Below are 56,776 nucleotides of genomic sequence, written 5' to 3' on the forward strand. Positions count from 1 at the left end.
AGAACAATCAACATAAAGCGAATTGACGTGTTTGACTCTCGTAAGTCTTCAATTTTTTTGATCAACTACATTCCGGCAAAACCGAACTGCGATGACCTTCTGAAGACTCCAGCGAGCGCCCACACAAATTATCTGATTATCTATTTTAAAGAGCGTCTGACTTGTCGGTCGACTTACTTAGCAAGCTAAGTTGCAAAGCGTTGTTTGCGTCGTTGTCCGTGTCAGTGGGTGCGTATAATACATTCTGAAAAATTTTGCGCAAGCACTTTTTTAAGTTTTTTATCTTTTTTTAAAAACATGCTTTAGCAGGGGAAACTGTTCCCAACGCATCAGAAGTAAAGGAAGTAAAAAAACCGAGAACCAGAGCGCTGTTGAGATATCACTTTTTACTTGCCACCAAAGGTGTGCAATTACCGCTAATGCAGCAAGATAAATAAAACGATGTAGCTTTTTCCAATTGCGCCCTAACCGTCGCATCATTTTCTTAGTACTGGTAATTGCCAATAAAAAGAGAATTAAGATCGCTAGCACTCCGGCATAGATATAAGGCTTTTCAATAAGGTCTGATCGAATCCAAGACCAGCTTAGCCCTGCGAACAACAAAAGATAGATAACCAAATGAAGTAGTGAATAAAAGAAAGCGGTTAATCCCACAAAACGTCGATAACGTGACAACACTTTTAATGCTTTGATTTTTGCTAATGGGGTTAATGCCAAAACAGACACAATATAGACCCCAGCCCAAGAACCACTTAAGGGCATCAAAAGCTTGCCTGGGTCAGGAAAGTAACGTCCCATCAATAAGGAAGTAAGCATCCAGCAGAATGGCAAAGCAAATAATAACCCTATGAGAGGCTTTTCTTTTCGATCCCAAAAAGCAGACATGCTAGAAAAACCTCTTTAAATCCATACCCGAATACAGGCTAGCGACTTCTTCTTCATAACCATTAAACATCTGAGTATCGATCACATTAGGGAACAATACCCCCCCCGGCAGCCTGCGCTCTTGACTCTGAGACCATCGAGGGTGATCCACATTAGGATTTACATTGGCATAAAAACCATACTCACCGGGTGCCAATGAGCTCCAGGTAGTAAGAGGCATAGTTTCAACAAAACGAATTTTTACAATGGATTTGATCCCTTTAAAACCGTACTTCCATGGTATAACCAGCCTTACTGGCGCTCCATTTTGATTGGGTAGAATGCTGCCATACATGCCCACGGTAAACATGGCTAAAGGATTCATCGCCTCATCAATCCTCAACCCCTCTCGATAAGGCCACTCTATACTTCCACTATTTTGACCCGGCATTTGCTTAGGGTCATAAAGAGTTTCGAAATACACATACTTAGCTTTTGACGTTGGTTTAAAACGCTTTAGTACATCCCCTAGTGAGACGCCTACCCAAGGAATGACCATAGACCAAGCTTCAACACAGCGATGCCGATAAATTCGTTCTTCAAGTGCGGATGTTTTAATAATATCGTCCAGATCAAAAGTACCTGTATTTTCTGCCTCCCCTTCTACCGTAATAGTCCAAGGACGTGTTTTGAAATTATCAGCTCGCTCTGAAGGGTCTCCTTTTCCATAGCCAAATTCATAAAAGTTATTATAGGTTGTCGCTACATCATAAGGTGCCGGCGTTTCACTGCTGCCATAAGGGGTTTGAATAATTTGACTAAATGCTTGTTTGACTGGGGTAGGAGGAGTTAAAGGGTTTCCACCTTGAAGTGCAGCAAACACATTGCTGCCACCAACGCCGAGTACAATCCCACTGGATGCTTTCATAAATTGGCGACGATTAAGGTAGATGGTCTTTGGAGTTACTTCTGATTCAGAACAATCCGAACGTTTTTTATTTTTAATTAACATCACTAAGCTCCTTACATAATAGAAAATAGACTACCCTCTCCTAAACTAGTTCCTGAAAACAAAAAAGGCCCAGTTTGTTGCACAAACTGAGCCTTTTCATAGATTACAGGTACTAACGAAATCGTTCAGAGACAACGCCTAGCAGACCCCAAATACCATATAGACAAAATACCCCCATCAGAACAATCGCTGGTTCTAGCGCTACAAATACCAATACCAACACAGCAATAAGCAGTACAACAAAAGGCACTCGACCTTTTACATCTAAATCTTTAAAGCTGCGGAATTTAACATTACTCACCATTAATAAACCAGTAATAGGAACCAATAATGCCATCACAGTTGCCAGACTCGCTCCCGTCATACCACTGTCGTTGGCTGCCCATATAACACTCGCAACAATCGCCGCTGCAGCAGGACTTGGTAAGCCGGTGAAGTAGCGCTTATCTTCTGTTCCTATCATGGTATTAAATCGCGCCAGTCGTAACGCCGCACCAACCGCGTAAATGAAAGCAGCAATCCAACCCACTTTACCTAAAGGTGCCAATGCCCAAGTAAAAGCGACCAAAGCTGGTGCAATACCAAAAGACACCATGTCTGCAAGTGAATCATACTCGGCACCAAATGCACTTTGGGTTCTCGTTAACCGAGCCACTCGCCCATCTAGCCCATCAAAAACCATGGAAATAAAGATAGCCACAGCGGCATGAGTAAAATCGCCATTCATTGCCGCAATAATAGAATAGAAACCGGAAAACAACGCAGCGGTGGTAAACAAATTAGGCAGTAAATACACACCTCTATGTGGTTGCTTTTGCTCACCATCTAACGTGTCGTCTAGCTCTACTTCCGCCCCTTCAATTGGATTTTTTTCCGTCTCTTCAATGGGCATATCGAATACCTTTTCAATTTTTTTCTTCATTATAGTAACTTGGCGAATGATCGCTTCGCAGCCTCAATAGTAAAATCAATGTCATCTTCTGTATGTGCTTGAGAAATAAAGCCAGCTTCAAAAGCCGCTGGAGCAAGATACACCCCTTCTTCCAACATATGATGGAAAAACGCAGCAAAGCGTTCAACATCACATTTCTGCACATCCGCAAAACGCGTTACTTGCTCTGCATCCGTAAAGAAGAAACCAAACATCCCACCTTCATTTACCACACAAAATGGCACACCGGCTTCATCTGCAGCCGCCTTTAACCCAGTGACTAAACGCTTGGCTTTTTGCCCTAATGTTTTGTGAAAGTCTGGCTCACTAATTTTATTTAATACGGCCAGACCTGCCACCATAGCCACAGGGTTACCAGATAATGTGCCCGCCTGATATACAGGACCCAAAGGGGATATGTGAGACATAATCTCGCGCTTACCACCGAAAGCTCCAACAGGCATACCCGCACCAATAACTTTACCCAATGTTGTTAGATCCGGGGTAATGGAATAGCGTTCTTGTGCTCCACCCAATGCAACTCGAAATCCGGTCATGACTTCATCAAAGATAAGCACCGCACCAGAGTTATCACAAACCTCACGTAGGGTTTCTAAAAATCCAGCAACTGGCGGAACACAGTTCATATTACCAGCAATCGGCTCCACAATAATGCACGCAATTTGCTCACCCAATTCAGCAAAACACTGTTTCACTTCTTCAATATCATTGTATTGTAAAGTCAATGTGTGCTGCGCCAATTCGGCAGGCACTCCAGGTGAATTAGGTACCCCCAAAGTTAAGGCTCCAGAACCCGCTTTTACCAGCAAAGAGTCTGAGTGACCATGATAACAGCCTTCAAACTTAACAATCTTATCCCGACCAGTGTAACCTCGAGCCAAACGAATCGCGCTCATGGTGGCTTCTGTTCCTGAGTTCACCATGCGAACCATATCCATGGATGGAACCAGCTCACATACTTTTTCCGCCATGGTGATTTCTACTTCAGTGGGCGCACCAAAACTTAGCCCTAAGTCTAGCTGCTCACGCACCGCATCTAAAACATCTGGGTGAGAATGACCTAAAATCATTGGCCCCCAAGAACCAACATAATCGATATAACGCTTTTTATCTTCATCAAAAAGGTAAGCCCCCTTTGCTTGATGGAAAAATACAGGAGTCCCGCCGACACCATTGAATGCTCTTACTGGGGAGTTAACGCCACCAGGAATACGGTGCTGTGCTCTTGCGTACAAATCTTCTGAACGACTCATAATATATCTCGACTCTACAAATCAAATTAAAAGGGCTTAACTATCACTAAAATAACAATAGCAATGAGTATGATGACAGGGAACTCGTTAAACCAACGATAAAAAACATGCCCTCTAGTATTCTTGTCTGCCGCAAATTTTTTCAACAAACGACCACAGGCATGATGATAACCCAATAAAATAATGACTAAGGTGATTTTAGCGTGAAACCAAGCCGAGCTCATGTAATAAGAGGGGCTATAGGTCATTAACCAAACACCAAATACCACAGTGGCTATCGCCGCAGGCGTCATGATGCCCCGATAAAGCTTTCTTTCCATAATTTTAAACCGCTCAATGCTCACCTGATCCGTGCTGCTTGCATGATAAACAAACAGTCTAGGCAGGTAAAAAAGCGCAGCAAACCAGCACACTAAAGATATTACGTGGAACGCTTTCACCCACAACATAGCTAATTATCCTTCAATAAAAATTGATCTAATTGACGACGAGACACTAAACACATTTTTTCTGTGCGCCTCACCTCAATCAAGACATCGGCTCGACCTGAAGCCTGAAACCAAGAGAGCATTTTCTCTAATGAAGTAGGCTCAGGAATAGCCATAGACGGAGTGCAATCTAATGCTTTAGATAGGTCCATCAAAACCTGCTCACCATCCACCACTAAAAATGGAGAGGGTCCAAGATGGATGGATTGTAAGGCACTCAACACGGCCTCACGACGAGCTAGCATCCACTGACCACTCACCTCAAAGGCGACATAGTCTACCACACTTGAGCCAAGATCTTTTAATCGCTCAATGGACTCATGGGCTGGAAGTACGACCACGGGTTCAGCAACTGACATCACCGTATGGTGTTGCAAGTAACGCTTAAAAGGACTCATAGATGAAGACAATCCAACGTATTTTAAACGCTGAACAAAGGCAGATTCTTGACGCAACAATAAACGCATAATCAGGCAGGATAAAACAATGACCAGCATCGCAGGCACAATCACCTCCGAAGTATGGGTCATTTCAATCATTGCAATAAGAGCCGTAAGAGGAGCTTGAAAGCAAGCCGCCATCATCGCGGCCATGCCCAATAAAATGAATAACGCCATTTCATGATTGTATGGTAATAAACTGTCAAACATAAAGGCGGCCTGAGCACCAGCTAAGCCACCAATCACAAATGTTGGGCCAATCATACCACCTGGGATGCCCAATCCAATTGACACTGAAGTCAGCAAGGTTTTTACTATTATGACTGCCAACAAAGAACTCACCAGCGTCTGCCCAGATAACAAAGCAATCAATGAGTCGTAACCGCCACCCAAGGTTTCAGGCAAATAAATGGCGACCACAGAAGTGACGCCCCCCACTAAAGAAAAACGCCACCATACAGAAACCTTCCCCACTCGCCACAATACTTTCTGCACTTTTAAAAAGAGAAAGGCCAATGTAACAATAAAGCCAACTAAAGCTAAACAAGCGATAAAAAAATCAGGCGTAAATTGTGCAGTGGACAAATGGTCTATATCAAATACTTCAATACGACCCAGTAAATACTCACTGACCAGCATTCCTACTACCGAAGACAATAAAACGGGCAACGCCATCCCCATGCGGTATTCGATAAAAATCACTTCAAAAGCAAACAAGACACCGGCAACAGGGGTTTGAAAAGCCGCCGCAATGGCTCCAGCCACACCGCAAGCAACGAGGGTTTCTACACCGTATTGGGGCAAACGCCCATGTTGGGCAAGATAGCTACCAAACGTGGCCCCTAGATGAACCGCTGGACCTTCTTTACCAATAGACAAACCGCCAATTAAACTGATCGCCACGGTAAAAAATTGCACTACTGCATTTAACACAGGAAGAATACCTTGGTGATAATTCAACCTTTCCACAACATAAGGCACACCAACACTGCGTAATTTAGCTGGCAATAAAGTAAAAATGACGGCCAAGACAAAGCAAGCCACAATAGGAATCAATACCCGCTGCCAAACTGGTAAGCTCTCAAATGCCTCGCTACCACCAGCCATAAACAACTGACTGAGAAACATAATCAGCCAATATAGCAATGCCATGACTAGCGCACTCAATAAGCCACACACAGCTCCAAATAATGACAAGACCAATAAGTCATCATTCGAGCGCCGTTGCTGCTGCCATTTTTCTTTTAAATTAAATTCACTCAGAGCAAGATCTCCCTATCGCAGAGTAAAACCTAAAGAGTTAAGTATGCCTGTTCTGGCCTTTCAAATACGCTCGAGACGAGATGACAAACACATATGTGTAACCACTTTAGCAACATTTGGCCACTGATCCATATCACTGCGAATTTCATTGAGCCTAGACATACTCGATGCTTCTACCAATAACACTAAATCCACATCACCACTAATAGAATGTGCCAACTTAATCTCAGGCAATGCATTGATATAAGGTTGAATAAGTTCACACGACAAGGGCCGAAACGTAATAGAAAAATACGCACTAACAGACAAGGCTGATGCACAGTTAATATGGGCATGATATCCAGTGATATGGCCCTTTTCTTCCATTCGCTTTATACGGTCGGTTACGGCAGAGCGGGACAGGTTTACTTGTCTTGCAATATCGGACACAGATTGCCTAGCATCCTCCACCAGCAACGCGACTATTTTCTTATCGTACTCATCTAACTGCATATTGTCTTCTCTATGATGTCAAAACAAGACAGAGCGCGTTTATAAACTGCATTTTGACGCTCTTAAAGCTCATTTTGCTAGGCCTACGCTCTCGCTATATAACGTATTCTATTACAAAGTCTTTTAAACATTATCAGGATTAACTCAATGGAATACCAGCGCACTCTAGGCCCTTTGCAGGGTATAGCCATGACAGTCACAACCTTTATCGGTACTGGTCTAATGCTACTGCCTGCATTGTCCGTCAGTCAGGCTCAAGGTCTCGCTCTTTATGCCTGGTTAGTAACCACGGCTATTATTCTGCCTGTTGCATTCGTGTTTGCCCTGTTAGGTAGTCGCTTTCCTTCTGCTGGCGGAGCGTCTCATTACATTGGACGCGTTTTCGGACCAAAAGCAGAAAAGGCGGTTGGGTGGTTATTCTTAAGCATCTTATTGGTTGGTCCCGCTGTAGCAATCAATATCGCAGCAGCCTACTTAGCGGTGGCACTTAACCTGACACAAGATAGCGTGTTTATACTAAGTATCGTTACTGTATTTGCCTCTGTTTTTTATGCCTTAGCGGGGATAAAAAACGCCTCTCATTTTCAATCAATTGTTGTTATTGGCTTAATTATTGTGGTCGTATTGCTGTCTTGGCAAGGAGACTTGATTGCTGCGACAAAGGTCATTGAGATCCCCACTCAATGGTCTCAATGGCAAACCGCCTTATTAGCAATGGGAACTATTTTCTGGTGTTTTATTGGGATTGAGGTTATGGCTCACATGGGCGCTGAATTCAAAAATCCAGCACGAGATTTTCCTATTGCGCTACTCGGTGGCATGTTCATTGTTATTGCGCTTTATCTCGCTCTTGTCCTATTAATTACTCATCATCACACCTTCGGAGATGAGATCACCAACAGCCAGTCATTAGCCTTGCTTGTTGGGAAGATTTTTGGCGAACATGCCAAAAAGCTATTTGCTATCGGCGCCTTCATTATTGCCTTTGCTAACACTGGAATGTATCTATTAGGCTTTGCCCGCATGGTGCAGTCCATGTCATCCCAAGGCGCATTACCGAGTTTGTTCTCTTATCTATCTAAAGATGGCACACCAGTTTTCGCCGTCTACTTTGTTGCAGCAATGACTCTTAGCTCTATCCTTTTAGGACATTTTTCAGAGTGGTCTTTACACTGGTTTATAGAAATGACGAACGGGGCTTTTTTGCTTATTTATACCTTAACTTGCATAACGTCTTTGAAGCTTTTACCGAACAAACAAAAATGGCTCGGCCTTTTGGCTTCTGCCTCTTGCTTATTAATGACGAGTTTCGTTGGCATTAGCATGCTGTTTGCATTGTGTATTTTTGCTATCGCAGCTTATTTCGAATATCACAAGGCGAGGAAAAAGCGCATACCAGATCATAAAATTCATGTACAATGATGCGATCAAATTCACGCATAAAAGCGCCCGACGCTTTTATCTGTAAAGGAGGCAAATGATGCCATTACTAGACAGTTTTCGAGTTGACCACACCCGTATGGACGCACCTGCTGTTCGCGTTGCTAAATCCATGGCTACCCCAAAAGGCGATACTATTACTGTATTTGACCTTCGCTTCTGTGTCCCTAACGAAGAAATCCTACCTGAAAAAGGCATTCATACTTTAGAACATTTGTTTGCTGGCTTTATGCGTAACCATTTGAATTGCGACAATGTTGAAGTGATCGACATTTCGCCAATGGGTTGCCGTACTGGTTTTTACATGAGCCTAGTAGGTCAACCTTCTGAAGAAGTGGTTGCAGCGTCTTGGAAAGCAGCAATGGAAGATGTACTAACGGTAAAAGCAAAAGCCGATATTCCAGAGCTAAACGAATATCAGTGCGGTACTTACGAAATGCACTCTTTAGAAGAAGCGCAAGAAATTGCGAAAATGATTCTAGACCGTGACGTAAAGGTCAACTCGAACGAAGAGCTTTACCTAAGCGAAGAGTTCCTAAAAGAACATAGCTAATACCTGCCTAATTAAAGCCAGCAGGTTATCAGACAAAAAAACGGAGCATCATGCTCCGTTTTTTATCTCTACTTGTCATTAAACCCGAGACGCTGTTGCCAAAAAAGCACTTGCCAGCACAAACACACTCCCCATTCCACGATTCATATTCCGCATTCCTTTAGGGCTTCGAATCAAACGACGAATTTGCTTACCACTCATAGCGTACACATATGCTGCAATAAACTCGGTCATACAAAACGTTAATCCCATCCAAAAGAATTGTGCCGCCACAGGCTGATTCAGATCCAACAACTGAGGAAAAATCGCTGTAAACAGCAAGATAGCCTTTGGATTACTAATAGCCACGAAAAACTCTTGTTGGATTCTCGCTTTATGGCCCCGCTTTACCTTGCCGTCATTTTCGCTTTCATGCTCTTCTAGCACAACAGCAGCACTTCGCCATGTCTTAACACCGACATAAAACAAATAAGCCACACCGGCCCATTTCACCACGCCAAACCAAAAACTCGAAGAAACAATAATGGCACCTAAACCAAGTGCCGACACGAGCATTAAAATACTAAAAGCTAGATTGCGGCCAACCACCGCAATAACGGCTTTTCTAGCTCCTACCTGAATCCCGTTATGCATTGCTGTAAAATTATTTGGCCCAGGCCCTAAAGACAACAGCATCAACAAGGGTGCCATAGCCAACCACACACTAAACGTCATAATACTCAAACTCTCTAACAAGCAAACATCGATGCCGATACTCACCAGGCTAGTGCCAACTAGCAGCATCGTTATCTGGCCAAAAAAGAGCCCGACTTTACCTTGTTCATCCGTGGCTGTCAGCCCAGCAAAAGTGCACCGAGTAAGGTTCTTTAACTGTCATTAAATAGTCAGGTTATCCATCCTATTTAATGACACCAGAAGGGCACCTTAATTAATAAAGCCAACCCCATGTTTTACTTTAGAATCAAAAGTAAAACAGGATAATCCCCCTTTTTTCCTACTGTTGTCAGTGTCATTAGGTCCGTAGAATTTCCTGACTTAGTTTCATTATTCTAGGATTAAATACTATGACTATTGCCCACCTCTTTTTATGGACCACTGCTGCTATTTGGGGATTGGCATTTGTTGCCCAAAGCATGGCAATGGATTCAATTGGCCCTCACAGCTTTAACGCGGCGCGATTTCTGTTGGCGACGCTATCCCTTTTACCTTTATTGCTTATTTTCAAAAGCAAAGAAAAACAAGACACAAAACAACTTTGGTTAGGAGGGATTGCTGGCGGAGGATGCCTCTTTTTAGGCTCCACTTTTCAGCAAGTTGGCTTGCAATACACCAGCGCAGGAAATGCAGGTTTTATCACTAGTATGTACATTGTCTTAGTTCCTATTGCCGGCACTCTACTTGGTCATAAAACCACATCGAATACCTGGCTTGGGGTATTATTAGCCGTTATTGGGCTTTATTGTCTGACTGTTGGCCCCAATTTTACGATCAATAAAGGCGATGCTATAGAGCTAGTTGGCACCTTTTTTTGGACAGCTCACGTGCTAATCATCGCTTATTTGTCTCGTTATGTATCAGCACTGCCTTTATCAATTGTGCAATTTATTGTCGCAACATTACTGTGCTCCATTACCGCACTAATGTTAGAAGCCCCTACATTAAAAGGCTTAGAAACAGCTTGGTGGTCCCTTGTTTATACTGGAGTGGCATCTTCCGCTATTGCTTTTACACTACAAACATTAGGACAAAAAAACGTGGCACCTAGCATCAGTGCATTGATTCTTTCAACAGAGGGTGTATTTGCGGTAATCGGAGGGTGGATGTTAATGGGAGAGTCCTTGTCCAGCCGTGGGATGCTTGGCTGTGGCTTTATGCTAGCCGGAATTATTATTAGCCAATGGCCTAGCACCTCACGCAAAGCAGAATCATTTGCTTCTTAGTGGTCTTTACTCTGCATTGCCCGTTCTACATTGACGGGCATTTCAAGGTCTTTAGCTGTAGCCAAAATCATCATGGTATTTGTGTCACTAAACTCAATAAGGCGCTCCAGTAGCTCATCTAACAATGACATAGAGCGCACCGCTACACGCAGCACAAAAGCATAAGGCCCAGTGACGTTATAGCAAGTAATAACCTCATCTAAACTGAGAATCAAAGCCTTAAACTCTCGCTCTTTGGTTCGATATACTTGGCATTCTACTAAAGCAGTAATTGGGATACCCACCTTTTCTAGATTAACCTTAGCGCCATACCCTGTGATGACCCCAGACTCTTCCAGTTTGCGAACTCGCTCGGCGACAGCAGGAGCGGAAAGATGGACTAACTTACCCAGTTCAGCGTAACTAAGTCGGGCATTATCTTCTAATGCCTTCAGCAGCTTCCAGTTTGTTTTATCCACACTTCCCTCATCGCTTTAGTTATTGGTTATCATGTTAAGGCTTAATATAATTAGCGAATTCACTTACGGCATCAACGACTTCTTTCGCCCCTGTTTGAATCTCGATAATAACTTCCCCCGCCTCACCAGCTAATGACAAACCTTGTTCTGTTTGTTTACGACCATGTTCAACCATGCTGACAGCTTCTTTGGCTAAAGCTTGGTTACGCTCGACAACCTCTACTATTTCATCGGTGGCATTTGACGTTCTAGAAGCAAGCTGGCGAACTTCATCTGCAACGACAGCAAAACCTCGTCCCTGCTCTCCAGCCCGGGCGGCTTCAATAGCAGCGTTTAATGCTAATAAATTGGTTTGATCGGCGATTTCGCTAATACTCTTGATGATATTTCCTACTTTCTCAGATTGCTCATCAAGATCCGAAATACCTTTTGAAACAAGCGTCATTTGATTCGCCAGTTCATTCATAACCGCCACCGTATTTTTGATAATATCACTGCCTTTCACAGCGGTTTCATCAGTGACCTTAGAGGTTTCATAGGCTAAATTGGCAGCAAGACCTATGGCTTGTTCTTGGTTAACTTGATCGGTAATAATGGTGGCGAATTTCACCACTTTGTAGAATTGTCCGTGAGTGTCAGAAATAGGATTATACGATGCTTCTAGCCAAACCGTTTCCCCACGACTATTAAATCGCTTAAAACGGTCTGCTATAAACTCTCCTCGTTTTAACCTTTCCCAGAATTCACGATACTCTTTGGATTCAACTTCTTCTTGAGAACAAAAGAGGCGATGATGCTTTCCTTCTAATTGCTCTTTGGTGTAGCCCATTGAATTCAAAAACTTATCATTGGCAGTAATAAACTGGCCATTTAAGTCAAACTCGACAACGGCAGTTGAGCGCTGCAAGGCCTTGATCAGATTTTCATGTTGAATCGAAGATTCAATGGTCCGAGTGAGGTTATTCGCATGAACCGAAATATAATCAATACTTCCATCTAATCTTCTAACGGGCTGAACAATGGCTCTTAGCCAAGCATGGCTGTTTTCATGTCTGGCAACTTGAAAGGCTCCCGCCCAATGTTTTCCTGAAGAAATTGAATCCTTCATGAGTTTGAAATGCGCCGTATCCCTTAGGTCTTTTGGCACAAGATCGACCATTTTTTTTCCGAGAACATCCTTCTCTTGGAGGTTGAGCTCCTCTAAAAATAGTGAATTCACTTTGATTACTTCGCCTGAGTCAGACAGTGTCAGACTCAGCATTTCCCTATCTAAACGATCCCTCACTTGACGTAGCGATAGAACCTCTTGCTGTAAAAGATCGTAATCCTGTTGCGCTTTTTTTCTTCCAAACATAGTCCCTGTTCCTTGGCTACAAACCTCTAAGTCAATGCGAAGTATATTTATTTAATGTCACAAGCAAAACAAAAAGATAACACTAATAATACAGTTTATGCGGACATTTTTTCTATATCATTACCCTTTATAGAGGACAAACTCAATCACTAGAATAACTTTTGCCATAAAACACGCTCCACAACGCCTTACTCTTCTTGAAAACACTTTTTAACTTCGTCAATGACGGTCTGAGTACGGCGACGTAAATACCGTGTGTGATTTAGGCTCAAATACAAAGATTCTTTTACTGGTGAGTCAAGCGCATTTTTACAAATTAACTCTTGATCGGCGAAAGCGTTTACTGCATGAGTCGGTAAAACAGTAAAGCCCAAACCTAAACTCACAGGCTTAAGAATCAAATGAATCTGATTCGAGAACCCCTTAATATCCAGCATATCTATGTTTTGAAACTCTGGATAATTCTGGCTTAACAGTGAGCTTGCGTAGTGCGCCCCATCAGGATGATCAATAAAGCCTAATTGAACTAGATGGTGCCAAGAAGGAGCAGGGCATGACGCTGGCGTCACCAGTAATAAGGCCTCACTAGATAACAGCTGGCACTCCACTTCTTTTAGCATCGAGCGCCGTGACATGATGCCTAAATCAATTTTTCGTTCCGCTAAAGCACGCTCTACATCAGCATTTGGAGCGAAACGATAGTCCATCGCCAAGCCTGAGAACGATTGCTGTAACGTCAGTAATTGAGGATATAGCTTTAAGCCAATACTACCAGGAGACATGATTCGTACCCTTCCTTCCACCTCCACATTATCACAAATTTTAGAGTCTAAATCTGACAAGCTAAGAACAATTTTCTGTGCCTCGTCATACAGGCGTTCTCCAATATCTGTTAAAGAAAATTGCTTCCCGTCCCTTACTAACAAGGGAACATCAAAATGCTCTTCTAATTTTCGAACCTGCTGACTCACGCCAGATTGAGTCATATTTAGCTTCTCTGCCGTTCGGGTGAAATGCCCTATGTCCACAAGGGTACAAAAAGTGCGCAACCAAACTGGATTTATCATTACGTTTTATTCTCATTAACATAAAAAATAATAATTTTATATTATGAAAAAGCCTCTGTAACCTATTATTAAATTCAATAACAGGAGCAAAAAATGGCTAATGCATACCCTAGAAGCTTTTCTCATATCGGTATTTCGGTACCTGATCTAGAAAAAGCAGTAAAGTTTTACACCGAAGTACTCGGTTGGTATGAAATCATGAAACCAACAGAGATTGTTGAAGACGATAGTCCGATTGGCGAAATGTGTACGGATGTATTTGGAGCAAAATGGGGCAGTTTTCGCATTGCTCACCTTTCTACAGGTGATCGTATCGGTGTTGAATTATTCCAATTTAAACACCAGGAAAATCCTGAAAATAATTTTGAATACTGGAAAACTGGGATTTTTCACTTTTGTGTTCAAGATCCAAATCTTGAAGAACTGGCTGAAAAAATCGTTGCGGCAGGCGGGAAAAAACGTATGAAAGAGCCACGCTATTATTACCCAGGAGAAAAACCTTACCGCATGATCTACATGGAAGACCCTTTTGGTAATATTCTAGAAATCTACAGCCACAGTTATGAACTGACCTATGGTGCTGGAGCCTACTAAAGTCTTACCCGATAATGCGCCCTTTGCTGACAGCAAAGGGCGCATTAGTTCATGAGGCTTTAAACAGTCTCCTCCAATCCCACTAGTGCGGCTTCAATTTTAAGTCGATATTCTTCAGGCAATGCCACTGCCTTTTTTAGCTTCTGAGAAAAGCACACATAAGTCACCTGAGCTTGTGCGACAATCGCTTGCGTCTTACTGTCGACTATATTTTGCTGCATACTGATACTACGATTACCAAGCTTTGAGAAGGCGGTTTGCACTTCAAGAACATCGCCAAAATTCGCTTCTTTTTTAAAGTCTATATTGATATTTACCACCACCCACGCAATTCCTTGCGACATCATCTCAGCGCCAACACCAAATTCTTCAAAAAATGCCCAACGCCCCTCTTCAAGAAACTCTAGATAACGAGCATTATTGACATGTTGAAAAATATCTAGATGATAGCCTCTTACTTTTATTTGAACTGTATTTATCATTACCTTCTTCCTTTTGGTCATCCATGATCAAAATCCTACTGAGGCAAAGAAGAGAAAAAAATAACAAAATCGCTCGACTTTACTGGCATCGCTTTCTAGGTCACACTGCTAGAGTGTTTCTATCTGGACGCCATAATGCTTGATACTCTATCCATCTCCCAAGCTCGTAAACTGGCATTAATTTCCCAAAAACTACCACGCGCAAAATACGCAGGCATATCAGGCACATTGGGTGTCATTCAACATTTGGGGTACATCCAAATAGACAGTATTTCCGTGGTCTCTAGAGCTCATCACCATACACTTTGGAACCGAGTTGTTAATTATCAGAGCGATTTTATTGACACCTTGCTAGAACAGCAGCAGATCTTTGAATATTGGTCTCATGCTGCCGCTTATTTACCCATTGAGGACTTCCGATACTCATTGGCAAAAAAAGCCCATATAAAGGCACAAAAACATTGGTTTGAGCGAGACCAAAGGGTCGAAAAAGAAGTCTTAACAAGAATTCGCTCTGAGGGACCTTTGCAAGCTAAAGACTTCCAAAAACCCAAAAATCATACCCCTGGTTGGTGGCGCTGGAAGCCAGCGAAGCAAGCTTTAGAACAATTATTTATGGCAGGTGAGTTAATGTGCCCTAAGCGAATCGGCTTTCAAAAAGTCTATGATTTAACAGAACGGGTACTGCCTCAACATTTAGATCTAACCATGCCAAGCCAAGCAGAAATCGCACAACACCTAATCACCCAAGGAGTACGGAGTCATGGCTTAGTACAAGCGCAAGATTTAAGCTACCTAAGAACTGGATTGCAAGCGTCAATCAAAGAACAAATCCAAGCTATGTTAGAGGAAAAACAGTTACAAAAAGTTAGAGTAAATAACCAAGATTACTTGACCACAGACTCTTTATTGGCACAACTCAGCACCCCGATATCTCGCCAGCAAATCAAACTACTGTCGCCTTTTGATAATCTCGTTATTCAGCGCAAGCGACTTAAACGACTATTTGATTTTGATTATCGAATCGAATGCTATCTTCCGGCAGATAAGCGTCAATATGGTTATTATGCTTTGCCTATTATTTGGCAAGGAGAGCTAGTCGCCAGAATGGATGCCAAAGCAGAGCGAAAAACAGGCCTGTTTATCATCAAAAATATTGTTTTAGAGTCAAAACACCAGACAAACGTGGAAGCTTTTTGCCACGCATTGATTGCCGAACTTGAAGCTTATGCAAACTTTAATCGATGCCCAAAAATTACACTTCTAAATGCTCAGCCAGCCACTCTCAAAGTCACACTATCTAGTGTGTTAATGCAGAGATATTCGCCATAAAAAAGGTGGCATTTAGCCACCTTTAAAATAAACAAAGCCGTTATTCGCTTATTTTCTATCACCTTTACCATGGTGCATCATCTCGCCGCACTTTTGTTGGTGTTTTTTCTCGAATTCCATTAATTTTTCTTTTTGTGCTGGCGTTAAAATGCTTAACATTTTGAACTGGTTTTCTAAACGATCAACTTGACGCTGTACTCGATTGTTTTGGGCTTCTTTTACCATCGCCTCGGCTTTATCTTTATCGAAAGTATCAGCCATTAAGAGATCATTCATACGCTTATCACGGGCGTCCATTTTGGCTTTCATTTCTGTGCGATTTGCGTTACGCAATGCTTTGAACTGCTCTTTTTGCGCATCGGTTAACTCTAAACGCTTCATGATTTTTGGATTAAGAACTGGCCCTGGCTGACAGCGCTCCATAGCGGAACGTTTATGATCATCTTTGCCAGCAGCAAAGGCACTGGCGGTGCCTAAGGCAATGGGAAACATCACGGTCGCTAAGATTAGTTTCTTTGTCATTTTCATCATCGATTCCTTTTTCATACTAGAAGAGCTGCTTTGCTCAAAATGCCTAACAAAACAGCGATGGATATAGCATAAAACTTACTAGGTAAACTGACGTCTATGGATGGTAAATTATCGTAAAGGCGCAGCGCCTAGTGTTAATTCACAGTAAAATAACACTCTGTTCTTACAAAGGTTAAGGACGCGCTTCACCCAGTACTCTTTATATGAAGGAAACCTAATGGCCCATATTCTCCTAATTGATGATGATATCGAACTCACTGATTTATTAAAGGAGGTGCTCACTCTTGAGAACTTTACGGTGTCGATCGCTCAAGATGGCGAAGCTGGGTTAACGGCCATGAACGATACTATCGATTTGGTCTTATTAGATGTAATGATGCCAAAATTAAATGGCATTGAAACACTAAAGCAGCTTCGTGAAACTTGGCAAGTGCCGGTGTTAATGCTTACTGCCAAAGGCGAAGAAATCGACCGAGTTATTGGCCTTGAGCTCGGCGCTGATGATTACCTACCAAAGCCTTTTAGTGAACGAGAACTACTGGCGCGCATTCGAGCAATCCTTCGCCGAGCGCAACACACTATAGATAAAAAAGAACATAGAAGCGATAAACGTCATGACCATATTAGCTACCAAGATATTCAACTCTATCCTGGTAAACTAGAAGCTTATTGCAATCAACAGCTGCTTGACCTAACCAGTACCGAATTTGCACTACTGCATCACTTTTTGCTTCACCCTGGTGAAGTTATGACCAAAGAAGTACTTAGTTTAGATGTGTTAGGTAAACGCTTAGCGGCTTTTGATCGCGCTATTGATATGCATGTCTCTAACCTACGTAAAAAGCTGCCAGACCACACCAATGGTAAGCCCCGAATTAAAACATTACGCGGTCGTGGGTATTTATTGGTGGAAGAAGAATAATGCGCTTACCTAAAATCACCAGTCTTTATGGTCGTATTTTTGCAATCTTCTGGTTCACCATGTTTCTGGTCTTGATGGCCGTGCTGGCATTACCACACCTTGACCCAAGGAATGTGAAAGAACTTCCTCAAGATAGGTATAACGAGCTGCTCACCCTCACCAAACATATCGAACACCGCTTCGCAGCAGAAAAAGACATCTCGATCATTAGCCAATCACTGGTCGTGAAATACAACGACTACACCCAACAACTGGATCAGGAAAAACAACAGACTTTACGAGCGCGAAAGGAGCATAGCCAACCGCCTATGCTGTTTATCGTTGATGACAAGGACACTATTCTCACTCAATATCGCGCGCCAAATTTTGTCTACCGAACCGTGCGCAACTTTATCACTTCTGTCGACGCTGCTAGCTTTCCAAAGCAGCGATTGTATGGACGCTTTATGGTCTCAGGTCCTATTCCTATTAAGCTTGCTGATGCTCAATATCAATTGTATCTTGGAGAAAGGTGGAATCGCCCACCTGGGTTCTTGTTTCAGTTATTTGATCACCCTTTTCAACTTCTGTTAGCCGTTATGCTTGTTAGTACCCCTCTGCTTCTTTGGCTTTCGTGGGCCTTAAGCCAACCTGCTCGCCGCCTAGAGAAAGCGGCTCAAAGCGTTGCTAGAGGTGAATTCACAATAGACCCTGAGCTGGAAAAAGGTACCTCCGAGTTTCGCCAAGCTGGCGCCAGTTTTAATCAAATGGTTCAAGCGGTAAACCAAATGATTTCGCGCCAACAACGGCTTCTTTCAGACATATCCCATGAACTAAGATCGCCATTGACTCGGCTTAGAATGGCGCAAGCGTTAGCGACACGAAAACAAGGAGAAAGCCAAGAATTAATACGTATAGATACCGAGGCACAGCGCCTTGAACAAATGATTAGCAAGCTATTGGAGCTGTCTCGTATGCAAGTGGACAGCCATGTAAATCGTGAAAAACAGCCACTGCAAAGCCTCTGGGAAGCATTGCTAGAAGACACTCAATTTGAAGCAGAACAAATGGGTAAAAAACTCACTTTTAACCCTATTCCTGCGCGTGACATTTATGGTCACCCGCAACTATTAGTTAGTGCGTTAGAAAACATTATTCGCAATGCGATCTATTACGGCAAAGATACTATCAAAGTCACTATGACAGCCTCAACGGAGCAATTAATTGTTCGCGTTGAAGACAATGGTGAAGGAGTACCTGAAGAAGAGCTAAGCGACATCTTTCGGCCTTTTTATCGAGTCTCTACCGCAAGAGATCGCCATACTGGAGGGACTGGGCTAGGGCTCTCTATTACCGAGAGCGCCATCCGCCAACATAATGGAGCTATTCAAGCCTCGCGTAGCGCGCTTGGCGGACTACTAGTAGAAATTCATTTACCGTTAGCCTGAGTAAGAGAGTCACTAAAAACACGCCCATCAACCAGTGTAAACACCTCATTGGCTTTTATGTGGGTTTGAAAATAGCTGTGATCACCATAGTACTGAAAACCATTTTTTAGTACTTTTTTATTCCACCACTTCTTAAGATTTTTACCGATACGGGATTTACTACGCAAATCATGCATCGAGTCAAACGAGACCACTTTTGCTTTCTGCTCTTCTAGCGTTAGCTGATGACTGTAGCAAGAAAATTGGCCAAACACAGAAGAGCCATTAAACCATGGTGGTAATGCCGTTCTTGTATGCTCGGGGCCATAAGGGAATTTCTTGATTTTACGCAGGTGATTCACGTACATCAGAACTCTTTCTGGAACATGGGCACCCTGTTTAATCGCCAAGGCTAAGGCATGAGCGGACATAACATGTTCCACATGCGGATCAATTTCCGGCTCAGTAACCAGTACCGTAGAGGGTTTAATGCGCTCCAATAAATACACTAGGTCATCAATCAAAGATTGACCAGAGCTGACGTTCTTATCATCACTGGGTAAAGACAATGTATTCCATGTGCGACTGATTGCTGGACTAAGTGTTGGAAGGTAGTGATCTTCTTGTTCTTGATTAGGGGTCTTATACAAGCTGTCTTTTGTTAGCCCAAAATACCCAAGTGAAGACAAATTTTCTAATTTCACCCCAGCTAACAGAGGCGTCGACATGCTATTCCAAGCTCGAATATGCGCTTTTCGTAACACGGCATCATCCATGCTATCGTCTAGATTAGGAATATATTGCCGATCTAGTTTTTGAACATTTTGACCTGCATTAATCGTTGTTATCCAAATCTGCTCAGAGTATTTCTCATATAACCCATAAGCAGCCAACTCAGCATCATCAGCATGCGGTGCAATAATTAAAATTGGTCCATCAGCTAAATCTGGCTTTTTAAATCCCAATAACTTGGCTTCTAAGGGCAATTGGCAGTACTCGCCAGATAACAACAAAGAAGGGGCTCCCTGTGACGCTTCAATCAGGCCACTAAGATTAAAGTAACGCTCTCCCACCTCATCTGCTTCAAAGTACTGTACCTGCCCTATTGAATCGAGGTGATCCTCACTTAATGCCGCGCTAATACGTCCCTGCTTCTTCTTACTCGTTGACTGATAAGAAAAAGCTAATAACCAAGTGTAATCTTTTAAGTCTAAAGCGGAAAAACCTATTAAGTCGGTCAAATGCAATAGTTTTTGATCACTTTTTGAGGATGAGATGTGCTTGCTTAAAGTGACACTGCTTTGCCAATCAGGTTGCAAAGCATATTGGTAATCGCGTTTATTCATAAAGTTTTCTATCAATCAAGTAAGTTCATTGAACAGCCGTAAATTAAAGAGGATGCGAGCAAGTCCTCAGTCCTCAGTCCTCAGTCCTCAGTCCTCAGTCCTCAGTCCTCAGTATGTGGATAACTGCTTGCTATTCGGGGCAAGCATTGAATGTAAATAGTGGACCTATTGACGATTCATCTTAAAGGCTGAGATGACTTATTCGCACCTTCCTCAACAAGCTGTTAAGTTAAATATGCGTCACAGTATTTCTTAGCAATGTATTCTTCATCGAATTGCTCTAATGCTTTTGCAATATCAGCCTCGAGATTAGGTGTAGGAGCTTGCTCTAAGGCTAACATCATTTTCTGAGCCAGTGACTCTGGGGTTTGTTCAGCTAAGAAGCCACTTAGGCTGCCTAACATAATATCTCCTACCCCGCCTGGACAGTTGGTCGCAACCACACGAGTTCCACAAGCAAGCGCCTCAATGAGTACCATTCCTAGCCCTTCGCTTTTTGAACTCAAGACAAAAAGGTCCGCCTGCTTATACCAAGGAAATGGGTTACTCTGCTGACCTTTTAAAAACACGCATTCCTCTAGCCCTAGCGCTTTTATTTTACTCTTAATCTTCTCTTTTTCTTTTCCTTCGCCCACCAAAACCAAATCTTGTTTAAGTCCATAATGTTGACGAGCGAAACAGTATGCATCGATTAATAAAGGAAAATTTTTACCAGGAACCAAGCGCCCTAAACCTAAAATATAGGGTTTTTCATGGTAGCTAACATCTGGGGTTAAAGTGACAGACTCGCGCAAAATATGCGCATAATCGTTAGGATTACTAATCGTCAAAACGCTTGTACAGGAGATAGAAAAAGAGTCAAGCAAGTCAACAAGCGTCCGCTTAGCACCTTCTGAGACACAAACCATACGGCGTTCAGAGAATAGCAACGAATACATGTGTCGTGAACTTTTCCCAAAATGTTCTTTGTTTTGCGTGCTTTCGCAGACAAAGACAAATCGTTTATCTTTAAGCGGCCAGACATGAGTAAAAGTCCCTTGTCCTCGAAAGATAATAAGATCAAATTGTCCCGTTTTTTGCTCAAGTTTCTTTAATTTATAAGCGAAAGCCCGTGCCTCAGCATAAGCAAAAAATATTGAAAAAGATTTGCGAAAAAATATATTGAGTAAGCGGCAAAGGATCATCCAAACGCACCCAATCCCACTCCATAACACCCACTTTTGTAAATTAAACAAATGCAGTTTTACTTCGCTATTACTAGGCTTTATTTCGACTTTTCGGTCTTTAAAATAAATAAGGTGAGTATCATGTCCTTGTTTAGCAAAGGCATCGGATAGACTGCAAGCCACTCTCTCCATACCTCCCATTTTAAGTGAGTTCACTACAACCGCAATTCTCATTCTGCACCCTAAAGCGTAGCCGACCATGCACATGGGCCTATGGTGACAAAGTAAATGAATAGGCTTTATTCGCTACTTGAAATGGAATAAAGCTAAATTAATCAACTAGTTTAACCCGTTCTAAAAGCGATATCTAATATCCTGAAAAGATGATTTAAACACCAACAAAAGAAAGCCGGGGTTGCCATCAGGCTGATGACTAACCTGTCACCAGATCTCCACTACCCAAAGCACGCTTTCTGCTGACAATAACACTGCAAACTAACATAACTCCTGTCACGCCAAAGGTAGCAAAAGTTTCTGGGCGATACTCCACTGATAAGCACATATAGCCTAAAACAGCTAAAATCACCCCGATGGTTAACCAAGTTAACCCAGGAAACAACCACATTTTAAACTCTAGAGTGTGTCCTTGCTGCTCCATACTACTGCGCATTCTTAATTGCGAAACAGCAATAACAAGATACACCACAAGTGCGATCGCTCCCGTTGTCGACAATAAGAAACTAAATACCTTATCAGGGAATACATAATTTGCAAAACAGCCAGCAAACCCAGCTATTGTGGAGAAAATGACAGCTAAACGAGGGACACCCCGGCTCGATAACTTTGTCGCAATAGCCGGTGCATCGCCTCGTCGAGCAAGCGAATAAAACATTCTTGACGCTGTGTATAAGCCAGAGTTCATACAGCTGCATACTGCTGTCAAGACAACAATATCCATTAACAATTTTGCGTGTGGGACATTCAATGCGGTTAGCACAAACTGGAAAGTACCTTGTTTAAGAGCTGGGTCATTCCATGCAACCAAAGACACCACGACAAAAATAGACAGCAAATAAAACAAAGCAATACGGTAGATAACGAGCTTAGTCGCTTGACGAATTTTAGCTTGTGGATTTTCTGATTCTGCGGCCGCTATGGTCACAATTTCTGCACCAAAAAACGAAAACACAGTGATCAAAACGCCAGCCAGTACAGCCCCAAAGCCATTTGGCATAAATCCCCCGTGGGAATAGAGACTGGCGATACCACTCACATTAGCCAACGGCCACACCCCGAAAATGGCCAATCCACCCGCCACGATAAAGGCAATAATGGCCAACACTTTGACCAAAGCAAACCAAAATTCAAACTCACCAAAGCTTTTGACATCCCATAAATTGGACAGGGTCAAAATGACCATAATACCAATAGCAAACTCCCATGATGTTATACTGTGGAACCAAGCATGGAGTATGTTTGCCCCGGCAATCGCCTCCACAGGAATCACTAACACCCAAAACCACCAATACAGCCAACCAACAGTAAAACCAGCCCAAGGCCCTATCGCTCGTGCGGCATAAGTAGAAAACGAGCCAGAATCCGGGTTTGCAACCGCCATTTCGCCGAGCATTCTCATTACCAGCAACACTAAAAGACCGGTTAACGCGTAGGAAATAATAATGGCGGGGCCTGTGGTTGCAATAGCACTGGCTGAACCAACAAATAAACCCGCCCCAATAATTCCAGCAATAGAAATCATCGACACTTGCCGATTCGTTAACCCTGCTCCCAACTGATCGCTTGATGTGCTACTACTCATAGTGATTTTCTCCACTTCTCAAACTCGTTTTCATTAAACACTGAGCTGGCTAATACAAAAATGCCTTACTATGTGACAGTGCTTTTAACGCCTTACTGAAATGAAAAAAACCTATGAAAGCAATGTATTAACAATAGCTTCTAACTCATAAAAAAAGCCGTACACAGGAGTCCCCATTCAGAATCGCGGCAAATAGTTACCGTAATTTTGGTCACACCTCAAGACAAACTCCGCCGCCACAAACTGATCACTCGTAGAAACTCCTAAATCCTGACAAAATCCTCTCGTTTTTCCAGCTCTGACTGCTAAGCGCTTCATATCATAGACAATTTGGTTATTTGGCCTCTCTTGATATGCAAGCTCAGATGGCATCTGGCCAAGCGTCATCCTAAATTCCTCGATAGTAAAAAAACCGTCAATATAAAAATCGAACCCCTGCAGTGCTCTGTGCTTTTTCAAACAAGATGATGGATTTTTTATGGATAACAGAAGGAAATAGCAGCGACGCCAAAAAGTATTGTTATAACGTGATTTGAATAGCATTCAGATGGGAAAGGCTTTATTCGGTTAATTCCTGTCTCCTTCCAATAAAGCACTTCCGTCAAACAGGCCGCTCGTGACTCTCAATGAATCATGCCATTGCACTCGAGTAAACAGATCGTTTACAGTCATCGCCTCAATGCAACTCCTAAACGCAGCATGCTTTTTAACATCATAGAGAGAACGACTTGAACAAGAACAAAAAGAACTTTGCCACCATTTCAGATGTTGCGAGCCATGCTAAGGTGGGTAAAACCAGTGTTTCTCGATACTTAAATGGTGAACAAGATAAACTCTCTGATAACTTGCGAAAGAAAATTTCTGACGCGATAGAGGCTTTGGAATTTCGCCCAAACCATTCAGCAAGGATGTTAAAAGCTGGGCATTCAAAGCTCATTGGGCTCGTATTAGCCGATGTAACTAACCCTTATTCTATCGATATTCTTCAAGGGGTAGAGCATACCTGTCGCCAGCAAGGTTACATGCTAATGGTTTGCAATACAGATAACCAAACCTCCTTACAGGAAGATTATTTGTCATTACTCGAAGCTCACCGTGTCGATGGCCTTATCGTAAATACCGCAGATATGGCTCAAGCACAATTACAGCATCTTAAACAAATTAACTGTCCCTTAGTTCTCGTTGACAGAATTGACACATCTTTGGGGTTCGACTGCGTCGGCCTAGACAATAAGGCAGCGGTTATCGACGCCTGCCAACACTTAATCACACGCAGCTATCAATCCATCCTTGTATTAACAGAGTCTTTGGAGGTCGCACCTCGTAAAGCCCGAGTAGATGCTATCCACCAATTTTGTCGTCAGCACCCTAACCTAAAGTGCGAAGTGGTTGAAATTAATAAGCATGATGAGGCTCAAATTACTGATGTCATAGGCGACTTTATTGGCAGACACCACGGACGCAAACACGCTATTTTTACTACCAATGGCGTCGCCACCCTAATGGCCGCCAAAGGCATTAAAGCGAAAAACCTTCAACTTGGCTCTCAAATTGGCCTAATCAGCATAGATGATCCAGAATGGGCACAACTTTTTGATGGTGGCATTACCGTTATGCGCCAACCAACCCGTGAAATAGGCCAACAAGCATGTAATCGGCTACTGTCTCGTATTCAGGGGAATGAAGAACCAGTACAGCACATTCAACTCACTGCCGAACTTATTACCCGCCAATCAACCTAAATTGAAAAACCATAGAAAGTAAACAAAGCCTACTCTTGGAACCGGTTCCATGATATCGTCAATGAACATGATGTGATCAATATAAATACAAAAAAGCACTCACAGAGTCCGTTATTTAGGTCACCGTTCTTGTATGGGTTGTAGTGACCTTGATCTGCTAATCTTTATTAATACGCTATATGTTTAGCTTATATGCAGACCAGCGTCGCTCAACATAGTCATAACGAATGTTAGAAGAGAGACCACAATGCAAATAAATGCGACACCATCTTTTGTTACTCTGGGCGAAGCCATGGCCCTGTTTATAGCCAAAACAGCAGAGCCACTTTCTGACGTTGAAGAGTTCACTCGCTCCCTTGCTGGAGCAGAAGTTAATGTCGCCATCGGTATGGCTCGTCTCGGTTTTCCGACCACCTATATCAGCAAAGTTGGCCAAGATTGCTTAGGGCAATTTATTAAAAAGGCCATCGAAAAAGAGCAAATTGGCAGCGACGGCATTTCAGAAAGCACTGAACACTCCACTGGCTTCATGATGAAAACCAAACAAACCGACGGCAGCGATCCGGCCGTTGAATATTTTCGACGTAACTCTGCCGCCTCCACATTAAGTGCTACAGACATCGAACCTGGATTATTCAATTCAAGCAGCCATCTTCACTTAACTGGCGTTGCTGCGGCTGTCTCCAGCTCAATGAGAGAAGCAGTCCAACAAGCACTTACACTCGCTAAAGAACAAGGCTGTAGCATCAGCTTTGATACCAACTTACGCCCTTCTCTATGGCCTGATACCGCGACTATGGTGAGCACCATCAACCAGCTGGCTTTTGCTAGTGATATTGTTTTACCGGGCGTCGAAGAAGGTAAAATTCTTGTCGGCAGTGAAGACCCTGAAACCATTGCTGATTTTTATCTTCAACAAGGCGTCACAACCGTGATCGTAAAACTTGGAGGTGAAGGGGCTTATTACAAGACTTCTACAGGCGAATCCGCCACAGTAGCAGGCTTCCCTGTAAAAGAAGTGGTTGATACCGTCGGCGCAGGGGATAGTTTTGCTGTTGGTGTTATTTCCGCCTTATTAGATGGTGAGTCAATCTCACAAGCAACCCGTCGAGGAAACCTATTTGGCTCTCTCGCAGTACAGGTTAGAGGTGATAGTGAAGGCTTACCAACACGTGCTCAATTCAATGCTTTAGTCTAAGGAGAGCTGGTGAAAAAAAAGATACTCTTGTACAAAAAAATTCCTGAGCAGGAGTTTCAACGGCTTGCCGAGCGCTTCGATGTGACTTATTTTCCTATTGTTAATGACTCGAATAGGCACGCCTTTTTCACCGCTTTGGCTGAGGCAGAAGGTATCATTGGCAGCAGTGCTGCGATGGGGGCTGATATTCTGAATAAGGCGGTTAAGTTAAAAGCTGCTTCAACGATTTCCGTTGGCACAGATCAATTTGATCTGGCTTACCTTGCTGGACGGGGTATCCCGTTAATGCACACTCCAGATGTCCTTAACGAAACCACTGCCGACACCCTGTTTACTCTGATTATGTGTACCGCGCGGCGTGCTATTGAGATGTCTAAAATGGTCACTGAAGGTCGCTGGACTAAAAGCATTGGCGAACAGAGTTATGGCACAGATGTGCACGGTAAAACCTTAGGTATTATCGGCATGGGTCGTATTGGTTATGCTCTTGCTAAACGTGGGCATTTTGGCTTTAACATGAAAATTCAATACACCAACCGCCGCCGCAATATAAATGCTGAGCAAGACCTTAATGCCACTTACCTAGAAATGGAGGTGTTACTTAAAACCTCTGATTTTATCTGTGTCATGACACCTCTCACCGAACACACAGAGCGTTTAATCGGTGCAAAAGAATTTGCTCTAATGAAAAAAAGCGCCATTTTTATTAATGGGTCACGGGGTAAGGTCATCGACGAAAAAGCTCTTATAAACGCATTGGCTACAGGCTCTATTCGAGCCGCTGGTCTAGACGTTTTCGAAGTCGAACCTCTTCCCATCGACTCGCCTCTTTGTACACTCGATAATGCAGTGCTGTTCCCCCACATTGGCTCAGCCACCACAGAAACTCGGTTAAAAATGGTTTCCTGCGCGGTAGATAATCTTATTCGAGCATTAGAAGGGGATATCTCTTGCCACTGTGCAAACCGCCACTTATTGGATGCCCAGGACGCCTACACTTCTTCAGCAGAATAAAGACGCCCCTAAACAAAAGATAAGCTAGCGCGAATGCGGGCTATCAAGATTTAACCGTGGCGGATCAAATTAAACATCAAAGTCATCACCAAAGCCTCCACCGAAATCATCAAAGCCAGAGCCTATGTCACCAAAATCACCTTGATCAAATTCGTTCGATCCTAGGTTTGCATCCCCAAAGCCAGCTTGGTCAAAACCAGCTTGGCCAAAATCATTATTTTGATCGAAGCCTGCTTGGCCAAAACCGTCTTGGCTTGTATCAGCACTGCCAAAATCATTACTGGCAAAATCACTTTGTCCGGCGTCAGACTGCCCCATACTATCCGAGCTAAAGTCTTCACCCGTGGGCTCTTGTTGAATAACATCAACCATTTCTGTTGGTGTATGGTGACCGAACATATTCATCAACATACTGCCTACCACCACACCACCAGCCACGCCGGCGGCAGTCTGCAGCGCTCCACCCAAAAAACTACGGTTGCCGGCTGTACTATGTTGTTGATTCGCTTGACCTTGGCCATAAGCAGGCTGCTGTCCATTGCCTTGTTGCCGAGAGAACCCTTGCGCTTTTTGTTGTCCTCGAGGTTCTCCCCAGCCCGATTGCGACTTGCTTCTAGCACCTGGTGATCGGCTCTCTCGAGATGAGTCCGTACCAAACAAGCCGGATAGAAAACCACCTGAAGTGGGCTTTTCAGCCAAGCTTCGTTCTAAATGCTCCACTCTCGCGTTTAAGCGCTTTAACGCAGCCTCCTGCATAATAATCGTTTGCGCCATGTAATAAGGGGCTGATGGCTGTTGAATCAGGTGTTTATTAATCTGCGACTCTGCCGGTGAATCACGTTCCCCTGTTTGCTTTTCTGCTTCTTGTAAGCGTTCAAATAATTGCTCGATTAATCGACTTGCATCATCACTCATCATCATACTCCTAGCCAATAAGATTATTTACATAAGACGCCCTGAGCTTCTCTTCTTATTAGAATAAGGTCTGTCGAGCAACGAACAAGCAAGTAGAGAGTCAGGAAAAAGGAAAAACGATCGGTAATCGAAGGCTAATGAAAAAGCATCAGCAACATAGCTTAAGTAAGAAATGAACGAATGTAACAGGTAGGTAGAAAAACAAAAAAGCCAGACTGATAATCGTGAGTCTGGCTTTATAAAACAGGCTGACTAGAGCAAATGGCTTATTCGCCGTCAGCTTCGCCTTCTGGGCGTTTTGTACGGGTTGCAGGCGTTGCTAAGATTTCCAAATAAAAGGTCTGCCACGCTTGGCTTTCAGCGAAGCTAATTTTGTCATTAATTTCGGCAACATGAATCACCTCAGCAGCGTCCTCTGTGTTACCAAATTTGCAATCGAATCCCCAAAAGTCAGCGTAATCAGGCAAGGTTTTATTGCGCTCGCGTTTTAAGTATTTCTTTACGTCAGCTTTCGCTGCCTCAATTAATCGAGGGTATGCAATTTTTGGGTGAGATAGCTGAAATGTCTTTTTCATTGGAATCCTACAGGTTAAGACTGAGGCAGCGATCAAACGCCGCCTTCTAATGATGCGCATGATAACGGAATATCAAAGCGCTAGCCATGAATATGACGAATCTAGTGTGAACATATCGACTCAAGATCAGCATCAAAAAATACGGATCTCCCATCACGGCTTTTGTTTCACAAAAAAGACCATAAGGCATACTTTCCACAAACCTTAAAAGTACTCTTTTTTGTCTTGATAGGCCTGCCTAAGGTGCTCTATTAATAGCCGCAGTTTTTCGGGCAAGTATTTAGTAAAAGGGTAAATGGCGTAGACACCCAACTGTCTAGGTTGAAACTCAGTCAAAATAGCCACCAGCTTCCCTTGCAGTAAATCTTCATAAACACTGCAACGGGGCACATACACGATACCAAAACCAGCCAACGCAGCTTTGCGCAATGCTTGGGCATTGTTAGTCGCAAAGCTGCCGCTGATCCGCACGTTTTTTTCTTCGCCTGCTTGATAAAAGCGCCAATCAAATGAGCCATGGGACTGGTAGGTATAAGCAAGACAGTTGTGTTCTTTCAGCGCCTCTAATGTCTTGGCTTCCCCATGTACATCCAGATAACTCGGCGAACAGCAAACCACCCAGTTAGATTGAATTAGCGGCTTGGCAATCAAACTGGAATCTTCCAGTTTTCCTGTACGTATCGCAAGGTCTAGCCCTTCTCCTACTAGATCAACAAAATCATTTTCGAGGCGCATATCAACGGTAATATTTGGGTACTTCTGACAAAAGTCTGCCACAGCCTCTGCCAACAACAATTCACCAGAAATCGTCGGTACAGACATTTTTATCGTTCCAGTTAGGCCTTGGCTAAAGCTTGAGACTGAGGCAATTGCATCACTTACTTGGCCTTCAATATTTTTAGCATGGATATAGAGACTCTCCCCCGCTTCGGTCAGGCTCAGTCGCCTCGTGGTACGATGAATCAACTGAACACCAAGAGACGCTTCTAATTTACTGATTCTTTTACTAAGCGCTGGGGTAGAGAGCCCATTCTGCTCTGCAGCCTTGTTGAAGGAACCATGATCAGCAACACTAACAAAAAGAGTTAAATCTGCAGCATTCACCGTTATTACACCGTTTTAAGAAATAGTTTATTAGTTTATGTCGTATTTATTGCAAATAAAACGCGCACTATACTATTTTTTTAACATCACTTTTCTCATTAGAAGATTTCTAGGAGCAACATAATGCGACTCAAGGACTGCCATAACTTTCAAGACTTTCGCACTTTGGCCAAAAAGCGTCTACCGAGTCCAATTTTTAATTATATTGACGGCGGCTCTGATGACGAATCAACTTATCGACGTAATACCACAGCATTTGAAACTTGTGATCTTGTTCCTAGTGTCCTCACAGGAGTTGAAGAAGTTGACTTATCAGTAACCGTAATGGGGCAAAAGTTAGCCATGCCGGTTTACTGCTCACCCACTGCTTTGCAACGTTTATTCCACCATCAAGGGGAACGTGCTGTCGCTGGCGCCGCAGAGAAGTATGGCACTATGTTTGGTGTCTCTTCCCTTGGTACTGTCAGTATGGAAGACATTGCTAAACAAATTAATACGCCTCAGGTTTATCAGTTCTATTTTCACAAAGACCGAGGTTTGAACCGTGCCATGATGGAGCGGGCAAAAGCAGCCGGAATCAAAGTCATGATGCTAACCGTTGACTCTATTACTGGCGGTAACCGCGAACGCGATTTGCGAACTGGCTTTTCCATTCCCTTTCGCTTAACGCTAGCAGGTATGCTGCAATTTGCTCTTAAACCCATGTGGGGAATTAATTATGTTACTCACGAAAAATTTCGCTTACCGCAACTAGATGAGCACATTAACATGGGATCTAGTGCCACCTCCATTGGGGACTATTTTACTAACATGCTAGACCCTTCAATGAATTGGGACGATGTTGCCGAGATGGTGAAATTTTGGGATGGGGAATTTTGCTTGAAAGGTGTTATGAGTCGAGAAGATGCGCGTAAAGCAGTAGAGATTGGCTGTACCGGCATTGTCATTTCGAATCATGGCGGTCGACAGCTCGATGGCTCTCGAAGCTCTTTTGATCAGCTTGCTGAAATAGTAGATGAAGTGGGTAATGAGATAGATGTTATTTTTGACAGCGGCATTCAACGCGGCACTCATGTTTTAAAAGCCTTATCATTAGGCGCGAAAGCCGTTGGTATTGGCAGAATGTATCTTTACCCTTTAGCTGCAGCTGGGCAACCCGGTGTTGAAAGAGCACTAGGATTAATGAGAGCAGAACTGGAGCGGGATATGAAATTGATGGGCAAAACGTCTATTCAACAACTTAGCAGAGAAAATTTGCGTTTTCGACTTTAAACTAATACAAAGCGAACAAGTGAAACCTATTTGTTTCACTTGTTCATCGCACTTCAACAATGATCTAGCTATTACGCTTTTTTCTTAAGCGATTTTTTAAGCTTATCAATTTTACTCTTTTGCTTTGCAACTTTTTCTTTACGCGCTTTTATTTCTTTCTTGATAGTTTTCGCTTCTTTCTTAGACATTTGTATCTCCTTGATATTCATTTATTTAACGAGAAAAAAGATTAAACCTTTCCCAAACAAATAACCACAAAAAACACAAATTGTCATAAAAACTTCATAAAAAAGAAACTCAAGTGAAATATTCATTTTGTATAGCGATGGCTTTAACCACTAGCAATCAAACGATGTTGTTTTCGACGTCTACACAGGTATCAGTCTAACTTTTATACCCGAAAAGTAATAACGAATCACCTTTTAATAACCTAAGAAAACACAGAAAGACATTTCCTTATCTTAATTAGCCTGTGAAGAAGTCAATAAAGATTATAAAAATCGCCTTCTCAGCGCTTGCTTAACGGCGAACATCAGACAAAAAATAATGCCTTTTTAAAAGTAATTTTCGACAAAAAACAGAGGTCAATTACTCTTCTACTCCATCTTTTTTATCTTTTCTTCGTTCTGTTTAAGGGATTTCATTTCTAAAATCATCGGTTCATCTAAAACAAAGTTGCACAAGCAGAAACAAAACCACATCATATAAAACAAAATCCTACTAATTAATAATATATGAGAACAAAATGCACTTAGATGACACAGACTTGAAACTACTTGCCTTAATACAATCCGATGATAGTATCTCTGTAGACCTGATGGCGAAGCGTGTAGGCTTGTCCAAAACCCCCTGCTGGAGGCGTCTTCAAAAACTTGAAAAAGCGGGCTATATAAAGCGCCACGTCGCCTTATTAGATGCCGATAAACTCGAGTTAGGCGTATCAGTTTTTGTGCAAATAAAAACCAATCGACACGACGCCAGCTGGGCTTCTGAATTTGCCAATATCATTGCTGAATTTCCTGAAATTGTTGAGTTTTATCGCATGGCTGGAGAGTATGATTATTTAATGAGAGTGCTGGTAAAAGACATCCCTGCTTATGATCATTTTTATAAACGTTTAATCAGCGCCACTGCGCTAACTGATGTCACATCAAACTTTGCAATGGAACAAATCAAATACACAACGGAGCTACCCTTGCCTCTCAATAAGTAACGGCAAAATAGTCGAACCTTTATTCAAATGAGTAGCAGACTATTTAGGGTGACCTTTTTCTAAAAGAGAAAATAGAATGACTGAAAAAACTCCCTTATCGAAGATGAATAAAGAAGACTCGTTACTTAACTATATTCGTGAAAATATTATAGGGCATAACACTCAAATAAAAACTCCCTTTGGAATGCGCACTTTAACCTATGCAGATTATACTGCTTCGGGCCGCAGTCTTCGCTTCATTGAAGATGCCATACGTCATTATGTTTTACCTATGTATGCCAATACCCATACAGAAGCAAACGCTACAGGCCAACAGACAACAACATTTCGTGAGCAAGCCAGACAACAAATCCGTGATGCCACTAATGCTGATGAGAGCGACTTACTTTTATTTTGCGGCAGCGGTGCAACAAGCGCGATTAACACCTTAATCACACAACTTGGATTACCTCGTTTAAAAGACAATGAAAAGAATAATGTCTGCGTTTTAGTCGGCCCATATGAACACCATTCCAATGAGCTTCCGTGGCGCGAATTAGGCGTTAATGTTATTCGCATTAACGAGGCATCAACTGGTGGAGTTTGCCTAATTCACTTAGAACAAACATTACAAAACAACCAAGGAAAACAGCTTATTGGTAGCTTTAGCGCCGCCTCTAATGTGACTGGCATCCTTTGTCAACAAGACACAATTACAGCATTACTGCATCACTACAAAGCATTAGCATTTTGGGACTTTGCAGCTGCCGCTCCCTATGTAAATATCGATATGAATCCAGTCGCTAACAGCACCGCAAGAAAAGATGCTATTTTCTTTTCGACACATAAGCTCGTCGGTGGCCCTGGAACTCCTGGGGTGTTAATTGTTAAAAAACAAATTATTCACAACCCACTACCAAGCACTGTCGGTGGCGGTACAGTGTCTTTTGTTACTCCAGATAGCCATGCCTTCCTACCATTGGGAGAGCGCCGTGAAGAAGGTGGCACACCAGCAATCATTGAATCAATACGCGCAGGTCTGGTTTTTCAACTTAAGCAAACCGTCGGAATAAAAGTTATCGAAAAACAAGAGCGGCTCTGGGCGGAACAAATTCATCGTCGATGGATCAATAACCCAGCTATAGAAAGATTAGGCCACCCCACAGCGGCAAGACTTTCTATTACCGCATTTCGTATTCGCACAGAATTTGGCTACCTACACCACGGCTTGATTACAGCCCTACTCAATGATTTATTTGGCATTCAGGTTAGGGGAGGCTGCTCTTGTGCGGGTCCATACGGTCATCAGTTATTAGGAATTGATAATGAAAGATCATTACGCATTCAAGACGCTCTTAATCATGGTGAGAAACTTGTCAAACCAGGTTGGGTTCGCTTTAACCTTAACTATTTTCTTCATCAAACCGATGTAGACTTTATTCTTGATGCCATTGACTTCATCGCAGCCCATGGCCTGACCCTACTGCCCTTTTACGCATACGATAACAATAATGACCTATGGCACTTTCAAAATAAGGCAATTGCATCGCCTAATTTAAAGGACTTGTTTGATCTTTTACCCAGCCATGAAGCACCCTTACCTCCACCAGCAGCTAAGGAAGACTATTTTTTCGCCGCAAAAAAAGTGCTGGAAGAGTGCTTAAACCTTACTTACAGCCCACAAAAGCAAGCATTTCAAGAGCAATACAACGATATTAGAGACTTTGTGTTAGTACAGGATATTTGTTGATCCTTCCTTTATGATTTTCTCCTTGGTAGCGCAACAAGGGAGAAATATCCCCCTAGAAAGCACCTCCACTACATTAGTATTATTATATTTTTGTAATATTTAGTTACAGAGAAGGGTTTTCTACTATCCTAAATAGTAATATCTAAGTTCAGCAACATTCCTTTAAATCATGACTAATATTGACTATCTTGTATAAAAAAGTAGCACTGCTTTAACATAATGCTGGAAGTATTCATGCCCTTACAGAAACACTTACGTTGGCCTTTTTTCACTAGCCTCCTACTGACTCTTTGTATCGAATCTCACGCCTCAACGTTAAGTAAGGTTATTAAACGAGGAGACATAAATTGTGGTGTCTACCCTGACGATCCAAGCAGAAGTGCAATTTCGATTCAAGGAAACTGGGAAGGCTTCTATGTCGATTTTTGCCGTGCCGTGGCCGCTGCAGTATTACAAAATCCAGATTATGTTAACTTTGTCGAAGTTCGAGCAAAAACCCGCTTCACAAGTTTAGTGGATAGAACAACAGATGTTGTGATGTATAGCTCGACTTGGACACTTGGTCGAGAGGATACCTATGCTATTAGCTTTCCAGCTATATACTTATTTGATGCCCAGGCAATTTTAGTTCGAAAAAATTCGGGGATTAAGTCGCTTAAAGATCTAAACAATAAATCTATTTGTGTTACTAACAACACAACCTCACAACGCAACCTTGAAAACATTATTGCTATTCGAAAGCTGAATACCGAAGTGATCTATTCGAAAAGCGATCCCTTTTTTCGAGGCAGTGCCTGCGATGCTTACACTGGGGACAAAATGAATTTACTCATTTCATTAGCAAATCACACCGTCAGAAAACAAGACTACACCCTACTACCAAGTAGGCTCTCACGAGAGCCTATCAGCCCCACCGTGCGCAACGATGACGTTCAATGGCACCATATAATTCGTGCTGTGATTCACGCGACTATTTTAGCGGAAGAAAAAGGCGTTACAGCAAGCAACGCGGACCATTTGCGAGAACATAGCAACGACCTAGAGGTAACAAACCTACTTGGTAGCACAGGCAATATAGGTGAAATGCTTGGGCTAGATAAAGACTGGGGGTATCGTGTCATTAAATCTGTCGGTAATTATGCAGAGATATTTGATCGAAATTTAGGGGAAAACTCTCCAGTTCAGGCTGATAGAGGCTTAAGCGCATTATGGAAAGATGGTGGAACCTTGTTTTCTCCTCCTTTTAAATAAAATAACTGAGTAAGATGAAAATTGTTGTAGCATAAGATTGTAAGGAGAGATTTCATGGCAGATTTCGCTACAGAAAAGCTCAGAGCAAGAAAACAAATTGGGTTTCGATTAAACTTAGTTTTACTTGGTGTACTGTGTTTTTATCTCATTATTACCGCTTATAGTGTATTCATCTTATGGCAGCAATCTGAAGAATTTAAGCATCTAACTAACACCCAGTTTGAACGTGCTATTCATGCCGCGGAGCTATCAAGAGATGCTGAACAGATTACCTCGCAAGCTCTTGAAAAAATGATTGTTCAAGATTATAACAACACCTATTACCAGTCTTTAAGTAACACCCCAAGAAAACTCTTCGACTCAATTCGTAACAAACTCTACGCCACGACAGACAAAGAAAAAACCATTCTAGATGAGATCGATAACATCACCACACCTTATTTTAGTACGTTAAAAATCCTAGATCATTATCTGCTAAGAGAAGAGGAGCTTACTAAAAAGAAGAGCAGTATCTCGAATGGATTAAGTCATTTACAAGAGTCCATTTCCAGCGCTGGACACAATACGCCGCAACAACAATATTTTAACAATCTTTTTTTAAACGCAATCAATATCACCTTACTTAGTCAAAATTCAGTCAAGCGAGGTGAGCTGCAGGCACAAAAGAACGCAATCAGTGGATTGCTGGCTAAAATGTATTATTTGGATAACCTTTCTTCCGCACAATCATCACTACTCGACCAGCTGTTTCAAACAGCTCAATTCGCTTTTTCCACTAAGACTCAATTTCAAAACCAACACCTAGCAACATTGTCAGCGATTCGAAAAACAAGGCAGCAAGCACAGCGCCTGAGTGCGGCTTCCTATGATTTTTACCTGCTATTAAAAATAGCCACATTAGACTCCACTCAGAAACACGATGCCCTGATACGTGATGTAATCACCAACATTGTTCTATTTAGCTGCGCCTTCCTGGTACTCACCGCCTTTGCTTATTGGTTTATCCGACACTACCTCATCTTTAGGCTAAACCGCTTAAACAACACCATGCTGCAACATGTTAAAGGTGTTAAAGCTCCTATCCCCCAATCTGGGGAAGATGAAATCGCCTTAATGGGAAAAGCATTTTCGGTTTTTGTTGAAGCCACCGAGCAGGCCAAACGCGACTCAATTACAGCCAGAAAAGAAGTGGAAGACGCCAATCTCAAGCTACTCCAGTTAAATCAGTCGCTGCAAACACTCAGTCATACTGATGATTTAACGCAACTCTCAAATCGACGTTTTTTCTTTAAAAAATTTACTGAGTACTGGAAGAAAGCGAGTATTGAACAACACGATATAAGCTTAATCATGATTGATTTAGACTGGTTTAAACAATTCAACGACCACTATGGTCACCAAGCGGGTGATAAATGTTTAATAGAAATTGCCCAAATTCTTAAAACTGACTCAGAAGCTGTTGGCGGTTTAGCCGCACGTTACGGCGGAGAAGAGTTTATTATTCTATTGCCAAATATAGATAGAATGAGAGCAATGACCTTTGCAAAGCATTTGAGAAGAAAAGTCGGCGAAGCTGACATTTCCCATGAAGCCTCCAATACGGGAAGAGTCACCCTAAGTATTGGGGTTGCCACTCATCAGCCCAAGCCAGGTGATGATTTAGATAAACTAATATATTTAGCAGATCAAACACTTTACGAAGCGAAAAAGAGTGGTCGCGATCAAGTATTAGAATTTGTCGAGAGCTAAGCCAGCTTTTCCCGTCGACAAAAGGGACTCAAACAAGAGACTAATAAAAACAGATTCTCTTTAGATAGAACTCAATCATGGTATTTCTTTTTTTAGGCGAACCAATTTTCAGGTGTGCTGGATAAGCCTCTGCCTTTCCATTTCTTTGATAGCCTCGATTTTCGCAAAATCGCTTTAGAGCTTTTTGCTCGGACAGTACTGAAACTGATAAGAAAGTCACCCCATAAACTTTCGTTGCAATGCTTTCTATTGCTGACAAAAGGTGGCTTCCCATCCCTCTTTTTTGATAGACCGGCAGCACCGCAAAAGAGCCAATATAGGCTTCGTTACCCGCTAGGGTTAACCTACTGCAAGCCAGTAAAGCAGTGTCATTTCGACACACAAAAAAATACGTTCCCGCCTCTTTCATATTACGTTCGACTAACGCTTGAGAGGAACGCGCTCCGGTTAATAGTTGAGGCTCGTTTGTCCAATTATCCTCACCTCGATAAGCTAAATTTAACAAATCACTAATAGCCCCTGCATCATGGTATCTTGCAAGCTGCCAACGAAACCGACTCTCTTTCATAACTAACCTCCTGATGCTATAACGAGACTTCCCAGAGCGTAGCAAACATCCGTAAGTAACCTTATCGAGCACGATCAGGTAAAAATCTCCGTTTGTATCGATTAAGTATAAAGAATCATATCCCTCGATATGTCGGCACTCCCCAAACTTTCACTAAAAGCCTTATTTTGGCGAAATGCTTCCATCTTTACCGTGGTTAAGAAGATATTAGTCCGTGCAGGCATCTCACAATGTGAATTAAGTCGCGCCCTTGAGCGCTTATCTAAACATCGCCTTACCAGCTTATTTTCCGGTAGGTATGAGCTATTCGACTAAAGTCGGACTTATTAATTTACGAACTGCTGCTAAATTGATCAGGTGTAGAAAAAATAATTATAAATAAGGAGATCTACCGTGTCAGATCATAATTTAAATGCGCAACAGTACTGGCAGGCCAACCTAAGGCTTATTTTAGGTTGCTTGGTCGTATGGGCATTGGCTTCCTATGGATGTGCCATTCTCTTTCGACCTTTACTCAGCGGAATTCATATTGGAGGAACCGATTTAGGATTTTGGTTCGCACAACAAGGCTCCATTCTTGTTTTTATCATCTTGACCTTCTTCTATGCATGGAGAATGAACAAGCTTGATGAAAAATTTGGCCTAGAGGAGTAAGTCAGTATGAGTCAATTTACCATTAACCTGCTTTTCGTCGGCGCTTCGTTTGCCCTCTACTTCGGTATTGCTTTTTGGGCACGCGCAGGCTCTACCAAAGAGTTCTACGTAGCCGGTGGCGGCGTACACCCAGTATTAAACGGTATGGCAACAGCCGCGGACTGGATGTCTGCGGCTTCTTTCATTTCCATGGCTGGCTTAATCGCCGCCGGTGGCTATGCAAACTCAACCTTCCTAATGGGGTGGACTGGCGGTTACGTTCTACTAGCGATGCTGCTCGCTCCTTATTTACGAAAATTTGGCAAGTTCACTGTGCCAGACTTTATCGGTGATCGCTTCTATAGCCGAACGGCACGACTCGTTGCCGTCGCTTGTCTGATTATCGCCTCCGTAACCTATGTTATCGGCCAAATGACCGGTGCCGGTGTCGCCTTTTCTCGCTTCTTGGAAGTTAATAACGACACAGGACTAATGATCGCCGCGGTCGTGGTTTTTTTCTACGCAGTACTCGGTGGTATGAAAGGGATTACTTATACTCAGGTAGCTCAGTATGTGGTGTTGATCATCGCTTATACGATTCCTGCAGTATTTATCTCGCTACAACTTACCGATACCTTCATCCCTGCAATTGGCCTATTTTCCAACCATACGGAATCAGGCATGCCATTGCTGCAAAAGCTGGATGAAGTGGTTCGTGAACTTGGCTTTAGAGACTACACCGCCGACGTAGATAACAAACTAAACATGGTGCTATTTACACTGTCTTTGATGATAGGTACAGCCGGTTTGCCCCATGTAATCATTCGCTTTTTCACTGTACCTAAAGTCGCTGATGCTCGTTGGTCTGCGGGCTGGGCATTAGTATTCATTGCACTACTGTATTTGACCGCTCCTGCTGTTGCCTCTATGGCTCGGTTAAATCTATTAAGCACCATCTACCCTGATGGCCCTACTGCACAATCAATTGAATACGCAGAGCGCCCTGACTGGGTCAAAAATTGGGAAACAACAGGGTTAATTAAATTTGAAGACAAAAACGCCAATGGTCGTATTGAGCTATATAACGATACACCAGCATTTGAAGCTGAAGCGACAGCTCGCGGCTGGAATGGTAACGAGCTTGTGGTTAACCGAGATATTCTGGTGTTGGCTAACCCTGAGATAGCAAACCTTCCTAGCTGGGTTATTGGCTTAATTGCAGCTGGCGGCCTCGCGGCAGCATTGTCTACCGCAGCAGGCTTGTTGCTCGCGATCTCTTCGGCAATAAGTCATGATTTAATCAAGGGGACAATTAATCCCAATATAACCGATAAAGGAGAGTTATTCGCCGCCAGGATATCGATGTTTATCGCCATTGTAGTAGCAACCTATTTGGGCATGAACCCTCCAGGGTTCGCAGCACAAGTCGTAGCACTCGCATTTGGTATCGCTGCCGCTTCCATCTTCCCTGCTCTGATGATGGGGATCTTTTCGAAGCGCGTGAACAGCAAAGGGGCTGTAGCAGGAATGTTAGCAGGTTTGGTCTCTACCTTGGTTTATATCTTCTTATTCCTAGGTTGGTTCTTTATTCCTGGCACAGCATCATTTGCCAACACCCCAGACAACTGGTTATTCGGAATCTCACCATTATCTTTTGGGGCCATTGGCGCTGTGATTAACTTTGCGGTTGCTTTCTTCGTCTCTTCTATGACTGAGGAACCACCAAAAGAAATCCAAGATCTGGTCGAAAGCGTGCGTTACCCGCAAGGTGCTGGTAAGGCTATTGATCACTAAAACTAGGCACTAAAAAAGCTCGAGGATCGATTTGATGCTCGAGCTTTTATGCTTATTAAGTTGGTTTATTTCTGCTTTAATCGGGATAAAACAAGAAGAGAGATGTTTATGTTTTGGGAATTAATAGCTACGCTATTTGCTGGAATAGGGGGTGCTGGAATAGCCCTTATTATTCGAGCATTGTCTAACAAAAAAGCCCCTAAATGGCTGGTACCAAGCTTTGCAGGCTTAGCCATGTTAGGCTTTCAAATACAAGGTGAATACACTTGGTACGATCACCAAAAAAGTTTATTGCCTGACGGCCTAGTCGTTATCAAGACAGTCCAACAAGAAGCCCCATGGCGCCCTTGGAGTTATCTCTACCCTCAAACTATGCGATTTATCGCCGCCGATGTGAATAATTCTGCTAAAAATACAGTCGATTCTGACCTTGTACTAGTAGACCTCTATTTCTTCGAACGTCGCCATATGGCCAAGCGCGTACCACAAATAGTTGACTGTATGAATGAAGCGCGTACCGACTTCACTAGCGCCTTTGACCCTTCTCGTCTTAACAACAGTCAATGGCACCCATTAAATACAAATGATCCTTTGATCAATGCTGTGTGTAAAAAAGCAGGCTAGCCCCAGACTACGACGAAAAGATGAAAACGTTTCATCTTTTCGTGCTCTTACTGCGTTCGCTTCTCTATGAAATCAACGTCATAATGTCGTACTTTTAAGATTGACCCCTAGGTAGATATGACTATTTCCCCAGAAGAACGTGACGCGGTATACAAAACTATCTTCTCACGTCGTGACGTACGTCGTGAGTTTATCGATAAAAAAGTACCCGATGATGTATTAGAACGCATCTTGCTAGCGGCTCATCACGCTCCAAGCGTCGGCTTTATGCAGCCTTGGGACTTTATCATTGTCGAAAATAGCAACTCTAAAAAGAAAATTAAGCAAGGGTTCCTAGAAGCCCATGAGCAAGCCGCCACGCTGTTTGAAGGAGAGCGTAAAACACAATATCAGGCGTTAAAACTAGAGGGCATAGAAGAAGCCCCTCTTGGTATTTGCGTGACGTGTGATCGTAGTCGAACAGGCTCTGTGGTACTTGGAAAAACTGTTAAACCCGAAATGGATTTGTTCAGTGCCGTGTGCGCCGTACAAAACCTATGGTTAGCAGCAAGAGCAGAAAACCTAGGAGTTGGCTGGGTTAGCATAGTGCGTGACGAGGTCATAAGAGAGACCTTAAAGATCCCTGAAAACATCGATGTTATTGCGTATTTATGTGTGGGCTATGTTGAACAGTTTCAAACCACACCAGACCTTGAGCGGTTTGGCTGGTTACCACGAAGAGACGCTAAAAAAGCCATTCATTTCGAGTCTTGGCCTGATAACAACGAAGCATAACCGCATGATATTACTATATTTTTTAAAATAGGTGAGTTTTTCTCACCTTTAAGGATATTTTTTATCGTTTGTCTTATCTGACGCAAGTTTCTATCATCTCATTATTGAAACAAAACCTGATAGGAGAAGATTATGAATAACTCACAACGTCTAGCTGAACTGATCAAAGGAATTGACGGAAGCTACTTAACTGAAGCTGAAAAAAACAATGCACTTCTAAGCGCTGAAAGAAGTGAAACACTAGTAGAACTTGTTTTTGCTGCTTACAACAGCGTTAAAAATGCAATTATTAAATTGAAAACAGCACTAGTACCAAGCATTCAAGCGCATAAACACCAAGCGTAATAGTGGATATACCACTGAAGTAAGTTAGCAAGTCCCCGTCGTTTGGTCAAAATAGCGACACATGAGTAGCATGAAAAATAACAATACATGCACTTGCTCATTCCCTCTAAAGTATCAGCCTATACTCTTCTAAATTAATTACGTATCAAATAATCTGAAAACTTTTTTGTAATTCATGATACCCACCTAGGTAATTATCTCCTTTAAACACCTGAGGCAAAGTATAGACCTCATGCCCAACAATCTTGCTTAACGCAGATTTAGAGATACATTCCTGCAATACATCAATAAATGTAAAATCAATTTGATGCTCATCTAGTACTTCTCGTGCTCGACGACAAAATAGGCAGGCATCATCACCATATAAAATATACTCGGCCATTGCTCATTCTCGCTACCATTTGATCAAACCACTTTATGCTTCTTTCTTTTTCTCTGATAATCAATTGATTACATAGAAGCAATCAAACAAAGCTATTTACCAATAAGGCACTCTCATGAAATGGTATTGCAAAAAATTCCATGAACTCTCCGTAGATACTCTATATGACCTACTAAAGCTTCGCTGTGATGTTTTCGTGGTCGAGCAAAACTGCCCTTATCCAGAACTAGACCAACTTGACCGACTCGCAGATAGCCATCATCTATACGCTAAAAAAAATGGCGTTGTCGTCGCCTATGCAAGACTGTTACCTGTGGCGGCCAGCTACTCGCACTATACAAGTATTGGACGTGTCGTAGTTGCTGCAGAACAGCGTAAAGAGAAAATAGGCCACACACTCATAGACCAAGCCATCACACACACTCTCAGGTTATGGCCAGAAATTGGCATCAAAATAGGAGCACAATCTCATCTGGAGCATTTCTATGCTTCACACGGCTTCACAACAGTGTCAGCGCCCTATTTAGAAGACGGAATTGAGCATATTTCTATGCTGAGGGAGTAGCCAATAGCTGCGCGACGTGTTCTCTCAATAAAGGCAAAATATCTTTCTCAAACCATGGGTTTTGAGCGAGCCAACGATTATTTCTAGGGCTTGGGTGCGGTAACACGATCTTGCCTTGCTCAAGCCAGTATTTTGAAGCCTTGACCTGCTCGGTGAGCGTCGTTTTTTTGCGGGTCTCTAAATGATAAGCTTGAGCATAGCGCCCCAAAATCACGGTCAGCTGTATTTCGGTTAGTTGATTAAGTAATTGATGCCGCCATTTCTCAGCACATTCTTTTCTAGGTGCTAAATCACCGGATCTTCCTGTTCCAGGAAAGCAAAAACCCATTGGCACTAGCGCTATGTTTGTGGCGTCATAAAAAAGTTCTTTTGAGATACCAAGCCAATCTCTTAGCCTATCGCCGCTGAGATCATCAAATGCTAGATTAGCATCATGAGCTCTTCTTCCTGGTGCCTGCCCGACAATGAGAAGCTTTGCTTGAGGGTGAATTTGTAAGATCGGCTTAGGCCCTAACGGCAACACACCAACACATTCGCGGCAGGCTAATATGTTAGATTTCAACTCAGAAAAAGCACAGCTTTGCACGACTCCCCCTCCGCTTACCAAGCTATTATTTTTAACCACCAACTAGTAGGCAAAAAAAACGGCCTTCATGCAGAAGACCGTTTCTTATTTAACCGCAAATTAATTTAGCGATTCAATGCTTAGTGCTGGTGACCGCCTTCGCCATGGACATGACCATGTTCTAGCTCTTCAGCTGCCGCTTCACGAACATCAACAATCTCAACATCAAAGTTCAATGTCTTACCTGCTAAAGGATGATTGCCATCTAGCATAACGCCATCTTCTTCCACACCAATAACCGTAACCGGCTGTTGACCACCTGGTGTTTGCGCCATAAATTGCATGCCCACTTGGATGTCATCCACGCCTTGGAAATTATCGCGTGGCACTTTCTGAATCAATTCTTGATGAATTTCACCATAACCTTCTTCAGGAGCCACAGAGACAGTCAACTTCTCTCCAGCCGTTTTACCTTGTAGCGCTTTGTCTAGCCCATCAATAATATTTTGAGCACCACTCAAAAAAACAAGCGGTTCTTGACCAACGGAAGAATCCAGCTCTTGACCTTGTTCATCTGTTAACGTGTAGTGCATGCTTACAACAGCATTTTCTGCGATTTGCATTGTCTTCTCCTGCTTAAATATGAATAGGGGAACGAGTGCTTGATACAAGCAAACAGACTTTGCGATACACCGCCACAACACGAACCCAATCTGTAGTTTGACATAGCATAATAACTGTCCATCATACTAATAACTACCGGTAGCTCTAAATTTGGGGACGATCAATGATTTTTCTAGGGCTAGGCTAATTTTTTTTTAAGCCTTGCGATAACACCAGAAAATATCTCATCGATTCAGTGTGCTAGTCGTTTCTACAACCCCATTGCTGGGCTGCTAACACTCACCGCGGTATGTAAATCAAAGTATTGCTGTATACCGGTTAATATTGAATTCACTGCCACGGCGGCTAAAATCAACCCCATGACCCGGCTAATAACACTGGCACCAGCCACACCTATCACTTTTTGAATGCGAGTAGCTAACAACATTAAAATAAAAGTCACGAACAACACACTCAGCATCACCATGGTGGTGACAAACTGATGCATAACAGAAAAGCGATTATTATCAGTTAACAGCACTGCTGCCATCATGGCACCAGGGGAAGCAATAGACGGTATAGCCAATGGAAACACTGCGCCATGCATGCCTTTTTGCACTATCCCCATTTCCTCGTCAGGTTTACTCTCACCAAAAATCATCGTCAGTGCAAACAAAAAAAGAACCAAACCACCCGCGATTTGAAAAGCTTCAAGGGGGATGCCCATTTCATTTAATAAGTACTCACCAGCGATCACAAAAAACAACAACACGATGGCAGAAATAAGCACCGCTTTCAGTGCAAGCTTACGAGACAAAGAAGGACTACCTAATCCTGCGGTTACCGCTAAGAAAACAGGAACCGTCCCTATCGGGTCAATCACCGACCATAAAATAATAAATTGTTTAAACCAATCTTCCATAAAATACCTTTTGAGACTTCCTTATATAGGAGTAAATTGAGCTAAATTTAAAGGATAAGAATGCCCTAACCAACTAACACCTTGTGTATGGTCAACATAATCATTTCCCGTTACTGGGTGTAAAAACACATCTAAAGATTGGCGATGAAACATCAACCAAGGCACGATTTTGGCAAAGGTTTCCACGCTAAAAGAAAGTTGACAGCTCCATAGGGGGTGAGGGCCGACTGGCTTTTGATGAAAGCGGCCAACCTTAATTTCAAACAGTTCAGAAGCTTGTTGCGCCACTTGCTTGGCCATTTCAGTCCCTGCTTCATCTTTAAAATACAAATGAGCATGGAAAGCTTTAATACTCTTTTCTGAAAACTGAGTAGTCATAACGTAAATTCCTAATGATTCATGAATCTAGTCGCGTTCTTAAAGACCGCTACCTAAGTCGTAGAGGATTGTTAGACTACCTATGATACATTGGTTTTCTATTTACAATCATGACAAGTCGAAGGAAAGGTAGTTCAATCGATGACGGTTTTTTGGATTCTACTGGCCATCCTCTATATCTTAGGATTATTCTGGATCGCAATATGGGGCGATAAAGACACACCTATTGCAAAAAAACTGACTCGCCACCCCCTAGTTTACAGCCTTTCCTTAGCGATCTATTGCACCGCATGGACCTTCTACGGTGCCATTGGTGAAGCGTCGCGCTCTGGCTGGAATTATTTGCCCGTTTTACTCGGCCCTATCCTGCTTTATCTTTTTGCCTTTCCTTTTATCCGCAAAATGATTGCCGTCAGTCGCAAGCAAAATATCACCTCCATTGCAGATTTCATCTCTTCTCGCTATGGCAAGCGTCCTATGACCGCGCCACTTGTGATCTTAATCGCTATGCTGGCTATCATTCCTTATATCGCCCTACAATTAAAGGCCATTGGTTCCAACTTCGCTTTATTTGTGAACCAAGAAGAATCCTCTGCCAATCTCGTCGTATTTGTCGCCACTATTCTTATTGGTATCTTTGCCATGCTATTTGGCACACGTAAGGTTGAAGTAACAGAGTACCGCTCAGGGATGATGCTTGCTATAGGTGCAGAATCACTCTTTAAATTGATTGCTATTGTGGCTGTTGGCATTGTGGCGATCATTATGATGAAACACTCAGCTCCCAGTTGGACTGAGCTTTCTATCGACTTAAGCGCATGGCGTACCGATCAACTATTATCTTTTTCTTTTGCAATGCAAACACTGATGTCTGCTGCTGCCGTTGTTTGTCTACCAAGACAATTTCACGTTACTGTGGTTGATCATCAAGACAACAGCCAATCCAACATGGCAAGGTTTCTCTTCCCTTTTTACTTACTGATCTTTGCGCTTATCATTCCACCGCTGGCGATTGCAGGGCAAAGTTTGTTTGCTGGTAATATCAACGCAGACACCTATGTAATTCAATTTGCTTTAGCATCTGATAATTTAGCACTGCAAATGCTCATTTTCTTAGGGGGGATGTCAGCAACCACGGCAATGATTATTATCGCGACTTTTGCGCTAAGTATCATGATTAGCAATGACGTTATTCTCCCTTTAATCTTGGCTCGTGCTAGTACTCAACAGCAAGGTTTACCAATTTATCGGCGTCGTATTTTAATGATACGTCGCTTTGCGATGGCCGGTATTTTAATCTTATCCTTTCTTTATTATCAGAAAATGGCCAACAATGAATCTCTTGCTGGCACTGGATTAGTCGCCTTTTCTTTGGTGCTTCAACTCTTACCTGCCGTATTGGGGGGCTTATACTGGAAACGTGGTCATGCTTACGGTGTTTATACTGGCTTAACGCTCGGCTTTTTATGCTGGATTTTATTACTCATGATGCCGCTTACAGGCAATATGAATTGGGCATTGGACAACCCAGAATCACGTTCTAATTTACTGAGCTATGGCGCTTTCATCAGCTTAGTTGCTAATATCATTGGCTATATTGGCGGCTCTCTTTTATCCTCAGAACGCTTAATAGACAGGATCCAAGCAACGGCTTTTGTCAGCCCTAGCGCCGAACTGGAAAAGCGTTTTTTTAAACCTAAAAGCAAAGCCTTAAACAGTGATTTATTTGTCTTATTAGAAACCTTTTTGGGGACACAAAAAAGCCAGCAAGTTAAACACACATTCGAGTACGACTATAATCAAACGCTACCACCTAATGCCGCGCCTAATCGCTTATTTATTGACTATTGTGAACGTATTTTAGGCGGCGTGTTGGGCGGTTCCTCAGCACGCACCATCATCAACTCCATTCTGGTCGACAAACAAATCAAAGTGGAAGAAATGGTGACCTACTTCGATGAAACGACTCAAGCGATCCAGTTCAGCCAAAACTTGCTGTTTATTTCTATGGATAACCTTGATCAAGGCATCAGCGTCGTCGATAAAGACCTAAAAATGGTCGCTTGGAATAAAACGTATTTGTCTCTTTATCCCTACCCAGAGGGCATGTTGAAAATTGGCCTTCCGGTCGAAAAACTCATTCGCTACAACGCAGAGCGTGGCGAATGCGGTGTTGGTGATATAGAAGAGCTAGTTAATCGGCGGTTAGATTACTTACGTAAAGGGTCAGGCCATCGTTTCTTGCGCCGTCGGGCCAGCGGTCGCGTTATTGAAATGGTAGGAAACCCCTTACCCGATGGCGGTTTTGTTACCAGCTTTACCGATGTTACTGAGCATATTGAAAGTCAACAAGCGCTCAAAGAAGCTAACATTGATTTGGAAAAACGGGTTGAAGCTCGAACGGTTGAAGTACAAGGTATCAACCAAGAGCTGATGGCTGAAATTTCACGCCGCAATAACGCCGAGCAAGCATTGATTAAAGCCAAAGCAGAAGCAGAACACGCTAACGCCTCAAAAACAGAATTCCTCGCTCTTGCCAGTCACGATATCTTACAGCCCCTTAATGCGGCGAAACTCTATATGGGTGTACTAGATTCAAGTGATTTGCCCTCAGACTCGAGGGAAATAGTTAGCAAACTGTCGGACACATTAGAATCCACAGAATCCCTTATTTCCACTTTACTTGAAATTGCGCGTCTTGACCAAGGTGCCATTAAACCTAGATTAACCGATTGTGATTTGGCGGACCTATTAGCGCCTATCGTCGCCGAGTTTGGTGTGATTGCAGAAGATAAATCTGTTTCTTTATCGACACATATTTTACCTTTTAGAGTTCATAGCGACCCTATTTATTTACGCCGTATCATTCAAAACTTTGTTTCCAATGCCGTCAAATATACCGCCAAAGGACAGATACTACTCAGTACACGGCGCCGTAAGAACCATGTATTGCTACAGGTTTGGGACACCGGAATAGGTATTCCAGAAACACAACAAAGCAAAATCTTCGAGGACTTTTATCGTTGGGAAAACACCACAGAACAGGGCATGGGGCTGGGGCTTGGATTAGTTCGACGTTTACAGAAACAGCTTGGACTTGAAACCCAAACTCGCTCAGTGCCAGACAAAGGCAGTTGCTTCGGCATTCTTATTCCACTCTCTAAACAACCGATAAAACAGATAGAAGACAAACGACTGACGGACGACAGTGTGAATGATTCGCCTGCTAGTTGCTTAATATGGTGTATTGATGATGACAAAAAGAATCTCGCGGCAATGCAAACACTATTAAGCCATTGGCAATGCCAGTGCACTACGTTTGAGAGCGTCAAACAAGCGAAGCAAGCAGAAGGCGAGGCAGAACTGCTGCTTGTCGACTATCAGCTAGACCAAGAGCAAGATGGTCTCTCACTGATTAGCGCATTACGTGATAAGGCCAATAAAGAGATACCCGCTGTACTCATTACCGCATTACAGGAGCCTGGACTAATCGAGCGCTGTAAACAAAACAATGTGGTTTATATGGCTAAGCCAGCTAAACCAGCAAAACTTCGCTCTCTTATTCAACACATTCAGAAACAAAGAGAGGGAGCACAATAAATTCAGCTCCCTCTCCAGAGGCCACACCCTAGTCACACTAATACAAGGTGAGAAAATCCGTTTTTCAGCTTGCGCTATGCATCAGTACTTGTAGGTTTTGATGGCACAACCAATCCCACGCCCGTTAAGATAATACTACTAACAGTATCCCCGATACGTTGTAAGTCTTCTTCTACTAAAGCTTGTTTATTCGTCAGAGCCAATATCTGTGCTTCAAAGTCAGCATAGTGCTGAGTGGTTGCCCAGATCATAAAAATCAAACTCGTTGGGTCAACTGAGCGCATTTTACCAGCATCTATCCAACCTTGAATCACTTCAACACGAGAACTAAGCCAAGGCACTAAATCGCCTTTTAAATAGTCTCCAATATGAGTAGCCCCACCAATCACTTCCATTGCAAAAATGCGTGATGAACGAGGATTAGTAAAACTCAGCTCTAGTTTTTCTCGGATAAAGTTGTCTAGCACAACAGCGGGATCATCATTAACGGTTGCTTGATCAAATAAATCATTCCAATCCATTAAAATTTGATTTAGCACCTGCTTATATAGATTGGACTTAGATTGAAAGTAGTAAACAATATTAGGTTTAGGTAGGTTTGCGCGATCGGCTATATGTTGCAGACTCGCACCACTATACCCTTTTAGACCAAACTCAATCTCAGCGGCTTCTAAAATCCGAGTGAAAATCTCCTCTCGATTACTTTGGCGCTTGCTCATTATTGGAATTCATCCTTATCATACAATCAATATCTGTAAACTATCGCTTACATAAAGGGGGGGAAACGAATATTATGCATAATGGTAGGCGATAAGCGAATCTATATTCAGCACTCGACAAAGAGTGTCAGCAGAGCGCTGAATAAGCATGGCTGAGAACAGTCGAACAAACTTGGGAAGAGCCCAACTAAGCCTCTGCCTTGCCACTTTTGAAATACGCTAGGCAGATGCTCTGTTCGACTTTCCCTGTCAACTCGCAATATCGACGGTTCGCCTCTAGGCTAGCCGGCATGATTTGTTAATAATAGGAACTAAGCAAGCAGTGCTTTCAACTCATCTGCTGTAGACAATTTGCCTTCATCTTCGATATTTGGGAACACTGCTAGGGTAATCTTATCCATCGCCAAACTGGGCAACCATTCCGTCATAAAGGTTGCCATTTCAACCGCGACAGGCTCACAATCATCCCAATCATCAACCGCCCACTGCCCTGCAAACTCAGCATCAGGCCAAACCATCACACAATCCCCTTCGTCGGTTTCCACCATGACAAAGCCGTCTTCATTACTCAGGCTCCATACGGTTTGCGTTTCTTTTACTTTTTCAACAAAGTAGTCTAAACGCTCATTATCGGATGCAACCAATAACTGGACGCGCTCATCCATAGACAATTCAGTAGTCATGTGTTTTCTCTCGCTTATCAATAGCTAAAATACGATTATAGTCGTTAGAAATAGCCGACTTCGTCTTCGGTTAATGCTCTAAACTCACCCGGAGCTAAGGCATCATCTAACATTAATTCACCAATTTGATCTCGGTGTAGCATAACAACTTTATTGCCCACCGCTGCTAACATACGTTTTACTTGATGATACTTACCTTCTTGAATGGTTAACCATATTTCTTTCTCTGAAATACGCTCAGCCACCGCCGGCAACGTGAGTTGGGATTCGCCATTTAGCAACACGCCTTTTTCAAGCTGTGCTAGCGCTGCGTCATCAATCTCATCGACTAAAGTTACCCGATAACGCTTATTACAAGCCTTCTTAGGGGAAGTGATACGATGTAACCATTGCCCATCAGTGGTCAGTAATAACAAGCCTGTAGTGTCTTTATCTAAACGCCCTACCACTTTTAAGCTTTGGCCAAGATGTGAAGGAAGTAGATCTAAGACAATTGGGTGTTCCGCATCTTCTGTTGCACAAACATAGCCCGCAGGTTTGTGAACTAGATAATAACCCTCAGATGGCCAAGCAAGACGCTCGCCGTCTAAACAAATAATGTCCGTTTCTTGTACCGTATAGTTTGCTTTTTTTATAATCTCGCTATTGACGGTAACGCGACCTTTTGCTGCTGCTATTTTGGAAGCCTTACGAGCAAGGTCCGTTACATGGGATAAATAAAAATCTAGTCTCAAAGGGGTATACACCTATGCTTAATCGATCGATTTAAGAGAAAACTTCGTGTGTCAGCTCTATTTCTTTAAAGAAAAAAGTGGAATTATGCAGCGCACCATTAGCGCTTCTTGTGTAGTTCGGCACTTCACCAAATGGGGTGAACCCCAATTTAACATACATATCATAGGCAATATCGTCGCTTCTTACTTCCAATATCAATAACTGCCTCTGCATAGCGGCGGCAACACGCTCAACCCCCTGCATCAAGATACTGCCTAAACCATTTTCTCGAGCTTGAGTATGTACCATTAACTTTTCCACATCACATCGATGCAAAGCATTGGCCTTAGGGGACATGGCAATCTGTACACTGCCAACAATTTTATCCTCTTCACGCACTAATAATACTTGTCGAGAGTTAACCTGTAATTCGTCATTAATAGACAGCCAATAGGCTTTCGCTTCAGGCTCACTAAGTGGTGGTAAAAAACCAATAGGGGCACCCGATTCTACTGCGTCACACAGCAGCTCAACCAGGTCATTTAGGTAAGGGTTAAGATCATCTACTTTGAGTAGCTCCAAACCGTGTGTCCTTCTTTCATTTACAAATTGCTATAATACCTGAGGCCGCTTGTATTAGAAACGCTATAACCTCAAGCTCATAAGCTTGATACCAATAAATAAGGCGGCCATAGGCCGCCTTATTGCTAAAGACAATATTCCGCTGTCACATGTTGCCCATATAGCGTCCAGGCTTATGATTCACTGCGAGGATAATATTCAGCGCAATGGCGCCGATAATTGAAATAGCAATCAAGTAGATATCCACCACAAAAACAGACAAGGCTACAATCGTGCAATCTACTGCCATTTGAAACTTACCAAAAGAAACACCATATTTTTCAGCAATATAACGCGCTAAAATATTCACTCCACCTAAACTGGCATTGTGTCTAAACAGCATCAAAAAGCCCACTCCCATCAGGAAACCACCCGCTAATGCAGCGTAAATCGGCTCGATGCTGTTGAAAGAGATAAATTTAGGAGTGAGGTCTGAAAACAGAGACACACAGAACACGGCTGAAAATGTCTTCAGGGTAAATTCCCAACCCATGTGTTTGATGGCCAATAAGTAAAAGGGAATATTGACTAAAAAGAAGGCTTCCCCAAAGCTAAAGGACGTTGTGTACTGTAATAGAAATGCCATACCTGCGGTGCCACCAGTCAATAAACCAGCTTGAGTAAAAAAGTTCACTCCCAAAGCAATTATCATGGTACCAATAACAAGCGCCTGAATATCTTCTATTCGTGTATGGCGTTTGGAGATTGTTGCACTAGTCGACATAAGTTTCTCTTCAAATAGGAATTAAAATAAACGTGATGAATACGTAAATTTTAGAGAAACCTAGCCTGAAGACCAACTCTTGAGTCACTCTCTATTTTCCGCCCCAAACTTAAAAGTGTATTGTTTTCTGTACACTTGTTTCGGGCTATTTTTGCCCTTCAATCATCACTGCAGTAGGTCGCTGAGCACAGATAGAGATCACAACTTTACCGACCACTCGTCTAGAAGACACCCAGCCAATACGCTCAGACTGCAGGCTTTGGTTATTTTCTCCACCCAGCCACAGTTGCCCATCAGGGGCGATATGCAATACTTTTTTTAGGATAAGGCCATACAAAGCATGATCCACAACAACAAGATGACCTACTTCTAGAGTCCGGTAAAAACGACTTATAAAAACAAAGTCCCCATCATACAGTCGTGGCACCATGCTATTGCCCAGCACTTTAATTAGACGAAACATAATCCCTCTCTCAGCTAATAATCCTGTTAATCAAACTAACAATATGGCTTGTCTATTTTGAGCTTAAAACCATCCCGCTATTTTAGGACATTAGATCTGGGTATACGGTTTCTAAAGCAGGCGGATAAGGACAAGGTGCACGATAAGTCGAGACTCCTTTTGTCAGCCAAAATGCTTCAGCGAATAGGTTGATTTTTTCCACCAATGCCTCGCTGTCAGCACGATCTATTCCTTGTTTGCATTTGGAAGCCTGTACCATAATATCGTGTACCATTGCGTGCATTCCCTCTACCTGCTCAAACTGTGCAGACTTGAAGTAATCCCCCCAAATGATACGAACTTCGTCTTTAACATCGTTACAGGTTTTTTCTTTCTCACGTACTAAGCGTGAAATTTTTGCCACATCCGACACAGATAGACTCATGCCATCTCCGACTTCATGAATCAGGTCGATCATACGGACACAACTCAATGCGGCAAGCAATGCCCCTGAAGGGTCATAAATTTTACAAGGAATATCGCAATGTGCTTGGGCTTGTTTAAAGCCAACGACTCTGTCTAACAGTTTAATCATCTGATGCATCATGGTGAACGCGTCCTTTAGTTTTACTTTTTCTTCTCATTAAAAATTGCTTGTAGTAGACACCTGCAGCTAAAAAAAGGCCGACTAAGAAAAACGCCACATTATGGAAAGTCAGTAACACATTACCCTCACCTGCTTGAGCAAATGCATAATCAGCAACCAAACTGGCTAATAAACTCCAACACGCTGTGACAGCCTTTTTTTTCATGCCTCAGCTCCTAGTGACGTACCACGGCTTTCGAATAAGAGGTTGCCTGCGCTATTGCTTGCATTAACACCTTACTTTGCGCTTTCAACTTAGCATTATGGCTTTGGCTAAACAGATCCCATTCAAAGCGAATATGAGTAGCGGTTCGCATAATCAAGTTACGCTGCTCGTCAGCCAAATCAGGGCGAGTCAAAATTGCCTGTAAGAAGTTCGTCGCATTTTCATATTGCAAATTGGCTGAGATATAGTCACCTAATGCAACAAACGCTTCAGCAATATTTAAATAACTGACCACCGCAGCAGACACATAAGATTCGGGGTCTTGATAAAAGCCGCAATCAAAGTCATTTTCAACTTTTGCCAAGGCTTTTCGGTTCAGATCTACCGCATCAGAAAAAGCGTGCTTGAAATAGGCTTGATTGGCTTCTCTAGTTAACTTTTCCCAGTACTGCATAATCATCTCCACTTTGGTTGATTGTCATACTAATAAATGAATAAAACAAAGTAACGAGAATCATTATCATCAAAGAGCAGAGAAAAATCCAGCATTATTGAGAATAAATCTCATTTGGTATGCTTTTTTACAAATGAAGATCGAGATAGACAAGCCTATGATCAGAGGTATGCTCTAATAACTGTGCAGCACGACTCCTCTTTGAAGGCCAGAAAACAGCTTGATTGGAGGGGGAAAGCGTTTGACTTGGACGAACATAGTCTGCTTGCATGCGCCAAACAGCGGTGTGATGTTTAGTGATACTTTTGTTGATTGCGGTAGTGTGTTCAGCGGCACCTAAGCTTTCAGGAAAAGCACATTGAGACATTTTGGGGTGATGTAATAGGTTAACGATCGCTTGACGATAAGAGTCACCCTCTACAGGAGATGCATTTAAATCCCCAAGCAACACAAAGTCTTCCTGCTCCAGACCGCCATATCGACCTTGATCATCATAAAAGTAGGATTCAGAAGACAAATAGTCTGTCCAGAAACGAATTTCATCATGATTACGACAAGCATTGCGCCTCTCCTCTCCATCAAACACGGGAGGTGTAGGGTGTGAACATAAACAGCGCAACACTCTACCTTCTACATTGACCGCCACATCCCAATGAGACTTTGAAGATAATGGTAATACCGCCATATCTTCGACATCAAACCATGGTTTCCCTTGAGCATCTTTTGGTAAACATGGGGCTGGCATGTCTTGCCAAAGAAAAGACTTGAAGGTCCGTGATGCGCAGGTATCAATAGGAAAGCGTGACAATAAAAGCATGCCATATTGCCCTGGAAACAGGCCATAGCCTAAAGCATCATTTGCTTGGTTAGAGGCGATACCATCTTTGTCAAAGTCACGGCCAGAAGGCATACCAGTATTAACGGCTTGGCAATATGCATAGGGATAATCTATCGCAGGGTATGAGCTGGGCTGTCGAAGCGCCTGCTGCAACAAGGCAACCACTTGACCACTAGGGTCAAAATCCACCTCATTGAGCAAGATAATATCTGGGCGAATATGCTGTAACAAGGCTACCGTAGCCAATACCTGCTTATCTCTCCCAGATTTAATAGCGGTTAGCAGTGCCCCCTGATGAGAGCGGCTGAGTGCAGTATTGTAGCTCGCAATGCGAACTACCATTCGATGCCTGCTTGCGCTTTCACTCCATTAGCAAAAGCATGACGCTCGTTTGCCACTTTACTGTGTGTATCAACACTGTCCAGCAATGCTCGCGGTGCCGTTCTGCCTGTCATCATGACATTTTGATGAGCAGGACGTGCCTCCAATGCGGCTAATAAATCCGCTTCATCTAAATGACCATATTTATACATATAGGTAATTTCATCGAGCAGAACAAAGTGTATGTCTGGGTTAGACAAGACTTGCTTTGCTAGCGCCCACGCCTGCTCAGCGGCTTGCTTTTCTAACTCAGGGTTACGGGTTTCCCAGCTAAAGCCATGGCCCATCACATGGAATTCAACCTTCGGATGCTCACCAAAAAACAACTGTTCTCCGGTTGCTTTACGGCCTTTGATAAACTGAATAACCGCACACTTTTGACCATGTCCTAATGCTCTTGCCATGGTACCAAAGGCACTGGAGCTTTTGCCCTTACCTGTGCCAGTAAGAAGAATAGTAACGCCACGCTCTTCTGTTGCAGCAGCAATACGCTGATCCACCACGGCTTTCTTCTTTAATAAACGTGCTTCTTCTTTCCCATCAAGTTCAGTCATCTGTTATCTCTTCTTATATAGCAGCCAGCTAGGGTAATAGAGGCCTTTATGGATCGCGAACAACCTGAGTATAAAGATCAGAGCCACGGCGTAAATCGAGTTATATTCATGTGAAGGTATGTTTTTTTGAAGAAGCACTAGCAGCACTGCACCGATAAAAGCGGGCGTCGCATAAAACTCTCGCCCTAATACCATCGGCGGTCGATTACTCACTAGATCACGAATAATCCCGCCGGCGACCCCTGTTGTCACGCCCATTGTAATAGCAATAGTGGGAGAGAAACCAAGATCCAATACTCGCTCGGTTGCCACTACTGTAAATAGGGCTAAACCAAAGGCATCCGCATAATGAAACACCCGTTGCCGATCATTAATAATACGCACTGCGAAAAAGGCAAAAAGAGAAGACAAGAATGCAACCCAAAGGTAAGAAGTGTCCTTCACCCAGTAAACATCTTCAACGCCCAATATAGTATCTCGAATCGTCCCTCCTCCTAAGGAGGTCACCATGCCTAACAAGACGATACTAAAAAGGTCCATATCTCGCTTTCCTGACGATATAACCCCAGTTATTGCAAACGCTGCAATGCCTATCATACCTAAAATATATAACAGCATAGTGTCATTTTCTCTGTTCTTATCATGTTCTATTGAAGGGATTTAGAGGACCCAATCGCCAGCGCCTAAACGCTTTAGAGAAATATAGTCATCTTGAATATAGAGCTCTGTCACACTCATAAAGCCAACATCGATACGATGGGCTTGCTCCAGCGGCCACTGGCACAACAAGCTTACCAATACTTTAATCACACCTGCATGGGTCACCACAACCAAGTGCTCCACATCGCTTTTTTGTCGCGCTAACCACCAGCCCCATACTCGATTTGCCAACGCCTGAAGAGACTCACCTTGATAGGGTGCAGCATGAAGCATATTGTTAAACCATAAGTCGATCGACTCTCTAGGAATATTCCGCCATAGCTGTTTTTCCCAGAGCCCAAAATCAAGTTCCTTCAACGCCTCACTCATACGCGAATGATCTTGGCTAATAAAACTCGCAAGCTTAGCAGCTCGCTTTAATGGGCTATGATAAAACACCGTATTATCAGCTGTAATTCGTTGCTCAAGGTACTGGCTTAAATGCG

Annotated in this window: 60 protein-coding genes (1 of these 60 cut by a window edge); 22 read left to right on the top strand and 38 right to left on the bottom strand. The window is 42.8% G+C overall.

The genetic code is table 11. The annotated features are described in order from the left end of the window. Positions 1-279: 279 nt before the first annotated feature. From DFP81_RS15780 to DFP81_RS15810, 7 genes are all read right to left on the bottom strand, one after another. Positions 280-885 (bottom strand): protein-methionine-sulfoxide reductase heme-binding subunit MsrQ, encoded by a 606-nt coding sequence (locus DFP81_RS15780; protein WP_245959192.1) that lies wholly within the window; start codon positions 883-885, stop codon positions 280-282. 1 nt (position 886) lies between these two features. After that, positions 887-1,876 carry a protein-methionine-sulfoxide reductase catalytic subunit MsrP gene (msrP, locus tag DFP81_RS15785; protein WP_115898862.1) on the bottom strand — a complete coding sequence of 330 codons (990 nt, stop codon included), beginning with the start codon at positions 1,874-1,876 and terminating at the stop codon, positions 887-889. A 112-nt stretch (positions 1,877-1,988) separates the two neighbouring features. After that, positions 1,989-2,798 carry a CDP-diacylglycerol--serine O-phosphatidyltransferase gene (gene pssA, locus DFP81_RS15790; protein ID WP_245959193.1) on the bottom strand — a complete coding sequence of 270 codons (810 nt, stop codon included), beginning with the start codon at positions 2,796-2,798 and terminating at the stop codon, positions 1,989-1,991. Next, a complete protein-coding gene (gene hemL / locus DFP81_RS15795) occupies positions 2,798-4,081 on the bottom strand; it encodes a glutamate-1-semialdehyde 2,1-aminomutase (RefSeq protein ID WP_115898863.1) in 1,284 nt (427 codons plus the stop codon). Before hemL ends, pssA begins: the two co-directional genes overlap by 1 nt. A gap of 26 nt (positions 4,082-4,107) precedes the next feature. After that, positions 4,108-4,530, bottom strand: a complete 423-nt coding sequence (gene hemJ / locus DFP81_RS15800) for a protoporphyrinogen oxidase HemJ (RefSeq protein WP_115898864.1) — start codon at positions 4,528-4,530, stop codon at positions 4,108-4,110. 2 nt (positions 4,531-4,532) lie between these two features. Next, entirely contained in the window at positions 4,533-6,206 is a 1,674-nt protein-coding gene (locus DFP81_RS15805; RefSeq protein WP_245959194.1) for a chloride channel protein, read from the bottom strand. Between the two features lie 126 nt (positions 6,207-6,332). Then, on the bottom strand, positions 6,333-6,764 hold the full coding sequence (locus tag DFP81_RS15810; protein ID WP_115898866.1) for an Lrp/AsnC family transcriptional regulator: 432 nt from the start codon (positions 6,762-6,764) through the stop codon (positions 6,333-6,335). 147 nt (positions 6,765-6,911) lie between these two features. On the opposite strand from DFP81_RS15810, the gene yjeH reads away from it, so the two are divergent. Then, a complete protein-coding gene (gene yjeH / locus DFP81_RS15815) occupies positions 6,912-8,186 on the top strand; it encodes an L-methionine/branched-chain amino acid transporter (RefSeq protein ID WP_115898867.1) in 1,275 nt (424 codons plus the stop codon). Positions 8,187-8,244: 58 nt separating this feature from the next. Continuing rightward, positions 8,245-8,757 carry an S-ribosylhomocysteine lyase gene (gene luxS / locus DFP81_RS15820; RefSeq protein ID WP_115898868.1) on the top strand — a complete coding sequence of 171 codons (513 nt, stop codon included), beginning with the start codon at positions 8,245-8,247 and terminating at the stop codon, positions 8,755-8,757. A 78-nt stretch (positions 8,758-8,835) separates the two neighbouring features. Here the strand turns inward: luxS and DFP81_RS15825 are convergent, their stop codons facing one another. Next, positions 8,836-9,540 (bottom strand): LysE family translocator, encoded by a 705-nt coding sequence (locus DFP81_RS15825; RefSeq protein ID WP_245959196.1) that lies wholly within the window; start codon positions 9,538-9,540, stop codon positions 8,836-8,838. A gap of 281 nt (positions 9,541-9,821) precedes the next feature. On the opposite strand from DFP81_RS15825, the gene DFP81_RS15830 reads away from it, so the two are divergent. Beyond that, positions 9,822-10,697: a DMT family transporter gene (locus DFP81_RS15830; protein WP_115898869.1), complete on the top strand. Its 876-nt coding sequence runs from the start codon at positions 9,822-9,824 to the stop codon at positions 10,695-10,697. Here the strand turns inward: DFP81_RS15830 and DFP81_RS15835 are convergent. The 3 genes from DFP81_RS15835 to DFP81_RS15845 all read right to left on the bottom strand — a co-directional run bounded on the left by DFP81_RS15835 (position 10,694) and on the right by DFP81_RS15845 (position 13,576). Next, a complete protein-coding gene (locus DFP81_RS15835; protein WP_115898870.1) occupies positions 10,694-11,155 on the bottom strand; it encodes an Lrp/AsnC family transcriptional regulator in 462 nt (153 codons plus the stop codon). The two genes, DFP81_RS15830 and DFP81_RS15835, sit on opposite strands and share 4 nt — an antisense overlap. 34 nt (positions 11,156-11,189) lie before the next feature. Continuing rightward, on the bottom strand, positions 11,190-12,509 hold the full coding sequence (locus DFP81_RS15840; RefSeq protein ID WP_115898871.1) for a methyl-accepting chemotaxis protein: 1,320 nt from the start codon (positions 12,507-12,509) through the stop codon (positions 11,190-11,192). A gap of 188 nt (positions 12,510-12,697) precedes the next feature. Then, positions 12,698-13,576: a LysR family transcriptional regulator gene (locus DFP81_RS15845; protein ID WP_115898872.1), complete on the bottom strand. Its 879-nt coding sequence runs from the start codon at positions 13,574-13,576 to the stop codon at positions 12,698-12,700. A 93-nt stretch (positions 13,577-13,669) separates the two neighbouring features. Between DFP81_RS15845 and DFP81_RS15850 the strand changes: the two genes are divergently transcribed. Beyond that, positions 13,670-14,170, top strand: a complete 501-nt coding sequence (locus DFP81_RS15850; protein ID WP_115898873.1) for a lactoylglutathione lyase family protein — start codon at positions 13,670-13,672, stop codon at positions 14,168-14,170. Between the two features lie 59 nt (positions 14,171-14,229). On the opposite strand, the gene DFP81_RS15855 is transcribed toward DFP81_RS15850, so the two are convergent. Further along, positions 14,230-14,652, bottom strand: coding sequence for an acyl-CoA thioesterase (locus tag DFP81_RS15855; RefSeq protein ID WP_115898874.1), 423 nt, complete (start codon positions 14,650-14,652; stop codon positions 14,230-14,232). A 135-nt stretch (positions 14,653-14,787) separates the two neighbouring features. On the opposite strand from DFP81_RS15855, the gene DFP81_RS15860 reads away from it, so the two are divergent. Next, positions 14,788-15,984 (top strand): winged helix-turn-helix domain-containing protein, encoded by a 1,197-nt coding sequence (locus DFP81_RS15860; RefSeq protein ID WP_115898875.1) that lies wholly within the window; start codon positions 14,788-14,790, stop codon positions 15,982-15,984. Between the two features lie 48 nt (positions 15,985-16,032). Here DFP81_RS15860 and DFP81_RS15865 read toward each other — a convergent pair whose 3' ends face one another. Further along, positions 16,033-16,506, bottom strand: a complete 474-nt coding sequence (locus DFP81_RS15865) for a Spy/CpxP family protein refolding chaperone (RefSeq protein WP_245959197.1) — start codon at positions 16,504-16,506, stop codon at positions 16,033-16,035. 226 nt (positions 16,507-16,732) lie between these two features. Between DFP81_RS15865 and DFP81_RS15870 the strand changes: the two genes are divergently transcribed. Next, positions 16,733-17,437, top strand: coding sequence for a response regulator (locus tag DFP81_RS15870; RefSeq protein ID WP_115898877.1), 705 nt, complete (start codon positions 16,733-16,735; stop codon positions 17,435-17,437). After that, positions 17,437-18,864, top strand: coding sequence for an envelope stress sensor histidine kinase CpxA (gene cpxA / locus DFP81_RS15875; protein WP_115898878.1), 1,428 nt, complete (start codon positions 17,437-17,439; stop codon positions 18,862-18,864). Before DFP81_RS15870 ends, cpxA begins: the two co-directional genes overlap by 1 nt. Here the strand turns inward: cpxA and DFP81_RS15880 are convergent. From DFP81_RS15880 to DFP81_RS15890, 3 genes are all read right to left on the bottom strand, one after another. Beyond that, on the bottom strand, positions 18,846-20,189 hold the full coding sequence (locus DFP81_RS15880; protein WP_115898879.1) for a PIG-L deacetylase family protein: 1,344 nt from the start codon (positions 20,187-20,189) through the stop codon (positions 18,846-18,848). The genes cpxA and DFP81_RS15880 overlap by 19 nt on opposite strands. A 224-nt stretch (positions 20,190-20,413) precedes the next feature. Next, complete coding sequence (locus DFP81_RS15885; RefSeq protein ID WP_115898880.1) at positions 20,414-21,589, bottom strand: glycosyltransferase; 1,176 nt, start codon at positions 21,587-21,589, stop codon at positions 20,414-20,416. 199 nt (positions 21,590-21,788) lie between these two features. After that, on the bottom strand, positions 21,789-23,174 hold the full coding sequence (locus DFP81_RS15890; RefSeq protein WP_115898881.1) for an amino acid permease: 1,386 nt from the start codon (positions 23,172-23,174) through the stop codon (positions 21,789-21,791). A 728-nt stretch (positions 23,175-23,902) separates the two neighbouring features. Here DFP81_RS15890 and DFP81_RS15900 point away from each other — a divergent pair. From DFP81_RS15900 to DFP81_RS15910, 3 genes are all read left to right on the top strand, one after another. Further along, positions 23,903-24,916 carry a LacI family DNA-binding transcriptional regulator gene (locus DFP81_RS15900; protein WP_115898883.1) on the top strand — a complete coding sequence of 338 codons (1,014 nt, stop codon included), beginning with the start codon at positions 23,903-23,905 and terminating at the stop codon, positions 24,914-24,916. A 247-nt stretch (positions 24,917-25,163) separates the two neighbouring features. After that, positions 25,164-26,114 (top strand): sugar kinase, encoded by a 951-nt coding sequence (locus tag DFP81_RS15905; protein WP_115898884.1) that lies wholly within the window; start codon positions 25,164-25,166, stop codon positions 26,112-26,114. Positions 26,115-26,123: 9 nt separating this feature from the next. After that, a complete protein-coding gene (locus DFP81_RS15910; protein ID WP_115898885.1) occupies positions 26,124-27,128 on the top strand; it encodes an NAD(P)-dependent oxidoreductase in 1,005 nt (334 codons plus the stop codon). A 69-nt stretch (positions 27,129-27,197) separates the two neighbouring features. Here DFP81_RS15910 and DFP81_RS15915 read toward each other — a convergent pair whose 3' ends face one another. The 3 genes from DFP81_RS15915 to DFP81_RS15925 all read right to left on the bottom strand — a co-directional run bounded on the left by DFP81_RS15915 (position 27,198) and on the right by DFP81_RS15925 (position 29,722). Beyond that, positions 27,198-28,043, bottom strand: a complete 846-nt coding sequence (locus DFP81_RS15915; RefSeq protein ID WP_181903120.1) for a DUF2076 domain-containing protein — start codon at positions 28,041-28,043, stop codon at positions 27,198-27,200. 266 nt (positions 28,044-28,309) lie between these two features. Continuing rightward, the gene (locus DFP81_RS15920) at positions 28,310-28,618 is read right to left on the bottom strand and encodes a DUF6172 family protein (protein ID WP_115898887.1); all 309 of its coding nucleotides are present in this window, start codon (positions 28,616-28,618) and stop codon (positions 28,310-28,312) included. A gap of 204 nt (positions 28,619-28,822) precedes the next feature. Next, entirely contained in the window at positions 28,823-29,722 is a 900-nt protein-coding gene (locus DFP81_RS15925; RefSeq protein WP_115898888.1) for a LysR family transcriptional regulator, read from the bottom strand. A 123-nt stretch (positions 29,723-29,845) separates the two neighbouring features. Here DFP81_RS15925 and DFP81_RS15930 point away from each other — a divergent pair, with 123 nt between their 5' ends. The 5 genes from DFP81_RS15930 (at position 29,846) to DFP81_RS15950 (ending at position 36,936) form a co-directional block, all read left to right on the top strand. After that, positions 29,846-30,994 (top strand): alpha-hydroxy acid oxidase, encoded by a 1,149-nt coding sequence (locus DFP81_RS15930; RefSeq protein WP_115898889.1) that lies wholly within the window; start codon positions 29,846-29,848, stop codon positions 30,992-30,994. Between the two features lie 745 nt (positions 30,995-31,739). Beyond that, positions 31,740-32,207: an Lrp/AsnC family transcriptional regulator gene (locus DFP81_RS15935; protein WP_115898890.1), complete on the top strand. Its 468-nt coding sequence runs from the start codon at positions 31,740-31,742 to the stop codon at positions 32,205-32,207. 76 nt (positions 32,208-32,283) lie between these two features. Beyond that, complete coding sequence (locus tag DFP81_RS15940; protein ID WP_115898891.1) at positions 32,284-33,936, top strand: aminotransferase class V-fold PLP-dependent enzyme; 1,653 nt, start codon at positions 32,284-32,286, stop codon at positions 33,934-33,936. A gap of 234 nt (positions 33,937-34,170) precedes the next feature. Beyond that, the gene (locus DFP81_RS15945; protein ID WP_115898892.1) at positions 34,171-35,187 is read left to right on the top strand and encodes an amino acid ABC transporter substrate-binding protein; all 1,017 of its coding nucleotides are present in this window, start codon (positions 34,171-34,173) and stop codon (positions 35,185-35,187) included. Positions 35,188-35,241: 54 nt separating this feature from the next. Then, a complete protein-coding gene (locus DFP81_RS15950) occupies positions 35,242-36,936 on the top strand; it encodes a GGDEF domain-containing protein (RefSeq protein WP_115898893.1) in 1,695 nt (564 codons plus the stop codon). A gap of 40 nt (positions 36,937-36,976) precedes the next feature. On the opposite strand, the gene DFP81_RS15955 is transcribed toward DFP81_RS15950, so the two are convergent. Next, the gene (locus tag DFP81_RS15955; protein WP_115898894.1) at positions 36,977-37,504 is read right to left on the bottom strand and encodes a GNAT family N-acetyltransferase; all 528 of its coding nucleotides are present in this window, start codon (positions 37,502-37,504) and stop codon (positions 36,977-36,979) included. Positions 37,505-37,897: 393 nt separating this feature from the next. On the opposite strand from DFP81_RS15955, the gene DFP81_RS15960 reads away from it, so the two are divergent. The 5 genes from DFP81_RS15960 (at position 37,898) to DFP81_RS15980 (ending at position 41,674) form a co-directional block, all read left to right on the top strand. Next, positions 37,898-38,158 (top strand): DUF4212 domain-containing protein, encoded by a 261-nt coding sequence (locus DFP81_RS15960; protein WP_115898895.1) that lies wholly within the window; start codon positions 37,898-37,900, stop codon positions 38,156-38,158. A 6-nt stretch (positions 38,159-38,164) separates the two neighbouring features. Beyond that, positions 38,165-39,931: a sodium:solute symporter family protein gene (locus DFP81_RS15965; protein ID WP_115898896.1), complete on the top strand. Its 1,767-nt coding sequence runs from the start codon at positions 38,165-38,167 to the stop codon at positions 39,929-39,931. 108 nt (positions 39,932-40,039) lie between these two features. Beyond that, complete coding sequence (locus DFP81_RS15970) at positions 40,040-40,555, top strand: hypothetical protein (RefSeq protein WP_115898897.1); 516 nt, start codon at positions 40,040-40,042, stop codon at positions 40,553-40,555. Positions 40,556-40,672: 117 nt separating this feature from the next. Next, positions 40,673-41,329 carry a 5,6-dimethylbenzimidazole synthase gene (gene bluB, locus DFP81_RS15975; protein WP_115898898.1) on the top strand — a complete coding sequence of 219 codons (657 nt, stop codon included), beginning with the start codon at positions 40,673-40,675 and terminating at the stop codon, positions 41,327-41,329. Between the two features lie 132 nt (positions 41,330-41,461). Further along, positions 41,462-41,674, top strand: a complete 213-nt coding sequence (locus DFP81_RS15980) for a hypothetical protein (RefSeq protein ID WP_115898899.1) — start codon at positions 41,462-41,464, stop codon at positions 41,672-41,674. 145 nt (positions 41,675-41,819) lie between these two features. Here the strand turns inward: DFP81_RS15980 and DFP81_RS15985 are convergent, their stop codons facing one another. After that, positions 41,820-42,056: a glutaredoxin domain-containing protein gene (locus DFP81_RS15985; RefSeq protein WP_115898900.1), complete on the bottom strand. Its 237-nt coding sequence runs from the start codon at positions 42,054-42,056 to the stop codon at positions 41,820-41,822. A 115-nt stretch (positions 42,057-42,171) separates the two neighbouring features. On the opposite strand from DFP81_RS15985, the gene DFP81_RS15990 reads away from it, so the two are divergent. Beyond that, positions 42,172-42,621 carry a GNAT family N-acetyltransferase gene (locus tag DFP81_RS15990; protein ID WP_115898901.1) on the top strand — a complete coding sequence of 150 codons (450 nt, stop codon included), beginning with the start codon at positions 42,172-42,174 and terminating at the stop codon, positions 42,619-42,621. On the opposite strand, the gene DFP81_RS15995 is transcribed toward DFP81_RS15990, so the two are convergent. The 4 genes from DFP81_RS15995 to DFP81_RS16010 form a co-directional block, all read right to left on the bottom strand. Further along, on the bottom strand, positions 42,605-43,207 hold the full coding sequence (locus DFP81_RS15995; protein WP_115898902.1) for a uracil-DNA glycosylase family protein: 603 nt from the start codon (positions 43,205-43,207) through the stop codon (positions 42,605-42,607). The genes DFP81_RS15990 and DFP81_RS15995 overlap by 17 nt on opposite strands. Positions 43,208-43,326: 119 nt before the next feature. Next, entirely contained in the window at positions 43,327-43,809 is a 483-nt protein-coding gene (locus tag DFP81_RS16000) for an FKBP-type peptidyl-prolyl cis-trans isomerase (protein ID WP_115898903.1), read from the bottom strand. A gap of 251 nt (positions 43,810-44,060) precedes the next feature. Then, positions 44,061-44,711 carry a MarC family protein gene (locus tag DFP81_RS16005; protein ID WP_115898904.1) on the bottom strand — a complete coding sequence of 217 codons (651 nt, stop codon included), beginning with the start codon at positions 44,709-44,711 and terminating at the stop codon, positions 44,061-44,063. A gap of 21 nt (positions 44,712-44,732) precedes the next feature. Continuing rightward, the gene (locus DFP81_RS16010) at positions 44,733-45,089 is read right to left on the bottom strand and encodes a DOPA 4,5-dioxygenase family protein (RefSeq protein WP_115898905.1); all 357 of its coding nucleotides are present in this window, start codon (positions 45,087-45,089) and stop codon (positions 44,733-44,735) included. A gap of 141 nt (positions 45,090-45,230) precedes the next feature. Between DFP81_RS16010 and DFP81_RS16015 the strand changes: the two genes are divergently transcribed. Beyond that, a complete protein-coding gene (locus DFP81_RS16015) occupies positions 45,231-48,689 on the top strand; it encodes a PAS domain-containing hybrid sensor histidine kinase/response regulator (RefSeq protein ID WP_115898906.1) in 3,459 nt (1,152 codons plus the stop codon). A gap of 74 nt (positions 48,690-48,763) precedes the next feature. On the opposite strand, the gene DFP81_RS16020 is transcribed toward DFP81_RS16015, so the two are convergent. The 13 genes from DFP81_RS16020 to DFP81_RS16080 all read right to left on the bottom strand — a co-directional run. After that, the gene (locus tag DFP81_RS16020) at positions 48,764-49,408 is read right to left on the bottom strand and encodes a TetR/AcrR family transcriptional regulator (RefSeq protein ID WP_115898907.1); all 645 of its coding nucleotides are present in this window, start codon (positions 49,406-49,408) and stop codon (positions 48,764-48,766) included. A gap of 311 nt (positions 49,409-49,719) precedes the next feature. Next, positions 49,720-50,091 carry a DUF2750 domain-containing protein gene (locus tag DFP81_RS16025; RefSeq protein ID WP_115898908.1) on the bottom strand — a complete coding sequence of 124 codons (372 nt, stop codon included), beginning with the start codon at positions 50,089-50,091 and terminating at the stop codon, positions 49,720-49,722. Between the two features lie 44 nt (positions 50,092-50,135). Continuing rightward, positions 50,136-50,825, bottom strand: coding sequence for a 16S rRNA pseudouridine(516) synthase (locus tag DFP81_RS16030; RefSeq protein WP_115898909.1), 690 nt, complete (start codon positions 50,823-50,825; stop codon positions 50,136-50,138). 31 nt (positions 50,826-50,856) lie between these two features. Continuing rightward, positions 50,857-51,387, bottom strand: a complete 531-nt coding sequence (locus DFP81_RS16035; RefSeq protein WP_115898910.1) for a GNAT family N-acetyltransferase — start codon at positions 51,385-51,387, stop codon at positions 50,857-50,859. Positions 51,388-51,532: 145 nt separating this feature from the next. Then, the gene (locus DFP81_RS16040) at positions 51,533-52,150 is read right to left on the bottom strand and encodes a YitT family protein (protein ID WP_115898911.1); all 618 of its coding nucleotides are present in this window, start codon (positions 52,148-52,150) and stop codon (positions 51,533-51,535) included. 145 nt (positions 52,151-52,295) lie between these two features. Beyond that, a complete protein-coding gene (locus DFP81_RS16045) occupies positions 52,296-52,613 on the bottom strand; it encodes a S24/S26 family peptidase (protein ID WP_115898912.1) in 318 nt (105 codons plus the stop codon). 82 nt (positions 52,614-52,695) lie between these two features. Next, on the bottom strand, positions 52,696-53,199 hold the full coding sequence (gene sodN / locus DFP81_RS16050) for a superoxide dismutase, Ni (RefSeq protein WP_115898913.1): 504 nt from the start codon (positions 53,197-53,199) through the stop codon (positions 52,696-52,698). After that, positions 53,180-53,404 (bottom strand): hypothetical protein, encoded by a 225-nt coding sequence (locus DFP81_RS16055; protein WP_115898914.1) that lies wholly within the window; start codon positions 53,402-53,404, stop codon positions 53,180-53,182. The genes sodN and DFP81_RS16055 overlap by 20 nt, the downstream gene beginning before the upstream one ends. Before the next feature lie 10 nt (positions 53,405-53,414). After that, positions 53,415-53,858: a tetratricopeptide repeat protein gene (locus DFP81_RS16060; RefSeq protein WP_115898915.1), complete on the bottom strand. Its 444-nt coding sequence runs from the start codon at positions 53,856-53,858 to the stop codon at positions 53,415-53,417. Between the two features lie 127 nt (positions 53,859-53,985). Beyond that, entirely contained in the window at positions 53,986-55,038 is a 1,053-nt protein-coding gene (locus DFP81_RS16065) for an endonuclease/exonuclease/phosphatase family protein (protein ID WP_115898916.1), read from the bottom strand. Further along, positions 55,032-55,631: a cob(I)yrinic acid a,c-diamide adenosyltransferase gene (gene cobO, locus DFP81_RS16070; protein WP_115898917.1), complete on the bottom strand. Its 600-nt coding sequence runs from the start codon at positions 55,629-55,631 to the stop codon at positions 55,032-55,034. The genes DFP81_RS16065 and cobO overlap by 7 nt, the downstream gene beginning before the upstream one ends. 3 nt (positions 55,632-55,634) lie before the next feature. Next, positions 55,635-56,249: a trimeric intracellular cation channel family protein gene (locus tag DFP81_RS16075; RefSeq protein WP_115898918.1), complete on the bottom strand. Its 615-nt coding sequence runs from the start codon at positions 56,247-56,249 to the stop codon at positions 55,635-55,637. Between the two features lie 42 nt (positions 56,250-56,291). Further along, positions 56,292-56,776: the 3' portion of a histidine phosphatase family protein gene (locus tag DFP81_RS16080; protein ID WP_115898919.1), read on the bottom strand. It continues 103 nt past the right edge of the window; the window shows 485 of its 588 coding nt (coding positions 104-588); its start codon lies beyond the right edge, outside the window; its stop codon occupies positions 56,292-56,294.

Source organism: Marinomonas pollencensis (assembly GCF_003387375.1).
In the GTDB taxonomy this organism is placed as follows: domain Bacteria; phylum Pseudomonadota; class Gammaproteobacteria; order Pseudomonadales; family Marinomonadaceae; genus Marinomonas; species Marinomonas pollencensis.

What these genes read in the sequence shown, in the direction of transcription:
- DFP81_RS16065 (WP_115898916.1), bottom strand. Translation starts at nt 55,038, where the DNA reads ATGGTAGTTCGCATTGCGAGCTACAATACTGCACTCAGCCGCTCTCAT.
- cpxA (WP_115898878.1), top strand. Translation starts at nt 17,437, where the DNA reads ATGCGCTTACCTAAAATCACCAGTCTTTATGGTCGTATTTTTGCAATC.
- DFP81_RS15990 (WP_115898901.1), top strand. Translation starts at nt 42,172, where the DNA reads ATGAAATGGTATTGCAAAAAATTCCATGAACTCTCCGTAGATACTCTA.
- cobO (WP_115898917.1), bottom strand. Translation starts at nt 55,631, where the DNA reads ATGACTGAACTTGATGGGAAAGAAGAAGCACGTTTATTAAAGAAGAAA.
- DFP81_RS15970 (WP_115898897.1), top strand. Translation starts at nt 40,040, where the DNA reads ATGTTTTGGGAATTAATAGCTACGCTATTTGCTGGAATAGGGGGTGCT.
- hemL (WP_115898863.1), bottom strand. Translation starts at nt 4,081, where the DNA reads ATGAGTCGTTCAGAAGATTTGTACGCAAGAGCACAGCACCGTATTCCT.
- DFP81_RS15840 (WP_115898871.1), bottom strand. Translation starts at nt 12,509, where the DNA reads ATGTTTGGAAGAAAAAAAGCGCAACAGGATTACGATCTTTTACAGCAA.
- DFP81_RS16045 (WP_115898912.1), bottom strand. Translation starts at nt 52,613, where the DNA reads ATGTTTCGTCTAATTAAAGTGCTGGGCAATAGCATGGTGCCACGACTG.
- DFP81_RS15860 (WP_115898875.1), top strand. Translation starts at nt 14,788, where the DNA reads ATGCTTGATACTCTATCCATCTCCCAAGCTCGTAAACTGGCATTAATT.
- luxS (WP_115898868.1), top strand. Translation starts at nt 8,245, where the DNA reads ATGCCATTACTAGACAGTTTTCGAGTTGACCACACCCGTATGGACGCA.
- DFP81_RS15845 (WP_115898872.1), bottom strand. Translation starts at nt 13,576, where the DNA reads ATGATAAATCCAGTTTGGTTGCGCACTTTTTGTACCCTTGTGGACATA.
- bluB (WP_115898898.1), top strand. Translation starts at nt 40,673, where the DNA reads ATGACTATTTCCCCAGAAGAACGTGACGCGGTATACAAAACTATCTTC.
- DFP81_RS15940 (WP_115898891.1), top strand. Translation starts at nt 32,284, where the DNA reads ATGACTGAAAAAACTCCCTTATCGAAGATGAATAAAGAAGACTCGTTA.
- DFP81_RS15825 (WP_245959196.1), bottom strand. Translation starts at nt 9,540, where the DNA reads ATGCTGCTAGTTGGCACTAGCCTGGTGAGTATCGGCATCGATGTTTGC.
- DFP81_RS15885 (WP_115898880.1), bottom strand. Translation starts at nt 21,589, where the DNA reads ATGAGAATTGCGGTTGTAGTGAACTCACTTAAAATGGGAGGTATGGAG.
- DFP81_RS15980 (WP_115898899.1), top strand. Translation starts at nt 41,462, where the DNA reads ATGAATAACTCACAACGTCTAGCTGAACTGATCAAAGGAATTGACGGA.
- DFP81_RS15965 (WP_115898896.1), top strand. Translation starts at nt 38,165, where the DNA reads ATGAGTCAATTTACCATTAACCTGCTTTTCGTCGGCGCTTCGTTTGCC.
- DFP81_RS15930 (WP_115898889.1), top strand. Translation starts at nt 29,846, where the DNA reads ATGCGACTCAAGGACTGCCATAACTTTCAAGACTTTCGCACTTTGGCC.
- DFP81_RS15865 (WP_245959197.1), bottom strand. Translation starts at nt 16,506, where the DNA reads ATGACAAAGAAACTAATCTTAGCGACCGTGATGTTTCCCATTGCCTTA.
- DFP81_RS16040 (WP_115898911.1), bottom strand. Translation starts at nt 52,150, where the DNA reads ATGTCGACTAGTGCAACAATCTCCAAACGCCATACACGAATAGAAGAT.
- DFP81_RS16010 (WP_115898905.1), bottom strand. Translation starts at nt 45,089, where the DNA reads ATGACTACTCAGTTTTCAGAAAAGAGTATTAAAGCTTTCCATGCTCAT.
- yjeH (WP_115898867.1), top strand. Translation starts at nt 6,912, where the DNA reads ATGGAATACCAGCGCACTCTAGGCCCTTTGCAGGGTATAGCCATGACA.
- DFP81_RS15850 (WP_115898873.1), top strand. Translation starts at nt 13,670, where the DNA reads ATGGCTAATGCATACCCTAGAAGCTTTTCTCATATCGGTATTTCGGTA.
- DFP81_RS16005 (WP_115898904.1), bottom strand. Translation starts at nt 44,711, where the DNA reads ATGGAAGATTGGTTTAAACAATTTATTATTTTATGGTCGGTGATTGAC.
- DFP81_RS15780 (WP_245959192.1), bottom strand. Translation starts at nt 885, where the DNA reads ATGTCTGCTTTTTGGGATCGAAAAGAAAAGCCTCTCATAGGGTTATTA.
- DFP81_RS15890 (WP_115898881.1), bottom strand. Translation starts at nt 23,174, where the DNA reads ATGAGTAGTAGCACATCAAGCGATCAGTTGGGAGCAGGGTTAACGAAT.
- DFP81_RS16060 (WP_115898915.1), bottom strand. Translation starts at nt 53,858, where the DNA reads ATGCAGTACTGGGAAAAGTTAACTAGAGAAGCCAATCAAGCCTATTTC.
- DFP81_RS15945 (WP_115898892.1), top strand. Translation starts at nt 34,171, where the DNA reads ATGCCCTTACAGAAACACTTACGTTGGCCTTTTTTCACTAGCCTCCTA.
- DFP81_RS15955 (WP_115898894.1), bottom strand. Translation starts at nt 37,504, where the DNA reads ATGAAAGAGAGTCGGTTTCGTTGGCAGCTTGCAAGATACCATGATGCA.
- DFP81_RS15920 (WP_115898887.1), bottom strand. Translation starts at nt 28,618, where the DNA reads ATGAAAAAGACATTTCAGCTATCTCACCCAAAAATTGCATACCCTCGA.
- hemJ (WP_115898864.1), bottom strand. Translation starts at nt 4,530, where the DNA reads ATGTTGTGGGTGAAAGCGTTCCACGTAATATCTTTAGTGTGCTGGTTT.
- DFP81_RS16020 (WP_115898907.1), bottom strand. Translation starts at nt 49,408, where the DNA reads ATGAGCAAGCGCCAAAGTAATCGAGAGGAGATTTTCACTCGGATTTTA.
- DFP81_RS15935 (WP_115898890.1), top strand. Translation starts at nt 31,740, where the DNA reads ATGCACTTAGATGACACAGACTTGAAACTACTTGCCTTAATACAATCC.
- DFP81_RS15810 (WP_115898866.1), bottom strand. Translation starts at nt 6,764, where the DNA reads ATGCAGTTAGATGAGTACGATAAGAAAATAGTCGCGTTGCTGGTGGAG.
- sodN (WP_115898913.1), bottom strand. Translation starts at nt 53,199, where the DNA reads ATGATGCATCAGATGATTAAACTGTTAGACAGAGTCGTTGGCTTTAAA.
- msrP (WP_115898862.1), bottom strand. Translation starts at nt 1,876, where the DNA reads ATGTTAATTAAAAATAAAAAACGTTCGGATTGTTCTGAATCAGAAGTA.
- DFP81_RS15880 (WP_115898879.1), bottom strand. Translation starts at nt 20,189, where the DNA reads ATGAATAAACGCGATTACCAATATGCTTTGCAACCTGATTGGCAAAGC.
- DFP81_RS16025 (WP_115898908.1), bottom strand. Translation starts at nt 50,091, where the DNA reads ATGACTACTGAATTGTCTATGGATGAGCGCGTCCAGTTATTGGTTGCA.
- DFP81_RS15950 (WP_115898893.1), top strand. Translation starts at nt 35,242, where the DNA reads ATGGCAGATTTCGCTACAGAAAAGCTCAGAGCAAGAAAACAAATTGGG.
- DFP81_RS15870 (WP_115898877.1), top strand. Translation starts at nt 16,733, where the DNA reads ATGGCCCATATTCTCCTAATTGATGATGATATCGAACTCACTGATTTA.
- pssA (WP_245959193.1), bottom strand. Translation starts at nt 2,798, where the DNA reads ATGAAGAAAAAAATTGAAAAGGTATTCGATATGCCCATTGAAGAGACG.
- DFP81_RS15915 (WP_181903120.1), bottom strand. Translation starts at nt 28,043, where the DNA reads ATGAGTGATGATGCAAGTCGATTAATCGAGCAATTATTTGAACGCTTA.
- DFP81_RS16075 (WP_115898918.1), bottom strand. Translation starts at nt 56,249, where the DNA reads ATGCTGTTATATATTTTAGGTATGATAGGCATTGCAGCGTTTGCAATA.
- DFP81_RS16015 (WP_115898906.1), top strand. Translation starts at nt 45,231, where the DNA reads ATGACGGTTTTTTGGATTCTACTGGCCATCCTCTATATCTTAGGATTA.
- DFP81_RS16055 (WP_115898914.1), bottom strand. Translation starts at nt 53,404, where the DNA reads ATGAAAAAAAAGGCTGTCACAGCGTGTTGGAGTTTATTAGCCAGTTTG.
- DFP81_RS15985 (WP_115898900.1), bottom strand. Translation starts at nt 42,056, where the DNA reads ATGGCCGAGTATATTTTATATGGTGATGATGCCTGCCTATTTTGTCGT.
- DFP81_RS15905 (WP_115898884.1), top strand. Translation starts at nt 25,164, where the DNA reads ATGCAAATAAATGCGACACCATCTTTTGTTACTCTGGGCGAAGCCATG.
- DFP81_RS15830 (WP_115898869.1), top strand. Translation starts at nt 9,822, where the DNA reads ATGACTATTGCCCACCTCTTTTTATGGACCACTGCTGCTATTTGGGGA.
- DFP81_RS16000 (WP_115898903.1), bottom strand. Translation starts at nt 43,809, where the DNA reads ATGCAAATCGCAGAAAATGCTGTTGTAAGCATGCACTACACGTTAACA.
- DFP81_RS15855 (WP_115898874.1), bottom strand. Translation starts at nt 14,652, where the DNA reads ATGATAAATACAGTTCAAATAAAAGTAAGAGGCTATCATCTAGATATT.